The organism is Streptomyces sp. NPDC102451 (genome assembly GCF_044765485.1).
In the GTDB taxonomy this organism is placed as follows: Bacteria; Actinomycetota; Actinomycetes; order Streptomycetales; family Streptomycetaceae; genus Streptomyces.
Genome location: NZ_JBIWKD010000005.1, coordinates 1 through 57,671, shown reverse-complemented (window position 1 = coordinate 57,671; position 57,671 = coordinate 1). Strand labels below are relative to the sequence as shown.

Genomic DNA, 57,671 nt, shown 5'->3' with positions numbered 1-57,671 from the left:
TCGCGCGCGTCGTACTCGCCGGAGAGGAGCGTGCGGACCTCCATCTCGTCCAGCGCCTTGCGGACGGACTCCAGCTCGGTCTCCGCCTCCGCGCGTGCGTCGGCGTCGCCCTCGTCCTCGGCGAGCTCGAAGAGGACTTCGAGGTCGTCGATGCGGCCGCGCAGGGCCTCGGTCTTGCGGACCTCGGCCTGGAGGTGCGAAAGCTTGCTGGTGATCTTCTGCGCCGCCTCCGGGTCGTCCCAGAGGGACGGCGCCGCCGCCTGCTCCTCGAGCGCGGCGATGTCGGCCCTCAGCGCATCCAGGTCCAGGACGGCCTCGATCGACCCCATGGTCGAGGAGAGGGACTTCAGCTCTTCGGAAATATCGACGACTGCCACGGGTCCAGCGTAACGGCTGGACGGGTGGACATGTCCCTCCCCCGATTCCCGGGCCGCTCCCGGGCGGTCCTCAGGGGGCCGAAGGAGCCGAATTCCGCGTGTCATCAGGGGTGGTGCCCGGGTCGTCGCCGCTCGTGGCGAACCAGCCGCCCACCCCTATCGCCGCACACAGGGCGACCGCCGCGACACCCAGGGTGATCCGGCGCTTGCGGACGGCCGCGGACTTGTTGCGGGCGGAGCCGGGGCGCGGCCGGCCGGGGGCGCGCGGGGCGCGGGCCGTGCCGAGGGGGCCTCCGGAGAGTTCGTCGGGGGCCGGGACCCGCATGCTCGTATGGGTGTCCCGGTTGGAGTCCGGGGAGGAGCCGGGCACCAGCGGGACCGCGCCGCGGCGGCGGGGCTCCTCGGCGGCCGGGGTGTACTGCTGCTCGTCGTAGGTCTGCGGTTCGGCCTCGGTGTCCGGCTCGTCGACGTCGAGCGGGGGTATCCCGGCCAGCAGCGGGAGCAGCTCCCGCAGCCGGGTCGCCAGCTCCGAGGCGCGCAGCCGGGAGGCGGGGGCCTTGGCCAGGCACTGCACCAGGAGCTGCCAGAGCTCGTCGGGGATGCCCGGCAGCGGGACGACCGTCTCGGTGACATGGCGGCGCAGGACCGCCCCGGGGTGGCCGCCGCCGAAGGGCGTGAAGCCGGCGAGGAGCTCGTAGAGCACGGTCGCGAGGGCGTAGATGTCCACGGCGGCGCGCGGGGGCAGGCCCTCGACGATCTCGGGGGCCAGGTAGTCCGGCGTACCGATGATCTTCGTGGCCTTGGTGCGGCGCGGGGTGTCGATCAGCTTGGCGACGCCGAAGTCGGTGAGCAGGGCGGGGTGCGATCCGCCGGGGCCGAGCGGGCCCTCCATGTCGAGCAGGATGTTCTCCGGCTTGACGTCACGGTGGACCACTCCGGCGCGGTGCGCGGCGGCGAGGCCGTCGGCGACATCCGCGATGATCGCCGCGGCGGCCTCGGGCGCGAGGCGGCGCTCCCGGTCCAGGCGGGTGCGCAGATCGGTGCCCCGCACGAGGTCCATGACCAGGGCCAGGTCGGTGCCGTCCACCACGAGGTCGCGGACGGCGACGACGTGCGGATGCCCGAGCCCGAGCAGCGCGGTGCGCTCCTGGACGAAGCGGCCCACGAGTTCCTGGTCGGACGCGAGGTCCTCACGCAGCAGCTTGATGGCGACGGGACCTTCCGGCCCCTCGCCGAGCCACACCGTTCCGGCGCTGCCGCGCCCCAGGATCTGGTGGGCGGTGTACCGGCTGCCGATATTCCGTGCCAAGACTGCTCCCTCAGCGGCTGGCGTTGACCCCCGGTCGACAAAGTTACGCGGCGAACGGGGTGTTGCGTGCCCTGGATGGCGCCAACCTTCACTTCTGCGGGCGAATTGGGCCCACAGAAGTCGACAAAGACACAGAGTGCGGCGGTTACTGGCCGGTTGTGCCGCCGGAGCCGCTTCCGCCGAGGTCCTCGAACCAGTCGGTGACCTTGCCGATGCCGTCCCCTATGGCCTCCCAGAAGCTCTGCCCCTGGGCGACCCAGTCCTGAAGCGGTGTCAGCTCCCAGATGAGCCAGGCCGCGACGACCAGCAGCACCACCGAGAACAGGCACCCCTTGAGGCAGCCGAGGCCGGGGATGCGCATCGGGTTGGCGCTGCGCTGCCTCGGCTGGCGCGGGGCCGGCGGCTGGGGCGCGGGCTGCTGCGGGGGCGCGTACTGCTGCCGCTGCTGCTGGGGCCGCTGCTGCTGGGGCGGCGCCTGGTAGCGCTGGGACTGCTGCTGCGGCGGGTACTGCTGGGCGCGCTGCTGCTGCTGGCGCTGGGGCTGCCGGTCCTGGGGCGGCTGCTGGCGCTGGGGGCGGCGGCGCAGCGGGTCCTGGCTCGGGTCGAGGTACTGGACCTGCGTCTGCTCGTTACGGTCCCGGGCGGCCCGGAGCTGGGACTGCCACGGGTGCGGCTCGTCGGTCCCCGGAGGGCCGCCGGGGAGCGGCGGCACGGGCGGCATCATCGCGGTCGGGTCGGCCTGGCCGCCCCCGCCGGGGGTCTGCTGCATGACGCTGGTCGGGGCCGCCGGGTCGTACGAGCCCGCGTTGCTCGGCAGCACCTGGGTCGGGTCGGCCGCGCCCGGGGTCTCCGGGACGGCCGCGGGGGCCGGGTCGGGGGCGAGCAGGGCGCCCACGCCCTCGGCTGCGGCGATCTGCGCCGAGTTCGCGTGCACGCCGATGCCGGAGCCGACGGTGCGCAGCGCCCGGGCGAGGTTCACGGCGCTGGGCCGCTGGTCCGGGTCCTTGCGCAGGCAGCGCTCGATGACCGTCCACAGCGGCTCCGGGACGGTGCTGGGACGCCGGGGCTCCTCGCTGAGGTGCCGGTGCAGGACCTCAAGCGCGGTGCCGCCGGCGAACGGCGGACGGCCGGTGACCAGCTCGTACAGCAGGATGCCCGCGCCGTAGACGTCCACGGCGGAGGTCTGCGGGCGGCCCTCGGCGGACTCGGGTGCCACATAGGCGGGCGTGCCGACGAACTCGTGGGTCCGGGTGAGCCCCGGGGAGTCCGCAAGGCGCGCGATGCCGAAGTCGGTGAGCATCGGCGTCATGCCGCCGTCGCGCTCGTCGAGCAGCACGTTGGCGGGCTTCAGGTCGCGGTGCACGACGCCGTCCGCGTGGCTCGCGGCCAGCGCGTCCGCGATCTGCGCGGTGAGCAGGGCGGCGGCGACCGGGGTGAGCGGGCCGTTCTCGCGGAGGTAGCGGTGCAGGTCGGGCCCGTCGATCAGGTCCATCACCAGGGCGAGCAGATCGCCCTCGACGACGAGGTCACGGGTGCGCACGATGTTCGGGTGGGTGAGCCGCAGCAGCACGGAGCGCTCGCGCAGGAACCGCATCACGACGTCCGCGTCGTTGGCGAGCTCCTCCTTGAGCACCTTGATCGCAACGGTCTCACCGGGCTGCCCGGCGACGGCCGCCTCGGCGCCCGCGGTCTCCCGCTGGCGGGCTCGCCAGACGGTGCCCGTGGCGCCGCGTCCGAGCGGCTCCTCGAGCAGGTACTTGCTGCCGACTGGCCGCACGTCACGCGCTCCCTGCTGATCGTTGTGCTTGCGGTCCCCCGGGGCCCGCCCGGATGTTCGGCCCACTCTAGTGCCGCCGTACGGGGCACCGGTCGGTCGTCCTCCGGCCGTGTTGCCACTGTGTCAGCGGGAAGACGCCTTCACGGAAGAGTTGGTTGCCGAACGAGTGTGCAGCACGTCCCCGGCAGGACCAAGCAGGCACTTTTACACCCACACTCGGCCATTCAAGATCACTAAGCGGTCACCCCCGGGCGTGTTGTCAGTGGCAGGTGCGAGGATGCCTGCAGCACGGAACCGTCAGGTCGGGAGCCTCACGGTCCGTGACGACCTGTACCGGACGACGCGTCCGTGCCGGGTGGGGGGAATCACAGGGCATTTCCCCTGCCGGGCACCCCGCGCAGAAGGGACCGCTGACGGCGATGCAGATCCGGCTGACCGTCCTCGCGCCGCGCAGCGGCCAGACCCCGGCGCGCGCCTGCGACGTGCTCGTGACCGCCCCGGCCGGGACGGCCCTCGCGGCCGTCGCCTCCGGCCTGGCCGCCGCGGTCTCCGGCCCCGAGAGCTCCCTGGGCGGCGGCGCCACCGTGCTGTACGCCGGGCGCGAGCGGCTCGACCCCCAGCGCTGCGCCCTCGGCGAGCCGCCCCTGGTGGACGGCACGGTGCTCTCGCTCCAGGTGCCCGGCGAGGACGAGGCGGCCGACGACGCCGTTCCGGCGCGGCTGCACGTGATCGCGGGACCGGACGCCGGCGGGGTCCATCTGCTGCACGGCGGGCAGATCCGGATCGGCCGCTCCGCCGAGGCGGACGTCCCCCTCGACGACCCCGACGTGTCACGCCTGCACTGCGCGGTGACGGTCTCCGACGACGGCCGGGTGTCCGTCGCCGACCTGGGCTCCACCAACGGCACCTCGCTGGACGGCGCGGACGTCACCGACCGCCCGGTCCGGCTGGTCCCCGGCGCCCTGCTGCGGCTCGGCGAGTCCACGCTCCGGCTCGCGCCCGGCTCACGCACGCCCACGCTGACGACGACACCGGACGGCGAGGGCCATCTGCGGGTGGCCCGCGCGGAGGCGGCGGGCGGCGCCCCGGGGGCGGCCGGGGAACCCGGCGCCGGCCCGGCCGGCGCCGAGGGCCACGCCCACGGCTCCGCCGCGCACCTCACCCACGAGGCGTACGACGACCCGGCGGCCCCCGACGCGCACCAGGGCGAACCCTTCGCACAGGTCACCCACGGCCGCGGCTCCGAGCTGGCCCCCGGGGAGGCCGCCAGACGCGGTGGCATAGGCGCCTGGGCGCGGCGGCTCAAGGGCGGCAGAGGAGACCAGGCGCACGGGACGCCGCCCGGTGGCTCACCGGCGGCCCGGCCGGAGCCCGAGTCCGCCCCGCACGCTCCCTCCGTACCCCCGCACTCCCCCTCCGCCCCGGCCGGGACCTGGCCGGACCCCGCCACCGTGCTCCTCACGGCGCTCGGCCCCGGTCCCCGCCTCTGGGAGCGCGACACCGCACACCCCGAGGCCCTGGTCGTACGGCTCGGGACGACGGAGCGGGCCGACCTGCCGGCCGTGCCGGTCACCGTGGGGCTGCGGGAGGCCGGCTCGCTGGGCCTCGCGGGTCCGCGGGCCCGGCTGTCCGGGCTCGCCCGCTCGACGGTGGCGCAGCTCGCCGCGCTGCACTCCCCCTTCGACGTGGAGATCGTGCTCATCAGCACGGACCGGAGCCGGAGCCTGGAGGAGCGGCGGCGCGAGTGGTCCTGGCTCGGCTGGCTGCCCCATCTGCGCCCCATGCACGGCCAGGACTGCCGCCTGCTCCTCGCGTACGACCGTGAGCAGGCGGGCGCCCGCGCGGCGGAGCTGGTGCGGCGCATGGAGGAGGGGCCGCTGGGGCCCGGCTGGGCGAGCGCCGACCGTACCTCCGTGGCCGATGCGGCCCGGCAGCACACCGGGCCGTACACCGTGGTGATCGTGGACGGCGACCCCGGCTCGGCGGCCCTGCGCGAGACCACGGCCGGCCTGGCCGGTGCCGGGGCCGCCGCCGGGATCCATCTGATCTGCCTGGCCGAGACCCCGGCCGCCTCCCCGACGTCCCCGGTCGCCGCGACGTACGACACCGCGTGCCGGGCCTCCATCGCCTTCCGCGAGTGCGGTGCGGTCGCCATGCTCAGCGGTGACGTGGCGACCGCGCTGCGGCTGCTGCGCACGGCGGGCGGCCAGGCCGCCGGCCATGGCACCGTCGCCGCGGTGGACGCCGTGTCGGCGGCCTGGGCCGAGCGGTTCGGGCGCGCCCTGGCCCCGCTGCGGGACGAGGGCGCGGCCGCCCTGCCCGGCCGGCCCATAGCGGCGGCCCTGCCCCCGGCCGCCCGTCTGCTGGACGAGCTGGGACTCGCCAGGGCCACCCCGGCCTCCCTGATGGCGCGCTGGGCCTCCACGGCCGAGGACCAGCCGGGCGCGACGGTGCGCACGGCCGCCCACGGCTCCGCGGACCTGGACACGACAAGCTCCGGCCGCACCCTGAGCACCGGACCCCGGGTGGGCGCGCAGCGCGAGTCCCCCGACCCGGGGCACACCCCGTTCCGGAGCAGCGGGCCGACCAGCTCGGGCTCGGGCCGCTCCGCCTACCCCCCGGCTGCGGGGAGCGGCTCCCCCCGGATCGGCTCGCAGCGCCGCGACAGCGGCCACGCGGAGACCGGCCCCGCGGGAGCGTCCTCCGGTTACGCGGGACGGCCCGTGATCGTCCTCGGCGCCGGCCCCCGGGGCCCGCTCTCCGTCGACCTGGCCGACGAGGGCCCGCACCTGCTGATCGAGGGCCCCACCGGAAGCGGCCGTACGGAGCTGCTGCGCGCCGCAGCCGCCTCCCTGGCCTCCGCCGCCCGCCCGGACCGGCTCGGCATCCTCCTCATCGACGGGGCGGGCGGCGAGCAGGGCGAGCGGGGCGAGGGGCTCCGCCCCTGCACGGAGCTGCCGCACGTCTTCACGCACCTGGTGGCCTCCGACCCCGTACGGATGCGGGAGTTCGCCCAGGCGCTGGGCGGCGAGCTGAAGCGCCGGGCGGAGCTGCTGGGCACGCTGGACTTCGCCGAATGGCACGCGCGGTACGAGGAATCGCAGGGGCTCACCGGCCGTCGCGCCACCGCCGCCGAACAGCGCGGCGACCTCGAATCGCCCGCCAGCGGCACCCTGCGGCTGCGGCCCGCCGCGGCCCGCCCGGACCCCGGGCCCTCGCCCCTGCCCCGGCTGGTCGTCCTGGCCGACGACTTCGACGCCCTGGTGGCCCCGGCGCTCGGCAGCCCCGGCCGCCCGTCCGCCGGGTCCGTCGTCCGGGTGCTGGAGGCCGTGGCCAGGGACGGCGGGCGCCTCGGCGTCCACCTGGTCGCCACCTCCGCCCGCCCGGACCGCACCGAGGACACGGAGCTGGCCCGGGGCGCGCGGCTGCGCATCGTGCTCGACCCGCCCGTCGTCCCCCCGTCCCCGGACGAGGCCGCGCCCGGCCGTGGGCGGCTGGGGCATCCGGACGGCCGGGTGACGCCGTTCCAGGGCGGCCGGGTCACCGGACGCATCCCGCGCACGGCGACCCTGCGCCCCACCGTCGTACCGCTGGAGTGGGAGCGGATGGGCGATCCGCCGACCCGGCGGCCCGTCCGCGAGCTGGGCAACGGCCCCACGGACCTGGCCCTGCTGGCCAGCGCCCTGGAGCGGGCGGCCCGCTCGGTGAACGCGGAGCCGCTGCCCCCGCTGATCCCCTGGACCGCGGCGCCGGGTGCGACGTCACGAGCCCATCACGATCACCGAGTTGGCGCGGACGGCGGTATTGCGGCCCCGGAGCACCGGGCATAGGACTGTGCGCACGGACGATGTGAACCGCACGATGTGAGACGTGAACGGCACCGCAGAGCCGCACCGTTGGTGCCGGTCGGCGCTCATGCGCGCGCAGGAGAGACGGGGCAGGGATGCGCAGAACCCTTCGCATGCGTAGGGCCGCACTGGTGTTCACCGCGATCGGGGCGCTGGCCCTCACCGGCTGCAGCGGCGACGGCAAGGACAAGGCCGGCAAGGAATCCGGCAAGGAGTCCGGCAAGGGCGAGGACAGCTCGTCGAGCGTCAACCTGCCGAAGCTCGACGGCGAGAAGATATCGGTCGCCGCGGTCTGGACCGGACCCGAGCAGGCCAACTTCACCAAGGTCCTCGACGAGTTCGAGAAGCGGACGGGAGCCACCGTCACCTTCGTCCCGGCGCAGGACCCGATCGTCAACTTCCTCGGTACGAAGATCGCGGGCGGCCAGCCGCCGGACGTCGCGATGATCCCGCAGGTGGGCGCGATCCAGCAGGCCGTGGCCAAGAAGTGGGCCAAGCCGGTCGGCAACGAGGCGCGGGCCCAGCTGGGCCAGAACTACTCGAAGGTCTGGCAGGACCTCGGCGCGGTCGACGGCACCCAGTACGGCGTCTACTTCAAGGCCGCCAACAAGTCCCTGGTCTGGTACAACACCCAGGCGTTCGAGAACGCGGGCGCGAGCGAGCCGAAGACCTGGAAGGACTTCCTGGCCACGGCCGAGACGGTCTCCGCCTCCGGTGTCACCCCGGTCTCGGTCGGCGGCGCCGACGGCTGGACGCTCACCGACTGGTTCGAGAACGTCTACCTCTCCCAGGCCGGCCCCGAGAAGTACGACCAGCTGGCCAAGCACGAGATCAAGTGGACGGACCCGTCCGTCAAGGACGCCCTGACCACCCTCGCCGAGCTCTTCGGCAAGCCGAGCCTGATCTCCGGCGGCGCCGACGGTGCGCTGCAGACCGAGTTCCCCGTGTCGGTCACCCAGACGTTCACCGGCGGTGACCAGCCCAAGGGCGCGATGGTCTTCGAGGGCGACTTCGTCTCCATCAACATCGCGCAGACCGAGGCGAAGATCGGTACGGACGCCAAGGTGTTCCCGTTCCCGGCGGTCGGCGCGGAGTCCCCCGTGGTGACGGGCGGCGACGCGGCGGTGGCGCTCAAGGACACCAAGGGCGCCCAGGCGCTGCTGACCTGGCTCGCCTCCAAGGACTCGGCGAAGATCTGGGCCGAGGCGGGCGGCTTCATCTCGCCCAACAAGTCGCTGGACTCGGCCGCCTACCCGAACGACGTGCAGCGCACGATCGCCGAGGCGCTGATCGATGCCGGTGACGACGTCCGGTTCGACATGTCCGACCAGGCCCCGCAGTCGTTCGGCGGGACGCCCGGCAAGGGTGAGTGGAAGACGCTCCAGGACTTCCTGAAGAACCCGAAGGACATCGCGGGGACTCAAAGCAAGCTGGAGTCCGACGCGGCCAAGGCGTACACGAGCTGACGGGATGACCACAGCGACAGCGGGGGGCGCCGGCAGCGCGCCCCCCGCCGACAAGCGTCCTGACCGTCCTGACGCGGGCACGGGCAAGCGACCACGCGGAGGCGTGACCGGCACCCGCAGGGCCGTCGCGGCGGCGTTCCTGCTGCCGGCCCTGGTGCTGCTCGGCGCACTCGTCGTCTATCCGATCGTGTACTCCGTCTACCGCTCGTTCCTCGACCAGTCCGGCACGGGCTTCGCGGGCCTCGACAACTACAAGGCGCTGTTCACCGACGACACCATCCGGACCGCGGTCAAGAACAACGCGATCTGGGTCGTGTTCGCGCCGACGGTCGCCACCGCACTGGGGCTGATCTTCGCGGTGCTCACCGAGAGGATCCGGTGGGGTACGGCGTTCAAGCTGATCGTCTTCATGCCGATGGCGATCTCCATGCTCGCCGCCGGCATCATCTTCCGCCTGGTGTACGAGCAGGCGCCGGAGCGCGGTGTGGCCAACGCGGTGGCGGTGGGGGTGCACGACACGTTCGCGCAGTCCGCGGGCTTCCCGAAGGCGCATCCGCTGCCCGTGCACCCGCTGAAGGCCGGTGGCGGCGGTTCCTTCGTGACGAAGGAGCCCGTGCGCGCCGGTGAGCCGGTGAACCTGCCGCTGGTCGGTGTCGTCCCGGCGAAGATGCCGGGCGACGCGAAGCCGGCGAAGGTGCCCGCCGCGTCCGGCGACGGCATCACCGGGACTGCCTGGCTCGACTTCACCAGGGGCGGCGGCGGCAAACCCAACGTCGTCGACCCGAAGGAACTCGGGCTCAAGGGCATCACCGTCGAGGCGGTGAAGGACGGCAAGGTCGTCGCCTCGGCGACGGCCGGCGCGGACGGGGTGTTCACCCTGCCCGCCTCGGCCGACGGCTCCCTGCTCCGGCTTCCGGCGGACAACTTCCGGGAGCCGTACAACGGCGTCGACTGGCTCGGGCCGTCCCTCGTGACGCCGGGCATCATCGGCAGCTACGTCTGGATGTGGGCCGGATTCGCGATGGTCCTGATCGCCGCCGGCCTGGCCGGCCTGCCACGCGAACTCCTCGAAGCCGCCCGGGTGGACGGCGCGAACGAGTGGCAGGTCTTCCGGCGGATCACGGTGCCCCTGCTGGCCCCCGTGCTCGCGGTGGTCCTGGTCACCCTGATGATCAACGTTCTGAAGATCTTCGACCTGGTCTTCATCATCGCTCCGGGCTCCTCCCAGGACGACGCGAACGTCCTGGCGCTGCAGCTGTACCGCTCCTCGTTCGGCACGGACGCGGACCTCGGGGTCGGCAGCGCCATCGCCGTACTCCTCCTGCTGCTGGTGATCCCGGTGATGCTGTTCAACATCCGCCGCATGCGGAAGGAGGGGCGCCGATGACAACCGGGACCACGGAGGCCGAGCCGTCCCTCGGCGCGCGGATCGCCGCCAGGGCCGGTGGCGGCGCCATGCGGGTCTTCCTCGTCCTGGTGGGCCTGTTCTGGCTGATGCCGACCATCGGGCTGCTGCTCTCCTCGCTGCGCGGGCCCGAGGACATCGCGGCGAGCGGCTGGTGGAAGGTCTTCACCGCGCCCTCCGAGCTGACGTTCGACAACTACCAGCGCCTGCTGGACAACTCGACCATCACCGACTCGCTCCTCAGCACGGTCATGATCACCGTCCCGTCCACGCTCCTGGTGGTCGTCATCGGCTCGCTCGCCGGATACGCCTTCGCCTGGATGGAGTTCCCCGGCCGCGACTGGTGGTTCCTGGTGGTCGTGGGGCTGCTGGTGGTCCCCGTGCAGGTCGCCCTGATCCCGGTGTCGGAGCTCTTCGGCACCATCGGGATCTTCGAGACGACCTTCGGTGTGATCATGTTCCACACGGCGTTCGGCCTGCCGTTCGCCATCTTCCTGCTGCGGAACTTCTTCGCGGAGATCCCACGCGAACTGCTGGAGGCCGCGCGGCTGGACGGCGCGGGCGAGATCCGGCTGTTCACCCGGGTCGTGATGCCGCTCGGCGGCCCCGCGATCGCCTCGCTCGGGATCTTCCAGTTCCTCTGGGTGTGGAACGACATGCTGGTCGCGCTGATCTTCGCGGACTCGGAGTCCCCGCCGATCACCGTGGCCCTGCAGCAGCAGGTCCGTCAGTTCGGCAACAACATCGACGTGCTGGCGCCCGGCGCCTTCGTGTCCATGGTGATCCCGCTGGCGGTGTTCTTCGCCTTCCAGCGCCAGTTCGTCTCCGGCGTGATGGCGGGCGCCGTCAAGTAGCGCACGGCGCACAGCAGGACACGGAAGTACATACGTTCGTCAACGTCAGGGCGGCCCGTTCACTCGCGATCGGGCCGCCCTACCTCGTATTTCCCCCGAATGCCATGTCCGGCGTAACCAAGTCACTCCATCGGCCGTTTGCGGGCCACCTGCCCGCCCGCGAGCGACCCCTGGAAGTGTTGTGCCCCGGTTCAGTGTCATCGTGCCCGCGTACCGGGTCCAGGCGTATCTGCACGCGTGCCTCGACTCCGTGCTGAACCAGTCGTTCAAGGACTACGAGATCATCGTGGTCGACGACTGTTCACCGGACGCCTGCGGCCCGATCGCCGATGAGTACGCCGTGCGCGACCCCCGGGTCAGCGCCGTCCACCTGCCGCACAACTCCGGCCTGGGACCGGCCCGCAACGCCGGGGTCGCCAGGGCCACCGGCGACTACCTGCTCTTCCTCGACGGCGACGACACCTTCGCCCCCGAGGCGCTCCAGGCCATCGCCGACCGCCTGGAGGCCACCGGCGGCCCCGACGTCCTGGTCTACGACTACGCCCGTACGTACTGGTCGGGCGAGAGCGTGCGCAACACCTTCTCCCAGCACCTCGCCGAGACCGGTCCCGCCTCCTTCCGGCTCACGGAGCGGCCCGAGCTGCTCAAGGTCCTGATGGTCGTCTGGAACAAGGCGTACCGCCGCGAGTTCATCGAGGCCGAGGGCTTCACCTTCCCGCCCGGCTACTACGAGGACACCCCCTGGACCTACCCGGTGCTGATGGCCGCCGGGTCGATCGCCGTGCTGGACACCGTCTGCGTCGGATACCGCCAGCGGCGCCGGGGCAACATCCTGTCCACCACCACCCACCGGCACTTCGACGTCTTCGACCAGTACGACCGGGTCTTCGCCTTCATCGACGCCCGCCCCGAACTCGCCGTCTGGCGACCGGTGATGTTCCGCCGGATGCTCGACCACTTCTCGACCCTCTTCACCTCCCGGGGCAGGCTGCCACGCGGCAGCCGGGCCCAGTTCTTCCGCCGGGCCCGCGCCCACTGCCGCCGCTACCACGCCCCCGGTGCCCCCGCGCCCCGCCGCGCCCGGCTGCGGCACGCGCTCTTCCGGCTGGGGGCCCACCGCACGTACCGCGCCCTGTGGGCGGCGCAGCGGCTGCGCGGCCTGCTCGGGCGCGCGGCCTCGACGGCGCGCCGGGCGGTGCGCGGGGCGGTGCTCCAGCTGCACTACCGCGTCCAGCTGCGGCTGCCCGTCCGCGACGCGGACGCCGTGTTCGCCGCCTACTGGCACCGCGGCTACACCTGCAGTCCCGCGGCGCTGGAGGCCACCGCCAGAGCGCTCGTGCCCGGGCTGCGCACCTCCTGGATCTGCCGCCCGGAGGACGCGCACACCGTGCCGGACGCCACCCGCGTCCTGCACCCGGGTACGGCCGCGTACTGGACGGCCCTGGCACGCTCCAAGTACCTGGTGAACAACGTCAACTTCGACCGCAGGCTCGTGAAGAGACGCGGCCAGGTGCTGCTGCAGACCCATCACGGGACCCCCCTGAAGACCATGGGCACCGACCTCGTGCACCGTCCCGCGGCGGCCGGCTCCATGGACTTCGACCAGCTGCTGCGCAACGTCGACAAGTGGGACTTCTCGCTCTCGGCCAACCAGCACTCCACCCTCGTGTGGGAACGCACCTACCCCTCCGGCTACACCACGCTGGAGTACGGCAGCCCGCGCAACGACGTCTTCCACCGCACGGGCCCCGAGGAGACCGCCCGGCTGCGCGAGCGCCTGGGCGTCCCGGCCGGCAGCCGGGCCCTGCTGTACGCGCCGACCCACCGCGACTACCGGCGGGCCCAGCAGCACTCCCTGGACCTGGAGCAGCTGGTCCGCGTCCTGGGCCCGCGCTTCGTGATCCTCGCCCGCTCGCACTACCTGGACACGACGGCCCGGGCCACCGCCGGCCACACCCGGCACCCCGCGATCATCGACGTCAGCGGCCACCCGTCCATCGAGGAGCTCTGTCTCGCGTCCGACGCGCTGATCACGGACTACTCGTCGCTGATGTTCGACTACGTCAACCTGGACCGTCCGGTCGTCCTGCACCTGGAGGACGCACAGGCGTACGAGGCGGCCCGCGGCACCTACTTCGACCCGGCGGCCTTCCCTCCCGGGGCGGTGGCCCGCGACCAGGAGGAGCTGCACGAGATCTTCGCCACCGACCACTGGCGCGGGCCCCGTTCCACGCAGCGCCGGGCGGCGTTCCGGGCCCGGTTCTGTCCGTACGACGACGGGCACGCTGCGGAGCGGGTGGTGCGCCGGGTCTTCCTGGACGACACCTCGGGTCTGCCGCTGCCCGCCCCGCTGACGGGCCGCGGGCCCACCGGGGTGCCGCGACAGGTGCCGGTGCGGGAGTACACCAACGGGTGAGGCCCCGGGGCCCGGTGCCCCGGGGTGTTCAGCGCTCCAGGAACGCGAACAGCTCTTCCCAGCGGGCCATGATCTCCGCCTCGGAGAACCGCTGGACACCGGCCCGCGCCCGGTCCCCCATCGCGTCCCGCATCCGTGGGTTGCCGGTGAGCCGGAGCAGCCGGTCGGCAAGCGCGCCGATGTCGCCCGGTGGCGCCAGCAGCCCGTCCTCACCGTCGCGCACGATCTCCCGTACGCCCGGCGCGCAGTCGAACGCCGCGCACGGCACCCCGCTCGCCATCGCCTCCAGCAGCGCGAGCGGAAAGCCCTCGCCGCGTGAGGACTGGACGAAGACGGAGGAGCCGGCGAGCGCGCCGGGGACGTCGTCCGTGCGCCCCCGCCAGCCGACCGAGGAGTCCAGCCCCAGCTCGGTGCAGCGCGCCCTGAGCTCCTCCTCGTCCTCGCCCGTCCCGTACACGTCCAGCCGCCAGTCCGGGCGCTGCGGAGCCACCAGCGCCCAGGTGTCCAGGAGCATGTCGATGCCCTTCTGGTCGGTGAGCCGGCCGATGCTCGCGACCGACTTCTCGCTCCGCGGGGAGGGCAGTTCGGGCAGCGCGGCCAGGGCGTTGGGCATGAAGCCGACGTTGTTCATGCCGTCGCCCGCCCAGGTGTCGGCGTCCTCCTCCGTGAGGACGAGCCAGCGGTCGAGCGACGGGTAGTGGTTCTTGATCCAGCGGTAGCGGTGGCTCGCCCGGGAGTAGTCGTACGACTCGTGGCTCATCCCGATGACCCGCAGCCCGCCGGTGTCCGCCTCGCCGACCCACTCCATCGCCCAGACCTGGCTGACGATCACCACCCCGCCGGGGCGGGCCCCCCGGAAGATCTCCGAGAGCCGGCCGACGGCCCGCCGCTTCCGGGCGACGCGGTCGGCCTCGGCCCGCCGTGCGGCGATCCGGAAGCGGTCCCGCACGCCCTTGGGTGCCCACGGCGTCGGGGGGTGCGCCGGGTACAGGGCGGTCACCGGGTAGCCGGGCGGGTCGGGCAGGGCCATCTTCCGCTCGGCGGCGTGGATGCCGATGGTGTGCACCCGGTGGCCCGCCTCCTGGAACAGATGGGCGGTCCGGTGCATCCAGCCGGTGACACCGCCGAGTTCGTCGGTGCTGTTGGAGACGATGAAGACATCACGGCTGCGGTTCATCGGCGGGCCTCCCCGGTGCGGGCGGTACGGGACGGGACGACGTGCCGGGCGAACACGGTGTCGACGACCGCGCGGGCCGCGTCGCCCCGGTCGTACGCCCCGAACTCCTCGGCGAACGCCGCGCGGCGCTCCTGGAAACCGGTGTCCGCGGTCTTCAGCCGGGACAGCACGGCGAACAGCTCCTCCTCGGTCGCCGTCACCGGCCCCGGCGCCTTCTCCCGCAGGTCGAAGTAGCTGCCCCGCTCGGCGGCGTAGGCGTCGAGATCGGGGGCGAACAGGACGATCGGACGGTCCAGGAGCGCGTAGTCGAACATGATCGACGAGTAGTCGGTGACCAGGACGTCGGCGAGCGCGAGGAGTTCGCTGACGTCGTGGTGGCGCGACACGTCGACGACCGTCCCCGGCGGGCAGGCCGGCAGGCTCGCCGCCTCCAGGTAGTGCGCGCGCACCAGCAGCGTGTACCTGTCACCGAAGCGCTCCGCGAAGCGCGCGGCGTCCAGCAGGAGCCGCTGCCGCTTGCGCTTGCCCGGCCCGCCCCGGAAGGTCGGCGCGTACAGCACGACCTTGCGGTGGTCGGGCAGGCCCAGTTCCGCCGCGAGCGCCGGCCGGGGCAGCCGCCCCTCGGACTCGTCCCGGGCCCGCGCGGCGAGCAGGACGTCGTTGCGGGGGTACCCGGTGCGCAGCAGCGTCGCCTCGGGCAGCCGGTAGGCGCGGGCCAGCGTGCGCTCGTCGTGCCCGGACCGGACGAGGAAGTGGTCGAAGCGGTGCACGGCCCGCTGGAGCCGTTCACGCTGCGGGGCGTTCTGCATGCGGACCCGGGTCTCGTCGAAGCCCATGCGCTTGTACGCCGAACCGTGCCAGGTCTGCAGGTAGGACGTGCCGGAGGGCTTGTCGAGGTGGACCGGGAAACCCTGGTTGTCGACCCAGTACTCCGCCCGGGCCAGGGCCCACAGATAGCGCCAGGACCAGCGGCGCACCAGCCTGGCGTCCGCGGGGAAGCCGGCCGGGGAATCGGCGTACGACCAGACGCAGCGCAGCGGGAGCCCCCGGGCGCGCACCTCCTCGTGGACGGCCCGGGGGCTGTCGCCGTAGCAGGTGCCCATGTGGCTCTCGAAGACCACGGAGCCCTTGCGCACGGGCAGCCGGAGCAGCCAGGAGCGGTAGACGGAGGTCTTGAATCCCCTGGCGTGCAGCCCGTCCAGGCGTTTGCGCAGGCCCCGCAGCAGGAGCCTGGCACGGCGGGCGGGGCGGAAGTGCGTGGCGTAGTGGACCAGCCCGCGGGCCGTGCGGGCGGGCCGGCGGCGGGCTTCGAGCCGGAGCGCCAGATGGTCCCGGAGCGTGATGTAGGGCTGCCAGGTGTCCCCCGTCGCCCGGCCCAGCCGGGGCCGGGCGGGCGAACGGTCCGCCGGGCCGACCAGGTCGTGGGCGGCGAAGAGGTCGCTCACCGAGCGGGTCCGGCCGTCCTCGACCACCATCCGGACGTCCCACACCGTGTCGCGCGGCCCGAAGGGGCGCAGCAGCCGCGTGAGGTCGGCGCGGACGGACCAGCCGATGCCGGTGGCGTCGGGCCGCAGCGCGTCCACGGGGGCACGGAAGGTGCGGGAGCCGTCGCGTACGCGGAACTCCAGATGCGCGGTGAGGGGGCCCTCCGGGTCGGGCCCGGTGTGCGCGGGCAGGACGAGCCGGCCTTCGAGCAGGACCCGGCGGCCCTCGGCCTCGTAGCGGGTGAGCCTGTTCATCAGCTTCAGCTCGCCGAACGCGCGGTACCGGTGGCCCAGTTCGGTGACGTCCAGCACCGGGTCGGGGCCGCCCGCCCAGTACGTCCGCCCGTCGTCCCCCGTGACCAGGGGCGCGGCCACGGTCCCCCTCCGGCGCAGCGCGTACGCCGCGGTGAGCACCCCGTCCGCGTCGCCCCGCTCCAGCAGCCGGACGCCGACGCGCTCGACGGGCGGGAGGGTGAGCAGGACCGGCTCGGGAACACAGCCGGTCAGCACCCGGGCCGCGGTCGCCGCGATGCGGTCACGCTCCGCGGCGGGCCGTTCGGGGAAGCCGCGCACCAGCGGCACGAGGTGGTCCAGCAGGAAGGCCCGGTCCCGCTCCTCGCGCAGGTCCGCCAGCCCCTGGGCCACCAGCACATGGCACACCCGCCGGTGCGCCTCCACGAGCCCGGCGAGGTCCCGGCCGGCGTCGGGCACGGCCCGCCCGGTGACGATCCTGCGGCGTACGAGCGCGATCCGGCCGACCACGGACGCCGCCAGGGGGCCGAACGGGATCCCGCTGTGGGTGAGGTCCTCGTCGTAGCGCAGCGCGTGCCGCTCCAGGGCCTCGCGGCGCAGGCAGAACCCGGTCACCAGGGCGTCGTGCACGGCCAGTTCGGGGGCCTCGGCGAACCGGCCGACGGTGCGGGAGCCGGGGAACAGCGTGTGCTGCCAGGAGGGTTCCCGTTCCTTCGTCCCGTCCCCGGTGAGCCGGGTCCAGCGCCCGGCGACCAGGTCGGCGCGGGTCCGCTCCCCGGCCTCCCAGAGGTTGCGGCAGGCGTGCTGCTGGAGGCGTTCGCCTCTGTCGAGCACGAGGACGTACGTGCCCCGCGCCGCCTCCAGGCCGGTGTTGCGCAGCGCGGCGACGGAGTCCGCACCGGGGTCGAGCAGGCGGACCCGGTCCGGGGAGCGCCCGGCGAGCGATCCGGCCGCCGCCCGCAGCGCGGCGGGGGCCCCGGCGGGCAGGACGACGAGGGCCTCCACAGCGCGCAGGCTCTGGTCGAGCACGGACTCCACGGACGCCGCCAGTGCGTCTTCCCCGCCCTCCGCGGCGGTGATCACACAGCTGAAGTCGGGCGTGCTCATGCCTGTGCCCCCTTCAGCATCCGGTCCACGACCCGGGCGGACGCCGTGCCGTCGTCGAGGTCGCAGAACGACTCGCGGAAGCCGGCGTACGCCTCGCGGTGGCCCGCCGTCGCCGCCTCCGGGTCGCGCAGCGCCTCGACGACGGCGGCCGAGTCGGTGATCAGCGGGCCCGGCGCCCGGTTCTCGAAGTCGAAGCAGAAGCCGCGCAGGGTGTCGCGGTAGTGCTCCAGGTCGTAGGTGTGGAACAGCATCGGCCGGCCCGTCTGCGCGAAGTCGAACATCAGGGACGAGTAGTCCGTGACCAGCACATCGCTGATCAGCATCAGCTCGGCGACATCGGGGTGACGGGAGACGTCGCGGACGAAGTCGCTCGAGGGGATGCTCCCGCCGACGAGGTAGTGGCGGCGGACCAGCAGGACATGGTCGTCACCGAGGGCCTTCCGCGCCTGTTCCAGGTCGAGCTGGAGGTCGAGCCCGTACAGCCCGCTCTGCTTGGGCCGGTCCTCGCGCCAGGTCGGGGCGTACAGGACGACCCGCTTGCCCTCCGGGACGGCGAGCCGCTCCCGGACGGCGGCGGCGACCTTCGCCCGGTCGGGCGCGTACAGCAGGTCGTTGCGGGGGTAGCCGCACTCCAGCACCTCGCCCGTGTGCCCGAACGCGCGGCGCAGGACGGGCGTGGAGAACCGGTTCGGCGAGACGAGCACGCTCCACTGGGCGGCCCTGTGCGGCATGGACTCCATGTACGCGGTGTCGGCGTACGGGGTGTCCGCGAGGTCGCGGCCGATGCGCTTGAGCGGGGTGCCGTGCCAGGTCTGGACGACGAACTGCCCCTCCGCCCGCTCGAACCACTCCGGCAGCTGGGTGTTGGTGACGATCCACCGGCTGCGGGCCAGGGCCTCGTACCACTCGGCGCTGTGCAGGGTCACGGCGCGGACCCCAGGGGGCACGGCGGCCTGCTGGTCACGCACCACCCAGAGATGCTCGACGGCGGTGCCGCGCCGGGCCAGCTCCTCGTGGATCGCGCGGGGCGAGTCGGAGTACTGGCGGCCGTCGAAGCTGGAGTACAGCACGGTGTCGCGCAACTCCCGCCCCAGCAGGCCGACGTACCACTCGCGCAGCCGTCGCTGCCCGTACGCCCCCCGGTCCTCCGGTGGCAGGACGCTGCCCGACCGCAGGGAGAGCCGGTCGTGGAAGCGCCGCTCCAGGGTGACGTCGCGCCCTCCCGACTCGCGCGCCAGGGGCAGTTCCGCGTGCAGCTGGTGCACCACGCGCAGCGGCAGACAGCGCTCCGGGTCCGTCTCGCCCCGCGACCGGAGGAAGGGGTACCAGCGGCCCTCGGCGAGCGGCAGCGCGCCACCGGCCCCCTCGACCTCCCAGGGGGACAGCTCCGTACGGAAGCCGGCACCCGTGCGTTCCACGGCGAAGGCGTTCTCCTCCTGGTGCCCGCTGTGCCGCAGGACGAGCTCGACCGGGCGGTACCGCACCGCCGGGAAGGTCCCCTCCAGGACGAGACCCCCGTCGTCCGTCCAGGACACGCCCGTGACGACGGGCCGCACGTCCCGGTCGGTGAGCACCAGGTCCCCGGAGGGGTTGGCGGCGGCGTAGACCTCGCGGCCGCCGGACAGCGGGTACCGGGCGGCGTCGGTCTCCGGACGGGCCGCGACCGTCAGCCGGCGCCCGCCGCCGGACAGCTGGACGCCCCAGTCGCCGTCGGAGCCCCGGAACGCCACCAGCGGCACCTCGGCGAAGACCGTACGGCCGTCCGTGCCCTCCCCCTCCACCAGGGGGAACTCGCGGGTCTCCTTCGTACGCCACTCCTGGATCCGCAGAGCCGTCGGCGCCTCGCCGTCCAGCACGCGCACCGCGATCCGGATGCCGTCCCCGGCCTCCGTCGACCGGTGCCCTGCGAGCACGGCGTCGACCCGCTCGGCGCGCAGCTCCAGCTTGTTGCCGGAGAGCAGCGGCACGACCCGGGTGCGCTCGTCGACGTACCGCACGGCGGGCGCGGCCGGGTTGCCGAGGAGCCGCATCGGTCCCCGGCGGGGCCGTCCCGCGCCGACGACCAGGGACTCCAGCTTCCAGAGGGTCCTGGCGCCCCGTGCCGTGGCCCGGGTGACGAGCCGGCGCGGGTCGACCACGGTCTCGAAGCCGGAGCGCTCGTAGCGGTGCGCCGAGCGGCCCGATCCGGCCGTCGCCTCGTCCGTGACCGTCCGGTGCAGCCGGAGGGGGATCAGCCGGCGGCCCGACCTCAGCCAGCCGGCGCCGGCCGACCGCCCCGGGGCGTTGCGGACGTACGCGTACCCCTTGAGGTGCAGCAGCCCGTCCCGCCACACGGCCTCGGTGAGATGGGCGTGCACGGGGAGGTCCTCGGCGGACAGGGCGGTGACCTTGCGCGGCAGGGGGCCTTCGACGCCGGGGTACTCGGCACGGGGCCGCAGCCGCCCCCGGACGTGGAAGGTGTCGCGGTCGGTGGACTCGTGGGCCAGGAGCGCGAGCAGCTCCGCCGTCCTGCGCTCCCGGATGAGCTGCCACTTGACCCGCAGATGCAGGGGCAGCGCGTCGAGGACGGCGGGTTCGACCGTCGCCGCGAACGCGTTGGCGTGGGTGAGGAAGGCCTCGTGGAAGCTCTCGTCGCCGTCCGGGAGCGCCTCGATGAACAGCCACAGGTCGCCGGAGAGCGCGTGCTCGTCGTAGCGCCGCTTCGCCTCCGTCATGTCCCGGTCGGCGAGGAACCGGCTGACCGTGGAGACCGCCGTGACCCGGTCGCGGATGCCCCGGGGCACCGCGCGCCGGGTGGTGATCGAGCCGTCGCGGTCCCGCCAGTGGTAGACCGGATCCGCCACGACGTCGACACTGCGGGCCAGGAAGTGGGCCGGCAGGACCACGGCGATGTCCTCGTACAGCACACCGGTCGGGAAGGCGAAGACGTGCTGGTCCCAGAAGGACCTGCGGAACACCTTGTTGCACGCGATGCGGTCGCCGAGCAGGATCCAGTCCCGGGTGACGTGGGTGGCCCGGCGGGACTTCTCCATCGGCCTGCGGAACATCGGGGACTGTTCGAGCGCGCCGTTCGCCCGGAGCCTGAGGACGTTGCCGGTCGCGAAGTCCGAGCCTGAGGCGTCCAGTTCACCGAGCATCCTGGCGAAGGCACCCGGCGGTACGACGTCGTCGCTGTCGACGAACGTCAGGAAGTCCGCGTCCGGGTGGGCCTGCGCGGCACCCGCGTTGCGCGCGGCCCCGAGCCCGGCGTTCTTCTGCCTGATCAGCCGGAAGCGGGTGTCCTTACGGGAGAACTCCATCGCCACGTCCGGACTGCCGTCCGTCGAACCGTCGTCGACCATGACGACTTCCAGATCCCCCATGGTCTGCCCGGCGAGCGAGTCCAGGCAGGCTCCGAGGTACTCCTCGACGTTGTAGAGCGGGACGACGACGGTGAGACGGGGTGCCATGGCGCTGCGCACGATCCTTCCGGACGGACGAACGGACTTACTGCATAGGGAACGAGCCCCGTGCCGGGGAGGCACGGGGCTCACGACGGGACGCTGCCCCCACGGGCCGTGTCGGGCTCAGGGTTTGACGGCGATACGGCCCTCGTCCATGCGCAGCAGCAGGAGCTGCTCGCCGGTCTCCTCCAAGAACTCGTCCACGGCCTGGCGCGATCCCTGCCAGTAGCCGTAGTCGTCGATCAGCAGCACCCCGCCGCTCACCAGGCGACCGTACAGATGCGCGAGCTCATGCTTCGTCGAGGCGTACCAGTCGGTGTCCAGCCGGAGGATGGAGATCTGCTCCGGGGCCTGCCCCGGGACGGTGTCCTCGACCTTGCCCCGCACGTAGTGGACGCGGTCCTTCGGGTACGGGACCTGCTCGAACCCGGCCTGTACGTCCTCCAGGGAGGCCACGGCCCAGATGGGCCGGTCCTTGCCCTGCGCGTCCAGCAGCTCACGGGCCGCCCTGCCGTCCCGCCGCAGGTCCTCCGCGGTGGGCGGTGTCATGCCCTCGTACGTGTCGAAGAGGTAGAGGTCGCGGTCCGTCTCACCGAGCGACAGCAGGGTCTTGGCGCAGGCCTGCATGGAACCGCCGCGCCAGACACCGCACTCGACGATGTCGCCCGGGATGTTGTGCCTGAAGATGTGCCGGGTCGCGAGGACGAAGGCGTTGAGCCGCTCCGGGGAGGTCATCGTGTACGGCTTGACCGCACGGATGATGTCCTTCGCCTCGTCGTCGTAGTCCGCGGGGAGCTGCGGCGGCTTCTTGGCCGCGGCCTTGGGGGCGGGCTGCTCCGCCTGCTTCCGGGCGGCCACCGGCGGCTGCTCGGGTGCCCGGCGGGGAGCGGGCAGGGTCGCGCGCCTGAGCTCGTATCCGGTGAGTTGCTGAAGGACGCCGTTGACGGCGTTGCGCCAAGCCATGGGGCCGGACAGTACGCGCGCTTTGCGGCTCATGTCACCTTTCGTCAACCTGTAGTTGATGCGGCCGTACGGCTGTCCGGACGCCCGCACCGCTCCCTGCCGTCCAGCGGTCGGGGCAGCGGCACCCGGTCCACTCCGCCGGCCCGGTTGGCCCACCACACCGCCGTCTCCCGGACGGCGAGGTCGGCCAGCGTGTTCTTCAGCCGGGTCACCGGCCGGCGGTCGGGCCGTGGCCTGCGGAAGACACCCACCGAGTCGCCCCAGTAGGCGGCCTCGGCGTCGATGGCGGCGTAGTCGTGCCGGATGCCCGTGACCGGCGGGAAGTCCGTGTACGCCTCGCAGAGTTCGAGGCGGGAGTGGGCGGCCATCGCCCGGAAGCCGTCCGGGTAGTAGCGCCAGCAGTCCTGCGCGTCGTGGGCATGTCCGCGCGAGGGCGCGGTGATGAAGGCGTAGCCGCCGGGCCTGAGCACCCGGGCGATCTCCATCATCGACACCCAGAAGAAGGGGATGTGCTCGAACGCCTGCCCGGAGAGCACCACATCGGCGCTGCGTGACTTCGCGGGGATCCGGTACGGCCGCGCCATGACCGCGTCGACGTTGGGGCCGTCGAGGACGTCCACCCCGAAGTAGTCGATGTCGTGGGCCGTCAGCAGTCCGCGGTGGGTGCGGGTCTGCTTGCCGGAGATCCGTGAGCCCAGGTCCACGACACGGTGTCTGCGGGACTTGGGCAGATACTCCTCGATGCAGAGCTGCATCTGCTCGTAGGCGGACCGGTGCATGAGATTCTCCCGACGTTGCGGTGTGCGCGCGCTGTTGAGCACAACGAGGGCGGGGCACGGAGGGGTCGCCCCGTACGGGTGACCCCCGCTGTTCAGTTCGAGGGACCGTGCAGTTGGAAGGACCGTTCAGCTCGATGGCACCGGGAAGACCCGCCGCACCACGCGCTCCGCCGCGCGTCCGTCGTCGTACGGGCAGAAACGGCTGCGGAACGCGGCGCGCAGCGCGTCGGCGTCCGGGGACCTCCAGGCGCCGCTCCGCAGCACCTCGCGCAGCTCGTCCTCCGTGGTGGCGACCGCCCCCGGGGTGTCGCCCGGCCGGCCGGACAGCAGGTCGACATAGGTGCCGCGCGCGGCGCGATAGGCCTCCCAGTCCGGCACATAGGTGATGATCGGGCGGTCGAGGCAGGCGTAGTCGAACATCAGCGACGAGTAGTCCGTGATCAACGCGTCGGAGGCCAGGAAGAGTTCTTCGACGCGGGGGTGACCGGTGACGTCGAGGACCCTGTGCCCCGTCGCCGGCCCGGCCGACCGCCCGTAGAAGTAGTGGGCACGCACCAGCAGCACACACCCGGGACCCAGCTCGCGGGCGAGTCGCTCCGGGTCGAGCCGGGGGAGGAAGCCCTCGCGGTAGTCGCGATGGGTCGGCGCGTACAGCAGCACGGTCGCTCCGGGCGCGATGCCGAGCTCCGCACGGATCTTCCCGGTCTGCCCGGCGGTGGCGTTGCAGAGGATGTCGTTGCGCGGGTAGCCGTACGGCAGTTGTTCGTACGAGGAGGGATAGACCCGGTCCCAGACCTCGGTGCTGTGCGGGTTGGCGGAGAGGCTGAAGTCCCACTGGTCGGTGTGGGCGACGACCCGTGCGAAGCTGACGCCCTTGGTGAGGGCGGGGTACGGGAGCTGGTCCAGGCCCATGGTCTTCAGCGGGGTCCCGTGGTGGGTCTGGAGGTAGACCTGGCCGGGCCGTTTGGTGAAGCCGCCGGGGAAGCTGGAGTTGTTGACGAGGTACGTCGCGGTGGCCATCGTCCGCCAGTAGGCGCGGGACCCCTCGATGACGTACGGCACCCCGGGCGGCATCCGGTCGCGGTGGCGGGAGGAGACGACCCAGACGCCGCGGATGTGCGGGACGAGCTCGCGGGCCTTGGCGTAGACGGCGGCCGGATTGCAGGCGACACCCCTGTTCCAGTAGGCGCCGTAGACGGCGAGGCAGGGGTCGAGCGGCCGGCGCAGATCGGCGCGGTAGACGGCCCTCATCGCGCGGGCGCGCAGCGCCTTCCTGCCCGCGCGCGCGATGCCTCGCGCCCGGGTGCGCCCGGCGCGCACCGCCTCCCCGCCCCGGTGGGCGGCGTACCGGCCGGGGAGCCCCGCCGCCCGGAAGAACGCGGCGCGGTCGGCCGGGGCGATCCTGCCCGGGTCGTCGAGCACGGCCGTCAGGTGCGCGGTGCGCACGGCCGGGATCCGGTGGTCGCCGCCGGTCCCGGCGGCCAGCCGGTCGTAGGCGTCGATGACCGCGAAGTGCGCGCGGCCCGGTGTCGTGGCGAACGTGCCGGTACGGCGCACCCGGTGGCGCACGCAGACCCGGTCGAGCGAGGCGAGGGTGCCCGCGTCGGAGGCGAGGAAGGCCGCACGGTGGACGGGCACGACGTCGTCGTACGGGCCCTGGGTGAAGCGGAGCCGGTGGGCGTCCAGGAAAGCGCGGCGGAAGAGCTGGTTCCGGGCGGCCGGGAGGTCCTCGCCCGGCTGTGCCGTACCCCACCAGTCGACCCGGTCGTGGCCCAGGCGCAGCACATCGGGCCGGCCCTCCGCCAGCCGTGCGGACATCTCCGCCACCGCTCCGGGGAGGAGCAGGTCGTCCCCGCCGAGGAAGAGCAAATAGCTCCCGCGCGCCGCCTCCGCACCGGCGTTACGGGCGGCGCCCGTGTCCCAGGGGCCCTCGGGGACCAGCACGCGCACCCGGGGGTCACGCTCGGCGAACTCCCGTGCGATGGCGCGTTCCAGCTCACCGTCGGGCGCACAGACGACGACCAGCTCCAGGTCCGCCGGCCCGCTCTCCGCGGACAGCTGCTCGGTCACGGATTCCAGGGCCGCCCTCAGATACCCCTGGACACGGTGGGCGGACACGACGACGGTGAGGAGCATGGCAGCCGAGCGTAATGGGCACCGCCCGGCCCTCCCTAGGGATCTTCACCCGTTCGGGTCAGCGGCGTGACCAGGGGCGCTCCCCCGGGTTGAGCCGTACATGAAGCCACTCCTCAGCGTCGTCGTCCCGGTGCACAACGTCGAGGACTATCTGGAGGAGTGCCTCGCCTCGCTGGCCGGACAGTCCCTGAGGGACATCGAGGTGGTGCTCGTCGACGACGGCTCGACGGACGGGAGCCGCCGGATCGCCGAGGACTTCGCCGCCCGGGACGACCGCTTCCGCTGCGTCCACCAGCCCAACGCGGGCCTGAGCGCCGCCCGCAACACGGGGATCGCCCGCACCACCGCCGGAGTTCCGTACCTGGCCTTCGCCGACAGCGACGACATCGTCGTCCCCGACGCGTACGAACGGATGCTGGCGTCCCTGGAGTCGACCGGCTCCGACCTGGTGACGGGCAATGTGTGGCGGCTCAACGAGCAGGGGAGGCAGCAGGCCTGGCAGTACCGCTGGCTGACCGCCGACCGCCCGCGCACCCACATCACCCGCGACCCACGGCTGCTGGCCGACCGGGTGGCGTGGAACAAGGTGTTCCGGCGCTCCTTCTGGGACCGGCACGCCTTCTCCTTCCCGGTGGGCAAGCTCTACGAGGACACCCCGGTGATGATCCCGGCGCACTACCTCGCAGGGTCGGTGGACGTGCTGCACGAGCACGTCTACCTCTGGCGGGTGCGGGAGGGTTCGATCACCCGGCAGCGTACGGACGTACGGGGTGTACGCGACCGGATCGCGGCCTGCGAGCAGGTCAGCGCGTTCCTCGCGGACCGGGGCGCCGGGCAGCGGCTGCGCTACGACATCTCCTGCCTGCGCGACGACTTCGTGTACTTCCTGGAGGGGCTGCCGATGGGCGGCCCCGCCTACCGCTCCGCGTTCATGACGGGCGCGGGCGCCTTCCTCGACCGGACGGGCGACGCGGCCCTGGCCGGGCTGCCGGCCGAGGCGCGCATCCGCTGGCAGCTGGTGCGGGAGCGCCGCGTCGACGCGCTGCTGGCGGTCCTGGAGTTCGAACGGGCCAACGGGACGGGCACGTTCGCCGTCGCGGGCCCGCCGGGAAGGCGACGCGCCGTGCACCCCGGGATCGGCGGCGGCGTCTCGGCGCGCCTCGGCCGGGGTGATCTGCCCGCCGTGGCACGGCTGGTGGAGGCCGCGTGGGGCGAGGACGGCAGGCTGCGGCTGCGCGGTTACGCGTACATCCGCAACCTCCCTGCCCGGGCGGCCCGGCACTCGCTGAAGGCAGGCCTGGTGCGGGAGGCGTCGGGCGGCCGGCCCAGGCCCGTGCCGGTGCGCACGGTCCGCACGGAACGGGCCACCGCGGACTCCGGTCAGGAGCTGCACTCCTACGGCCACGCGGGCTTCGAGATGGTCCTCGACCCGGGTCGGCTGGGTCCAGGCGACTGGCTGGTGGGCGTGGTGGTGGCCGGGCACGGCGTCGTACGGCGGGCGGCGCTGCGCGCCGTGGAGGCGGCCGCCGCGCAGCCGCTGGTCCACGATCTGGGCGACGGGCAGCGCGCGGTGCTCGGCTACCGGGACGGCCGGCTGGAACTGGCCGTGTCCCGGCTCCCCGCCCTGGCCACCGGCCACGACCGCGGGCCGGACACCCTGGAGCTGACCGGCCGGCTGTACGGCGATGCCCGGCCGACGGCCCTCGTCCTGACGCGCAAGGGGGACGCGGAGCATGTCTGCCCGGTGCGGTGCGACGTGAACGGCTTCAGCGCCCGGGTCCCCCTGGCGGCGCTCGCCGCCGGGCCCATGGGCCCATGGCGTGCGGCGCTCCTGACCGACGGCGTCCGCGTGCCGCTCGCCGCGGCCCCGGACCTGCCGCCGCCCGCCTTCGCCGACGCGGCGGGCCACCTGGTGGTGGACGTGTCCGGGGAGCCCCGCGCGGACCGCGCGGAGACCGCTCCGGACGGGACGCTGCGCATCGGCGGGACCGGGACCGGCTCACTGCTCGAACTGCGGCACAGCGCCCTCGGGGAGACGGTCGCCGCCCCCCTGGAGGTCCCCGCCGGAGGGGACGAGGGCCGCTTCGCCGCCGTGCTCCCGCAGCCGTCCCGCGAAGGCGACTGGGAGGTGCACCTGGACGGCCGGCCCGTGCGGGTGGGAGGGACGCTCGCCACGCTCCTCCCGGTGAGCGCTCCGGGCGCCCGCGTCCGCCTCGACCGCCGTCACGGCGACCGGCTGACCGTGCACCGCGCGCCGGCGCTCGACGACGCGGAGCGGAGCGCGTACCGGCAGGGCCTGCTGCGGACGGCGCACTACCCGGCGCAGCGGCGGCTGCCGCTGCGGGACGCCGTGCTCTACGCCGGAGACGCCGTGGAGGGCTCCCCGCGCGCCGTGCACGCCGAGCTGGTGCGCCGGAGCACCGATGCCGAGCACCTCTGGGTCACCGACGGGTCCCCGGGTGCCGTGACCCGCGTACCGCCCACCGCCGTCCCCGTCGTGGCGTACAGCGCCGCCTGGTACGAGGCGCTGGCGCGGGCCCGCCGGATCGTCGTGGCCGGACAGCTGCCCGTCTGGTTCGAGCGCCGCCCGGACCAGACGGTCGTCCAGACCTGGCCCGGCCCCCCGCTCGGCCGGTTCGGCCTGGACCTCACCGGCACGCTCTACGCCGACCACCAATACCTCGCCACGCTGGAGCACCGCTCCGCCCAGTGGTCGGTCCTGGTCTCCCCCAGCGCCTTCGCCACCCCGCACCTCCGCCGCGCCCTGGCCTACCGCGGCGAGGTCCTGGAGGCGGGCTGCCCGGCCGATGACCTGCTGTCGTCCCCCGGCCGGGACAAGGCGGCCGAGCGGGTACGCGGGCGGCTGGGCATCCCGGACGGCCACCGCGTGGTGCTGTACGCGCCGACGTACCGCGACCATCTCGCGCACCCGCCCGCCGGCGCTCCGGCCGGATCCTCCCCGCTGTACCGCTGGGATCCCGCGCTCGACCTGCCCGCGCTGGCACGGTCGCTGGACGGCCGCACCACCGTGCTGGTCCGCAGGCACCCCCGGGTGACGGGCGGCGTGCCGGCGCACCCCGCCCTGCGTGACGTGTCCGCGCACCCGGACGCCACCGAGCTGCTGCTGATCGCCGATGTGCTGGTCACCGACTACTCGGGGCTCGCGTTCGGCTTCGCGCACACCGGCCGTCCGATGCTCTTCCACACCTACGACCTGGAGCACTACCGGGACACCGTGCGCGGCTTCTGCCTGGACTTCGAGACCCGGGCCCCCGGGCCGCTGCTCATCACCACCCAGGAGGTGGCGCAGGCCCTGCGGGCCGCACCGGCTCCGGAGGGCCTCCACTCGGAGGCGTACGAGAGCTTCCGGCGGGACCACTGCGGCCGCGCCGACGGCGCCGCGGCCCGCCGGGTCGTGGACCGGCTGCTGGACCAGGGAGGCTCCCCGGGGCCCGTCAGGCCTTGAGCGCCCGGACCGCCGAGGCCGCGAGGTCGTCCAGATACCCCTTGGGGAGATCGCCCCGGACCACGACGAGCCGCCAGTAGAGCGGCCCGACGATGAGGTCGAGCGCCCGGTCGGGATCGCTGCCCTCGGGCAGCTCGCCGCGCGCCACCGCCGCCCGTACGACGACGGCGGCCACCCCCTGCTGCTGGTCCAGCAGGGCCGCCTTGATGGCGTCGGAGATCTCCGGGTTGCGGGCCGCCTCGACCAGCAGGTCGGGGATCACCTGCGAGGCCACGGGGTGGCGCAGGGCGTACGCCGCCAGTTCCAGCACGGCGCGCACATCCCCGTACAGCGAACCCGTCGCGGGCGCCGGCATGCCCTGCGCGGCGACGGCCGCGACGAGGTCCAGGACGAGATGGAGCTTGGACTTCCAGCGGCGGTAGACGGCGGTCTTGCCCACGCCCGCGCGCCGCGCGATGCCCTCGATCGACATCCGTGCGAATCCGACGGCGGCCAGCTCCTCGAAGACGGCGCCGCGGATCGCGTCGGTCACGTCCTCCCGCAGCACCGCGGCACCTGCCGGGGTGCGGCGCCCGGTTCGCCGTTCGGTGGTCATGGCCCGAATGATAGACCGTAACGACGAAACGGTTGCGTTGCGACGTACAAACGTCCTACTGTCAGCGTTGCGACGATACGGTGCCGTCCCATCGAGCCGGATCCGTGCGCACTGATCCCCCCGCCCCCTGTCGAAAGCGACCGTGGTGAGCCAGACAGCAGCCCCGCCGGCCCCGGTGGACACCGCCGACCCCGCCCTCCTGCCCGTGTACGAACCCGGCGAGCTGGCCGCGCTCGCGGCCCGGCACGGGCTGACCGTCAGCGGGGCCCGGCCGACGCTCGGCGCGTACATCAGGCAGCTCTGGGGGCGCAGGCACTTCATCACCGCCTTCGCCACGGCCAAGCTGACCGCGCAGTACAGCCAGGCGAAGCTCGGCCAGATCTGGCAGATCATGACCCCGCTGCTCAACGCGACGGTCTACTACTTCATCTTCGGCGTCCTGATGAACACCAAGCACGGAGTCCCCGACTACGTGCCCTTCCTCGTCACCGGCGTCTTCATCTGGACCTTCACCGCCAGCTCGATCACGGCCGGCACCCGGGCCATCAGCGGCAACACCGGGCTCGTCCGGGCCCTGCACTTCCCCCGGGCGTCCCTGCCGATCGCCCTGGCCATCCAGCAGCTCCAGCAACTGCTGTTCTCCCTGTGCGCGCTGGTCCTGATCCTGCTGGCGTTCGGCCAGTACCCGCAGCCGTCCTGGCTGCTGGCGATCCCCGCGCTCACGCTCCAGGCCCTGTTCAACACCGGCCTGTCGATGGTCATGGCCCGGCTGGCGGCAAAGACCCCCGACATCGCCCAGCTGACCCCCTTCATCCTGCGCACCTGGATGTACGCCTCCGGAGTCATGTGGAGCCTGGACACCCTGCTCTCCGCCGACCGGGTCCCGCGGCTCGTCCTGCTGGCCCTGGAGTGCAACCCGGCGGCCGTCTACATCGACCTGATGCGCTACGCCCTGATCGACAGCTTCTCCGGCACGCAGCTGCCCCCGCACGTGTGGGCCGTCGCGACGGCCTGGGCTCTCGTCTGCGGCATCGGCGGTTTCGTCTACTTCTGGAAGGCCGAGGAGAGGTACGGACGTGGCTGACACCCCCGACACCCGTGTCCCCACCGTCGTCGTCGACGACGTCCACATCACCTACACGGTGAACGGCGCCCGCACCGGACGGGGCAGCGCCACCTCCGCCCTGAACCGGATCGTGTCGCGCGGGCAGCCCCGGGGCGCGCGCCAGGTGCACGCCGTGAAGGGCGTCAGCTTCGCCGCGTACAAGGGCGAGGCCATCGGTCTGATCGGCTCCAACGGATCCGGGAAGTCGACGCTCCTCAAGGCCATCGCGGGACTGCTGCCCCCGTCGAAGGGCCGGGTCCACACCCAGGGCCAGCCCTCGCTGCTCGGCGTGAACGCCGCCCTGATGAGCGACCTGACCGGGGAACGCAACGTCGTGCTCGGCGGCCTGGCCATGGGCATGACGCGGGAACAGATCCGCGAGCGCTACCAGGACATCGTCGACTTCTCCGGCATCAACGAGAAGGGCGACTTCATCACCCTGCCCATGCGGACCTACTCCTCCGGCATGGGCGCCAGGCTGCGCTTCTCCATCGCGGCCGCCAAGAGCCATGACGTGCTGCTGATCGACGAGGCGCTCTCCACCGGCGACGCCAAGTTCCAGCGGCGCAGCAAGGACCGGATCATGGAACTCCGTGAGGAGGCCGGCACGGTGTTCCTGGTCAGCCACAGCAACAGGTCGATCACCGACACCTGCGACCGGGCGATCTGGCTGGAGGCGGGCACCCTGCGCATGGACGGCCCGGCCAAGGAGGTCGTCGCCGCGTACGAGGAGTTCACCGGGCCCGCGAAGCCGAAGAAGGCCAAGAAGTAACGCGAAGCCCCCCGAAAACCCCGAAGCCGTCCGCCGGACGGGCCGATGCGGCCCGTCCGGCGGACGGCTGTGCGACGGCCGTGCGGCCGCCCCGGGTCAGGCGTGCGTACGCAGCAGGGTCCGCATCGTCCGCATGGCCACCGACAGGTTCGCCAGGTCGAAGGACTCCGAACCGCGGATCTCCTCCAGGGTGGCGCGCGAACGCGCCAGGATCGCCGCGTTCTTCTCCTCCCAGGCCTTGAACCGCTGCTCGGGCGACGACGTGCCGTTGCCGACGGACAACACGTCCGACGTGAGCGCGGCGTGCGCGGCGTACAGGTCCTCGCGGATGGAGGCGCGGGCCATGGACTGCCAGCGGTCGCCCCGCGGCAGCTCGATGATCCGGTCCATCAGCTGGGTGATCCCCAGCCGGTCGGCGAGGTCGTAGTACACCTCGGCGACGGCCAGCGGGTCCTTGCCCGTACGGTCCGCGATCGCCACGATGTCCAGCACCGGGAAGGCCGACGAGAAGCCCGCGACCCGTCCCGCCAGGTCCTCGGGGACGCCCACGGCGGTGAGCTCGTCGAGGATCGACTGGTACCACTCGATGTCGGCGCCCCTGAGCAGCTTGGGCAGCTCGCCCCAGACGCGCTCGACCCCGTCCCGGAAGAAATCGATGGTCTCCGCGATCGCGACCGGCTGCGGCCGGTTGCCGAGCAGCCAGCGGGAGCCGCGCTCGACGAGCCGGCGCGAGTGCAGCCGGATCCGGGTCTGCACATCGGCGGCGACCGTGTTGTCGAGCGCCTCCACGGCGTCCCACACCGCGGAGAGGCCGAAGATCTCACGGGCGGCGAACTGGGCCCGCACGATCTCCTCAAGCGAGGCCCCGGTCTCCTCACGCAGCCGGTGCAGGAACGTCGAACCACCGGTGTTCACCGTGTCGTTGACCAGCACCGTCGTGATGATCTCGCGGCGCAGCGCATGCCCGTCGACCGCCTCGGGGAACCGCTCGCTCAGCTGCTTCGGGAAGTAGGCGTGCACCAGCTTCTGCAGGTGCGCGTCGTCCGGCAGGCTGGTGGAGATCAGCTCCTCGGCCGCCGTGATCTTCGTGTAGGCGATCAGCACGGCGAGTTCCGGCTGGCTGAGGCCCTTGCCGTGGTTCAGCAGTTCACGGATCTGGCGGTCGTTCGGCAGGAACTCCAGCGCCCGGTCCAGGTGCCCGTCACGGCCGAGCCTGCGCATGAACCGCTGGTGGGCGTGGAGGAGCGACGGCGCCTGGGCGCAGGCGTTGGCGAGCGCGACGTTCTGCGCGTAGTTGTTGCGCAACACGAGCTGTCCGACCTCGTCGGTCATCCCCGCGAGCACCTTGTTGCGCTGCTTCACGGTCATGTCGCCGTCCCGGACGAGACCGTTGAGCAAGATCTTGATGTTCACCTCGTGGTCGGAGGTGTCCACACCGGCGCTGTTGTCGATCGCGTCGGTGTTGATCCGGCCGCCGGCCCGGGCGAACTCGATCCGGCCGAGCTGGGTCGCCCCGAGGTTGCCGCCCTCACCGACGACACGGGCCCGCAGGTCCGCGCCGTTGACGCGGATCGCGTCGTTGGCCTTGTCGCCGACGTCGGCGTTCGACTCGGCCGTCGACTTGATGTACGTACCGATGCCGCCGTTCCACACGAGGTCGACCGACGCCTTGAGGATGTTCTGCATCAGCTCGGCGGGCGTCATCTTCGTGACCTTGGAGTCGATGCCCAGCGCCGCGCGGATGTGCGCGTTGACCGGGATCGACTTGGCGGAACGCGGGTGGACGCCGCCGCCCGCGGACAGCAGGTCCTTGTCGTAGTCCGCCCAGGAGCTGCGCGGCAGGTCGAACAGCCTGCGCCGCTCGGCGTACGAGGTCGCGGCGTCCGGATCCGGGTCGATGAAGATGTGCCGGTGGTCGAAGGCCGCGACCAGCCGGATGTGCTCGGAGAGCAGCATCCCGTTGCCGAAGACGTCACCGGACATGTCGCCGACGCCGACGACGGTGAAGTCCTCGGTCTGGGTGTCGTGGCCCAGCTCGCGGAAGTGCCGCTTCACGGACTCCCAGGCACCCCGGGCGGTGATGCCCATGCCCTTGTGGTCGTAACCGGCCGAGCCTCCGGACGCGAAGGCGTCACCCAGCCAGAAGCCGTACGAGACGGCGACGTCGTTGGCGATGTCGGAGAAGCTCGCGGTGCCCTTGTCGGCGGCGACGACGAGGTAGGTGTCGTCCTCGTCGTGACGGACGACCTCCGAGGGGTGCACGACCTCGCCCGTCACCATGTTGTCGGTGATGTCGAGCAGCGCCGAGATGAAGATCTTGTAGCAGGCGATGCCCTCGGCGAGCCAGGCGTCACGGTCGACGGCCGGGTCCGGGAGCTGCTTGGCGACGAACCCGCCCTTGGCGCCCACCGGCACGATCACGGTGTTCTTGACCATCTGCGCCTTGACCAGGCCGAGGATCTCCGTACGGAAGTCCTCCCGCCGGTCCGACCAGCGCAGCCCGCCGCGGGCGACCTTGCCGAAGCGCAGGTGGACGCCCTCGACGCGCGGCGAGTAGACCCAGATCTCGTACGCCGGGCGCGGTGCCGGGAGGTCCGGGATGGCCTGCGGGTCGAACTTCATCGAGACGTAGCCGTGCGGCTCGTGGTCGTCGGCCAGCTGGAAGTAGTTGGTCCGCAGCGTGGCCTTGATGACGGTGAGGAAGGACCGCAGGATGCGGTCCTCGTCCAGCGAGGCGACCTGGTCGAGGGCCCCGTCCAGCTCCTCCAGCAGCCCGTCCGTCAGCTCCGTGCCGGCCTTCTGGCGGACCGGCGACATCCGGGCCTCGAAGAGGGAGACCAGGAGGCGGGTGGTGTGGACGTTGTTGCGGAGGGTGTCCTCCATGTAGTCCTGGCTGAACGTCGAACCCGCCTGGCGCAGGTACTTCGCGTAGGCGCGCAGCACCATGGCCTGACGCCAGTCGAGACCGGCGCCCAGGACCAGGGAATTGAAGCCGTCGTTCTCCGCCTCGCCGGTCCAGATGGCGGCGAACGCCTCCTGGAAGCGGTCCCGGGCGTCGTCGGCGAGGTAGTCGCCATTGCCCGTGGCCTTCTTCGGCAGGCGCAGCCCGAAGTCGTAGATCCAGGCGTGCGTGCCGTCGGAGCAGCGCAGCTCGTACGGACGCTCGTCGACGACCTCCACGCCCAGCTTCTGCAGCGCGGGGAGGACGGCGGAGAGCGAGACCTGCTCACCGGTCCGGTAGATCTTGAACCGGCGCTCGGCGGGGCCGGCGCCGACCGGCTCGTACAGGCTGAGCGCGAAGTCCTCGCGTTCGCTCTTGAGCTCTTCGAGGTGGACCAGGTCGGCCACGGCGGCGCGCGGCGAGTGGTCGGCCTTGTAGCCCTCGGGGAAGGAGTGCCCGTAACGGCGCAGCAGCTCGGCGGCGCGCTCCTCGCCGCACTCGGCGCTCAGCGCCTCCTGGAAGCCGTCGGCCCAGGAGCGGGCGGCCTCGACGAGGCGCGCCTCGATGCGGTCCGCGTCCGCGTCGGTGAGGTGCGGGAGCTCGGTGCCCGGCGGGACCCGGACGACGAAGTGCAGCCGGGAGAGGATCGACTCCGTGTTCCAGGCCGTGAAGTCGACGCTGGTGCCGCCCAGTTCCTCCTTGAGGATGTCGATCAGCCGGAGCCGCACCCCGGTGGTGTAGCGGTCGCGCGGCAGGTAGACGAGGGCGGAGTAGTAGCGCCCGTACTCGTCCTGGCGCAGGTAGAGCCGCAGCCGGCGGCGCTCCTGGAGGTACAGCACGGAGGTGACGATGGACCGCAGCTGGTCGACGGGCGTCTGGAAGAGCTCGTCGCGCGGGTAGGTCTCCAGGATCTGGAGCAGGTCGCGGCCGTCGTGGCTGTTGGGCGTGAAGCCCGCGCCCTCCAGCACCTCGGCGACCTTGCGGCGCACCACGGGCACCCGGCGCACCGACTCGGTGTACGCGGCGGAGGAGAACAGGCCGAGGAACCGCCGCTCACCGACGACATTGCCCTCGGCGTCGAACTTCTTCACCCCGACGTAGTCCAGGTAGCTGGGGCGGTGCACGGTCGCCCTGCTGTTCGCCTTCGTCAGGACGAGGAGCTTGTGCTCCCTGGCCTTGGCGCGGGCATCCGCGGGCAGCCGGTCGAAGGACGGGCTCACCGGGTGCGCCTCGTCCTCGGTGTGCTGCGGGTCGGAGCGCAGGATTCCCAGACCGGTGCCGGGGACGGCCGTCAGCGCGTCGGAGTCGCGGAGCTCGTACTCCCGGTACCCGAGGAAGGTGAAGTGGTCGGCGGCGAGCCAGCGCAGCAGCTCGCGGGCCTCCTCGACCTCCTCGTCGCCCAGCTCGTCGAGCGGCTCGGCCGGGAGGTCGTCGGCGATCCGCAGGGCGGCGTCGCGCATCTTCTCCCAGTCCTCGACGGTCTCCCGTACGTCGGACAGGACACGGCGCAGATCGGCGGTGATCTGCTTCAGGTCCGCGCGGTCCGTCTCACGGTCGATCTCGACGTGGATCCAGGACTCGACGACGGCGTCGTGCGGCAGCTCCGCCCCGGCCTCCTTGCGGCCGCCGGACCGCTTCGAGCCGTTGCTCCTGGCCGGGTCGGCGAACACCTCGATCAGCTTGCCGGTGACATCGCGGCGGACGATGACCTGCGGGTGGATCACGAGGTGGATGCCGCGGCCGTGCCGGGACAGCTCGTTGGTGACCGAATCGACCAGGAAGGGCATGTCGTCGGTGACGACCTCGACGACGGAGTGGCTGTTCGTCCAGCCGTTCTCCTCGACGGTCGGGGTGTGCACCCGGACGTTCGCGGTGCCCTGGGGGCGGTTCTCGGCGAGACGGTAGTGGGAGGAAGCAGCCCCGAAGATGTCGACCGGGTCGCGGTCGCTGACGTCCTCCGGAGCGGTGTGCAGGTAGTAGCGCTGGAGATAGGCGAGCAGCGTGTCCCGGCCCGGGACCTCGTCCCGGCCGGACTCGGCGCCTTCCTCGGCTCCGCTGCCGGTCCCTCCGGCGAGGTGCACCCGGAGGCCACCTCCCGGGCCACCGACACCACCGCCCGGACTCTTGTCAGCTACCCGGGCCGCCCGTGCGAGCAGCTCGGCCTTGGCTTCGTCCAGCTTGGTCTGCATGTCCTCTGGCTCCTGTCGCGCGCCGTTGCGTGACGTAGGTGAAGAAGGCGACGTACCGCCACGACGCGGGGTATCCGGTCTGGTCCGACGCTATGCCGCCCGGGGAGATTCCCGGGACCATATCGGCCATTTTCGGCAGACGGCCCGGGACGTGGAGATCGCGCATCGCCCGGGTGCTGTGGCACTCCGGGCGCAGGCCGGGGGCTTCGCTGCCCCCGAGGCGTATCGCGCTGATCACCGCACCAGGCTATCCCTCCTGCACCCACAACCGTCATGAGCCGCATATGTACAAAAGAAGACCCCGAACTTTGACACTCTGGACATCGCACGGGGCTGTTCCTGCACGTAAGGACACACAAGGAGCGCACAGGCGGGCAGAAGCGCTCAGCCCGCCATCAGCTCGGCCAGCTCGACGGCCTCCGCCAGCGTGTCCACCACGGGCACACCCGCCGCCTCCAGGCTGCTGCGGCTGTGCGAACCCCCGGTGTAGAGCACGGCACGCGCGCCGACGTGCGCGGCGGCCACGGCGTCGTCCACCGCGTCACCGATGACCACCGCGGACTCGGGAGCGATGTTCCCGAGCACCTCGAAGTGGCGCTCCATGTGCTGGGCCTTGCTGCCGCCGGAGGGGCCCGTACGTCCGTCGACCCGTACGAAGTGGCGCTCGATGCCGTACCCCCGCACCACCGGGACCAGGTGTTCATGGCCGTACATGCTGAGCAGCGACTGGCTGCGGCCGCCGAGCTGCCAGCGGGCCAACAGCTCCTCGACGCCCTCGGTCAGTCCGCAGGCCGTCCGCTGCTCGGTGTAGTGGCGGTGGAAGAGGCCGTCCATCCGCTCCCACTCGGCCGGGGTGGGGAGCCTGCCCATGAGGCGCTCGTAGAACTTGGGTATCGGCACGCAGTACGTCTCGCGGTACTGGTCCAGCGTGAGCGGCTCCAGGTCGACCTCCGCGAAGGCGGCGTTCGTCGCCCCGAGAACCGCGTGGATGTCGTCGAGCAGTGTGCCGTTCCAGTCCCAGACCAGATGTGTGCGGTGCTTCCCCGTTGTCGCCATGAGTAAAAAATACTCGCCGGGTACGACAGTCACCCGGGCGGTCAGTCCGGCGAGCAGGCGGTCAGTCCGGCGAGCAGGCGGTCGTCCGGCGAGCAGGCGGTCACGCGATCAGGCCGGGGATCTCCTGGATACCGAACCACAGCAGCTCGTGGTCCTCCGCGCCGTCCACAGTGAACTGGGCGTCGTCGTCGCCGAGGTCCGCCGCTCCCAGCGCCGCGGCCGCCGCGGCGACGTCCTTCTCGGCGTCGTCGGCGTCCACGTGCACCGCGGCGGCCTTCGACAGCGCCACCACGTCCGCGATCCGCACCTCGCCGAGCGACGACGCGTCCAGGACGTGGTCCGGATCGGCGACCGCCGCCCCGTCCGGGACGTCGAGGGCGACGACGACCCGGCGCCTGATCTCCTCCGGCCGGCCCGCGATCAGCCGCAGCGAGGCGGAGGCGGCACGGTTGAGCGCCGCGTACTCCAGTTCCTCGATGTCGTCGGAGACGTACCACTCGCGCAGACCGGGCGTCACGGCGTAAGCGGTCAGCGGCCCCGGACCGACCTCGCCCGCCTTCTGCGCCGCGGCGAGACCGGAGAGGGTCAGGGGGACGTACACACGCATGGCTGACCGCTTTCGTAGTCGATGACGCCCTCAGGATACGTGCGACGTCCCCCTTCGGGGTTGCCGATCCGCCCGCCGCCGTCCACCGTGCGACGGCCGTCACCCCCGTCGTTCCCTTGCGGCGCGGGGCCCGTCACCCGGATAGGTGATCTCCCCGGCTGCACGATCGGCCCCCACGGCCGGTTGCGGGGCCGTCGGCCCGACCCGTAGAAGATCCCCAGCAAAGTTACTGCCCGGTACTCACCGGGCTCCGGACAGCAGCCACGGGGGCTATGAGCATGAGCACGGACAGGACGAGGCCGGCCGGACGACGCGACCGCAGCAGGCCGGGCACCGTACCGGCACAACGGCCCCGGCGGCCCTTGCGCCCGCACCAGTGGTTCGCCGAACGCCTGCTCGCCGTACTCAGCGGCCAGCGGCCGGTGCACTGGATGCTCGGCCACACGATCGGCGAGGCCTACGACCAGCTCGCCGAACTCGCCCCCGGCGCCCCGCTCGGCGCGGGCCGCGGGCGCCCGGTCGTCCGCGCCTGCCACGGCACCCAGCCGGCCAACGGCGTGGTCGAGGCCTTCGCCAGCATCGCCACGGGCGAGCAGGTCCGCGCCATGGCCTTCCGCCTGGAACAGGGCCCCGACCTCCGCTGGCGCTGTGCCGCGATCGACCTGGGCGGCGAACGCCTCCCGGCGGTCAGATGACCCGGGGCACCACCCGCACCCAACCACCGGGCGCAACCAAACCAAGCCCGTTGGGGCTACCCCCGGACGGAGCCCGGGGGAGATCGAGGACACACCCCACGAAAGCCGCAGAACCGCCCCAGCGCCCCCCGCGGCACCGTCTACGCCCCGTAAGGGGCCACCTCCCCTCCCAGGCCCGGAGAAGCCAAGCAAATGGCCCGGCCCGGACACCACTCGGTGTCCGGGCCGGGCCATTTCCCAGGCGCGCCGCGCGCTACTTCTTACGGCGCCGCCCACTCGCACTCTTCTGCGCCTTACGGCGCTCCGCACGCGTCATCCCGTCGCCCTCGGACCGCGCACCGTCGCCGTTGGAGAAGTCACCCTCGACGACACCGCCCTCCCCGTCCACCGTGGGAGCGGAGAAGTGCAGCCGGTCCGGACGCTGCGGAGCGTCCAGGCCCTTCGCCCGGATCTCCGGGCGGCCGGCCGCGGCCGCCACCGGCGCGTCCTGCTTCTCGAGCGAGGTCCGGTCCGCGTCCGCCTGCACCGGGACCTCCTCGACCTGCTGCTCGACCTGGACCTCCAGGTTGAACAGGTAGCCGACGGACTCCTCCTTGATGCCTTCCATCATGGCGTTGAACATGTCGAAGCCCTCGCGCTGGTACTCGACCAGCGGGTCCTTCTGCGCCATGGCCCGCAGGCCGATGCCCTCCTGGAGATAGTCCATCTCGTAGAGGTGCTCACGCCACTTGCGGTCCAGGACGGACAGGACCACGCGCCGCTCCAGCTCACGCATGATGTCCGAGCCGAGCGTCTTCTCGCGCTCCGCGTACTGCTCGTGGATGTCGTCCTTGACCGACTCGGCGATGAAGTCGGCGGTCACGCCGGCCAGGTCACCCGCGGCCTCCTCGAGCTCCTCGACCGTGACCTTCACCGGGTAGAGCTGCTTGAAGGCGCCCCACAGCCGGTCGAGGTCCCACTCCTCGGCGAAGCCCTCGGCGGTCTCCTGCCGGATGTAGTCGTCGATCGTGTCGTCCATGAAGTGGCGGATCTGGTCCTGCAGGTCCTCGCCCTCCAGGACGCGGCGGCGCTCGCCGTAGATGACCTCACGCTGCCGGTTGAGCACCTCGTCGTACTTCAGGACGTTCTTACGCGTCTCGAAGTTCTGCTGCTCGACCTGCGACTGCGCGGAGGCAATCGCCCGGGTCACCATCTTGTTCTCGATGGGGACGTCGTCGGGAACGTTCGCCATCGACATGACGCGCTCGACCATCTGCGCCTTGAACAGCCGCATCAGGTCGTCGCCCAGCGACAGGTAGAACCGGGACTCACCCGGGTCGCCCTGACGGCCGGAACGGCCGCGCAGCTGGTTGTCGATGCGCCGCGACTCGTGCCGCTCGGTGCCCAGGACGTAGAGCCCGCCGAGATCCTTGACCTCTTCGAACTCCGCCTTCACGGCCTGCTCGGCCTTCTCCAGCGCGGCGGGCAGCGCGGCCGCCCACTGCTCGACGTGCTCCACCGGGTCGAGACCGCGCTGGCGTAGCTCCGCCTCGGCGAGGTCGTCCGGGTTGCCGCCGAGCTTGATGTCGGTGCCTCGGCCGGCCATGTTCGTGGCGACCGTGACGGCGCCCTTGCGGCCGGCCTGGGCGACGATCGTCGCCTCACGGTCGTGCTGCTTGGCGTTGAGGACCTCGTGCTGGACACCGCGCTTGGAGAGCTGCTGCGAGAGGTACTCGGACTTCTCGACGGAGGTCGTGCCGACCAGGATCGGCTGCCCCTTCTCGTGCTTCTCGGCGATGTCGTCGACGACCGCGGCGAACTTGGCGACCTCGGTGCGGTAGATCAGGTCCGACTGGTCGGCACGGACCATGGGCCGGTTCGTCGGGATCGGCACGACGCCGAGCTTGTAGATCTGGTGGAACTCGGCGGCCTCGGTCATCGCCGTACCGGTCATGCCGGAGAGCTTGCCGTAGAGGCGGAAGAAGTTCTGCAGGGTGATCGTGGCGAGCGTCTGGTTCTCGTCCTTGATGTCCACCCCTTCCTTCGCCTCGATGGCCTGGTGCATGCCCTCGTTGTAGCGGCGGCCGGCGAGGATACGGCCGGTGTGCTCGTCGACGATCATGACTTCGCCGTCGATGACGACGTAGTCCTTGTCGTTCTTGAAGAGTTCCTTGGCCTTGATCGCGTTGTTGAGGTAACCGACGAGCGGGGTGTTCACCGACTCGTAGAGGTTGTCGATCCCGAGCCAGTCCTCGACCTTGGAGACACCGGGCTCGTGGATGGCCACGGTCCGCTTCTTCTCGTCGACCTCGTAGTCGCCGGTCTCCTCGATGCCCTTCAGCGGGTTGCCCGCCTCACCCCTGGTGAGACGCGTGACCAGCTTGGCGAAGTCGCCGTACCACTTGGTGGCCTGGTCGGCCGGGCCGGAGATGATCAGCGGCGTACGGGCCTCGTCGACGAGGATCGAGTCGACCTCGTCGACGATGGCGAAGTTGTGGCCGCGCTGGACGAGCTCGTCCTGGGACCACGCCATGTTGTCGCGGAGGTAGTCGAAACCGAACTCGTTGTTCGTGCCGTACGTGATGTCGCAGGCGTACTGCTCACGGCGCTGGGCCGGAGTCATGTTGGCGATGATGCAGCCGACCTCGAGACCGAGGAACTTGTGCACCCGGCCCATCATCTCGGAGTCGCGCTCGGCCAGGTAGTCGTTGACCGTGATCAGGTGCACGCCCTTGCCGGAGAGCGCGTTGAGATACGCGGGCAGGGTGCCGACGAGGGTCTTGCCCTCCCCGGTCTTCATCTCGGCCACATAGCCGAGGTGCAGGGCGGCACCGCCCATCATCTGGACGTCGTAATGGCGCTGTCCGAGGACACGCTTCGCGGCCTCACGGACGGTCGCGAATGCTTCGGGAAGCAGGTCGTCCAGGCTCTCGCCGTCCGCGTACCGTTCCTTGTACTCGTCGGTGAGCGCCCGCAGCTCGGCGTCGGAGAGGTTGACGAAGTCCTCTTCGATGGAGCTGACCTGGTCCGCGATGCGGTGCAGTTTGCGCAGGATCTTGCCTTCGCCTGCACGCATGAGCTTGTTGAAGACGGACACTGAGGCTGGTCTCCTTGCCGGTCGGGCCTGGCACTGGGTCGTGTGATGGACACTGGCGCGGGCACGGCAGGTGGACCCCACCGCAACGGCCATCGTAAGCGAGGACCCCGCCACGCCGGGAGGGCTGCCACGGCGTTCTCGCTGCCGCGCCCTTCAAGGACAACGGCCGGAGTGGACGGAAGGTGCCGGGAAGCACCGAAAACTGCTCGCTTCCCGCGCTCCCCTTCACCAGAATCCAGAGATGGAACCCACCACGCTCACCACGGAACGCCTGTTCATGCGGCCCTTCGAGCCCGCGGACGCGGAGGCGGTGTACACCGCGTGCCAGGATCCGGCGATCCAGCGCTGGACAGTCGTCCCCTCGCCGTACACCCGTGCGGACGCGGAGCTCTTCACGCAGAAACTCTCCCCGGCGGGCTGGCAGGACGACACGATGTACAACTTCGCGGTCCTGCTGCGGGACGGTGGTCCGCTCGTCGGCGCCCTCGGCGTCAACCGCCACAACCTGCCGGGCACGTACGAGGTGGGCTTCTGGACGGCGAAGGAGCACCGCGGCACCGGCTACATGACCGAAGCGGTGCTCGCCGCTGCCCGCTGGGCCTTCACCGCCCTCGCCGCGGACCGCCTCGAATGGAGGGCCGAGATCGGCAACGCCCCGTCCCGGGCGGTCGCCCTGCGTGCGGGGTTCCGCATGGAGGGGGAGCAGCGGTCTGCCCTGTTCAACAAGGGCATACGGCGGGACACCTGGAACGGCGCCCTGCTCCCGGCCGATCTGGGGCTGCCCGGCACCCATCCCCACCGGCCGGCCCAGGATGTCAGTGGCGCGCTCTAGGGTTCGACGCATGACGTCTGTGCCGCCGCCCGTCCTGGAACTCTCCGCCGACCAGGCGCGCCGTATCGCGCTACGCACCCAGGGCCTCCTGGGTGCCCCGGACCGCCGGGGCGGGGTCCCCGGGGTGCTGCGCCGTCTCGGAGCCGTCCAGCTCGACACCATCTCGGTCCTGGCCAGGTCCCACGAGCTCGTGCCGTACGCACGTCTCGGCGCGCTCGGCCGCCGCGCGGTCGACGAGGCCTATTGGTCGGGCGGCCGGTCCTTCGAGTACTGGTCGCACGCCGCCTGCGTCCTGCCGGTCGAGGAGTGGCCGCACTTCGCGTTCCGCCGCCGCGCCTACCGGGGCCGGCCGCACTGGAGCCACGACCTGCCCGACGGGTCGTACGAGAAGGTGATCGACCAGCTGCGCTCCGAGGGCCCGCTCACGGCGACGGAGCTCGGCGGCGCGAAGAACGGTGGCGAGTGGTGGGACTGGTCGGCGTCCAAGGTCGCCGTCGAGCGGGCCCTGATGTACGGCGAGGTGGTGTGCACCGAGCGCCGCGGCTGGAAGCGGGTCTACGACCTGGCGGAGCGCGCGATCCCGGACGCCCTGCTCCACGACGACCTGGACGACAGGGAGTGCCTGCGCCGGCTGGTGGCCCTGGCGGGTCAGTCGCTGGGCGTGGGCACCCGGGCGGACATCGCCGACTACCACCGGATCAAGGCCGAGCAGTTCGACGCCGTCGTGGCGGACTCCGGACTGGTACCGGTGTCGGTGCGGGGCTGGGCGAAGCCCGCCTGGGCCCACCCCGACGCCCTCGCCTCGGAGCCGCGCGGACGCCACCGTACGACGCTGCTGTCGCCCTTCGACTCACTGATCTGGGAGCGGGCGCGTACGGAGCGGATCTTCGCCTTCACGCACCGCCTGGAGGCGTACGTCCCCCGGGCCAAGCGGATCCACGGCTACTTCGCGATGCCGCTGCTCGCGGGCGGCAGGCTGCGGGGCCGGGTCGATCCGGCCAGGGAGGGGACCACGCTGGTCGCCCGCCAGGTGTCCCTGGACAACGGGAAGTCCGTGACGCCCATGGCCGAGGCTCTCGTGGAGGCGGCGTCCTGGGTCGGCTGCACGGACGTACGGCTGGAGCGTGTCGACGCACCCGAGCTGCGCGAGCCGCTCATGGCGGAAATCGCCCGCGCCCTCCCGTAGGCGCCGGACGCGGTGCGCCCCTCCGCTACCTGATCTCGAGGATCTTCTCCCGCATGGCATAGACCACCGCTTCCATCCGGGAGTGCAGCTGAAGCTTCTCCAGGATATTGCGGACGTGGTTCTTCACCGTGTTCTCGGAAATGAACAATTCCTTGGCGATATCGCGGTTGTTCATGCCCGTGGCCACGAGTTTGAGCACTTCCAGCTCACGCTCGGTGAGCCGCGGCGCGGGAACGAGTCTGCGCTCGTCGGTGCGCTGAATCATCGACTTGAACTCGGTGAGCAGTTTGGAGGCCATCGACGGGCTGATCTGGGACTGGCCGTCCGCCACCGCGCGAATGGCCGTGGCCACCTCGTCGGTCGAGATCTCCTTGAGCAGATAGCCGGTGGCGCCCGCCTTGATCGCCTCGTAGAGGTCGGCCTCCTCGTCGCTGATCGTCAGCATGATGATCTTCGCGCTGGGGGCCACCTCCTTGATGGAGGTGCAGGCTTCGATGCCGCCGCGCTTGGGCATCCTCACGTCCATCAGCACGATGTCGGGCAGCAGGTCCGCCGCCTTGTCGACCGCCTCCGCCCCGTCCCCCGCCTCTCCGACGACCTGGATGTCCTCCTCCTGCGCGAGGACGATCTCCAGGCCTCGGCGGAAGAGCGCGTGGTCGTCCACCACGAGAACCCTGATGGGTTCCTTGCGGGAACTTCCGTCGTCCGCAACGGAATCCGCACCGGCAGCGCTGTCGGCATCGTTCGTCCCGCGCACGGGCCCGAAGGTGTCCGCCATCGTTCCTCCCCCTGAAGGCCACTGCCTGAGGTCACAGGCTGTCCGCCAACGGCAGTGCACAGAGCACTGATTGGCCTGGGTCGCCATGATTTCATGCCTGGCCGCCGAAGCGGTGCCCCCGGGAGCGCGCTGACGCTTCCGGGGGCACCGCGTATCGGCTGTGAGCGATGGGTGTCAGCCGCCGAGCGCACCGCCCGCGCCGCCCGCCTCGTCGGAGGCCAGCGGGTCGGTCCTCAGGTGGATGACACCGTAGTCATAGGCGTGCCGCCGGTAGACGACACTGGGCTCCTTGGTCTCGGAGTCGACGAACAGATAGAAGTCGTGCCCGACCAGCTCCATCTCGTAGAGCGCCTGGTCGAGTGTCATCGGCGCAGCGACGTGCGTCTTCTCGCGCACCACGAGCGGTCCCTCGCCCTGCACCTCGAGCGAACCGATCCTGGTGGTGGGCACGGACGGCTCCGGCTCCGTCGGGATCAGTTCACCGTCCCCGTTGAACGAGGCGGCGTCCGGCACGACCTCTCCGACCGTGGCTGCGGACAGCCGGCCGTTGCCGCGCCTGCTGTAGCGCTTGTCGTGCTCCTTGCGCAGCTGTGTGTCCAGCTTGTCGGTTGCCAGGTCAAGCGCTGCGTACGGGTCGCCTGCCGCTGCTTCCGCCCGGATGACCGGCCCACGCGAGCGGAGCGTGATCTCCACCCTTGCCGCACGGTCGGCCTGACGGGGATTGGGCTCCTTGGACACCTCGACGTCGAGGCTGATCACCTTGCCGTCGAACTTCTGGATCTTGTCCAGCTTCAGCTTCTCGGCCACGTGCTTGCGGAACCGCTCGGGTACCTCGGTCTTGCGGCCCTTGACGACGATGTCCACGCAGAACTCCGTTCCCGGATCGCTCCGCTTCGGCGGCGGAGCATCTCCCTTTTGCACCAGGCTCCGGTGATCGCCGGAGCCGCGGACTCGGTGGCTGTCACCTCCTCCTCCCCCATCGGCAGGGACTCCACCCCACCGATTTCCATGCTTCTGGCGTACCGGTGAGTTACCTGCCCGAAACCTGGTGGCGCATTCACAGAGGTACGGAATTCACCGTCCCTCACAACCGAACATAGCCTGCCCACCACTGTGTCGGCACCCGCTACTCACGCGTACCTCCGATCGGGGCCCTTTACCCACTCACTACCTGCAACGATGCAAGTTATCTGTCAGTTCCGGTTTATTTCGAAGGCAGAAGGAGAAGCTGCGACAACCGCGGCGCGCAGCCCTTCCACCGTGCCGTCGCCCGCACGGCTCGCGGCACGGTCCGTACGCACCGCACGGACCGCACGAGCTGCCTCGGCCAGCGACGACCCCGTCGTCAGCAGGTCGTCCACCAGCACCACCCGGCCCCCGTCGAGCAGCCTCCGGCCGCCCTCCGCGACGACGAGGGCACCCGCCAGGTTCACCTGCCGCTCCCGGGCCCCGAGCCCCGCCTGGTCAGCCACCGCACGCCGCTGCCGCAGCACGGCGAACACCCGGGCCCGCGTGCCTCCGCGCCGAAGCTCGGCCGCCGCGGCGGCCGCGATCCTGCGCACCGGATCGTGCCCTCGTCCGGCCGTGGCCCGCCGCGCGGACGGCACGGGAACCAGCAGCAGCGGGCCGGCGTCACCCGCATGCCCCGCTCCGGCCCGTACAGCGGCCGCCAGCGCCCCGCCGAGCACTCCGGCAAGGCCGAGTGCCCCACGCTCCTTGTGGGCCAGCAGCATCGCCCGTACGGCGTTCTCGTACGGCGCCACCGCATGGACCGCCGGGAGCCCCGCCGGCTCGGGCGTGGGCCTCACCCGGCGCGGCCCGGCAGCCAGAACGGCGGCACACTCCTCGCACAGCCCGGTCCGTGGCCTGCCGCAGCCACCGCAGGCCACGGGCAGCACCAGCCCTGCGATCTCCTGCCACCAGCCGCGCACGGTCCCACTGTGACCGGCCCGGCGGCCACACGGCCACCCCTGTGGAAAACCCCTGTGGAAAACCGGCGCCACTCCGCCGCCCGCACGGGACGACGGGGCAGCCCTCGCGAACCGCCCCGCTCAGCCCGGGTAGACCAGCGAGGAGCCGTCCTTGAGAACGGTCTGCCAGTTGTCCCCCGGCGAGAGCTTCACGATCCCGTCGCTCTCGGTGTCCGCCATCAGCGGCAGCTGCTCGTCGTCGGCAGCGGCCACGGCCGTCACCTGGTTCACGCCCGGCAGGACCCCCGAGGACGAGGTGGACCCGTCGGCCTGGACGTAACGCACCTGCTGCACGCCGCCCTCCTCCTTGCCGACCACCACGAGACGGCTGCGGCCGGACCAGGAAACCGCCGTCACCTCGGCCAGCTGGGGCGCCGCCTGACGCAGGTCCTCCACCGAGACCTGCTCGGTGTCTCCCGAACCGTGACGCTCGACCCGGCCGATGTGCAGCGTCGTGTGCCCGTCCCTCGACACCCGCAGAGCGATCCGTACGCCGTCCGAGGACATCCGCAGCGCCTCGATCCGGCCGCCGTTCAGCCCCGGAACCAAGACCTCCTGCGGCTCTCCGGCACCGCCGGCCAGACGCAGCAGCCGGGGATCCGACGGATCACGGTCGGCGACCCACAGATCACCCCTGCCGTCCCAGCTCGGTGCCGACAACCGGTCCGCGGCCTTCTTCGCGCCACTGGTCACCACAGGGGCCGCCGGCTCGCTCTCCTCGGTGAGGGAGGACACGTAGAGGTGCTGCTGGTTCTCCGAGACGGCGGCGGCCTGCTGCTCGTCCCTGGCCACGCCGACGGCGCTCATGGGCACCGTCCCGCTGCCCAGCGGCCCGATGACCGGCTCCGGGTCACCGCTGCCCTTGCTGCTGCCGGGGATGCGCTGCACATGCCCCTTGTCGTCCACGAAGTACTGGCTGTCGGGATCGTCGGAACCGTTGCCCGCGGCGAAGTCCTCGGCCTCATCGGCTCCGAGTGAGCACAGCGGCCCCCGCTCACCCTGCAGCTCCACCTGCCCCACCCGGGCGGACGTCAGGTCCCGCAGGGTGAAGAGCACCTGGGCCGCCATCATCCTGCAGGCGTCCTGACCGGCCCCGTCGGCCTTCTTGTTGAGCGGCACCTTCAGGACGTTCTGGTCGTCCGTCGTCAGCGAGGTGACCCCGCTCTTCAGCGCCGTACCCACGGGGAAGCGCGAATCGACCACAGGCCTCAGCCAGTTCGACGGGCCCTCCAGCAGCGTCCGCACCGTCTGGGTGGCGGTGTCCATCCGCGTGACGGGATCCGTGCGGTTCCGTACGTAGACGGGATCGGCGACCAGCGCGGCCGCCTCGTCCGTCCGCCCGGCGGCGAAGTAGTACTTGTTCACCGACCGGTAGAGGCGCTTGAAGTCCGACTGCCCGAGCACCAGACCGTCCGGGACGACGTCGATGCGCCATTCCTGCTTGCCGTCCGCGCCCTTCTCCCGGACCAGATGGAGCATCTGGTCGTACTCCGACGGGGCCAGCGGCCGGTACGAACTCTGCGCGTCGACCGCCGCCACCTGTTCGCCGGTCAGCGTGTACGTGGTCTCGGCGGCCCCGCGTTCCTTGTCGTGGATCGTGGGCCCGTTACGGCTGGGTGCTTTCGCGAGCACCGTGGTGCCCTCGCCCGGCTGCCAGGTGCGGCCGGCTTCCTCGGTCAGATACTGGCGGGTCGTCCGGAAATCGGGGTCGTCACTGGTCATCGACTCCAGGAAACCGTCGACGACTTCGATGGGCGTGGCGCCCTCCCGCGGAGGCACGGCGTACACCTGGACCTGGGAGTCGCCCGGCTGCGAGGCGTCGACCGCCTTCACGTCCCCGGTGACCGGCATCGCTCCGCACCCGGCGAGCACCAGGACGCCACAGCCGAGCAGCACGGACAACCGCACCGCCCGGCCGCCCCGACGACGGTCAGTGTCCACGAGTCGTGTCCTCCTGCTCCGGAACCTGCGTCTCTGGGTCGGCGTCCCCGCCCGGCCGCTCCCCGGCCGGCCGTGACACCACACGTGCTCCGCTGCCCGGCAGGGCCGCCGGATCGACCATCGCCGTCGCACGCGGTGCCACAGACCCGTGCGCCCGCACGCCCAGGTGCGAACGCGCCGTGGAACCCGTCTGGCTCGGTACGGACATCAGCCGGTGATCGCTCACCGGCGCCGCCGCCTCCGCACGTTCACGGTCCTCCCGGTTGCGCCGGGAGTCCTCCGGCTCCAGGGGTATCGGCGAACCGCGCAGCGGCTCGTCCGCCGTACGCGGCAGGGTCAGCCGGAACTGCGAGCCGCCACCGGGCTCGCCCCAGGCCTGCAGCCAGCCCCCGTGCAGCCGGGCGTCCTCGACGGCGATCGACAGTCCGAGCCCCGTGCCGCCGGTGGTGCGGGCACGTGCCGGATCCGCCCGCCAGAAGCGGTTGAAGACCCGGGTCGCCTCGCCCGGCTTGAGGCCCACGCCGTAGTCCCTGACCGCCACGGCCACGGCACCCTGCGCGACACCCATCCGCACGATCACGTCCCGGCCCTCGCCGTGCTCGACGGCGTTGACGACGAGATTGCGCAGGACCCGCTCGACACGGCGCGCGTCGGCCTCCGCGACCACGGGCTGTTCGTCACCCACCACCCGGATCCGCGTGCCCTTGCGCTCCGCCAGCGGCTCGGCCCCGCCGATCACCCGCCGCACGACGGTGCGCAGGTCTATCGGCTCGGCTTCCAGCGCCGCGGCCCCCGCGTCGAACCTGCTGATCTCCAGCAGGTCGGACAGGAGCGACTCGAAGCGGTCGAGCTGGTCCCCCAGCAGCTCGGCGGACCGGGCCGTGACCGGGTCGAAGTCGACGCGCGCCTCATGGATGACATCGGCGGCCATCCGCACGGTCGTCAGCGGCGTACGCAGCTCATGACTGACGTCCGAGACGAAACGCCGCTGCATACGGGAGAGCTCCTCCAGCTGCTGGATCTTCAGCTGCAGATTCTGCGCCATCTTGTTGAAGGCCTCACCGAGGCGTGCGATGTCGTCCTCACCGGTGACCTTCATCCGTTCCTGGAGCCGGCCGGCCGAGAGCCTCTCGGCGATCCCCGCCGCCATCCGTACGGGCGTGACGACCTGGCGCACCACGAACCAGGCGATGGCACCGAGCAGCACGACCACGAACAGCCCGGCCGTGGCCAGGGTCGTCGTGACCAGGGTCAGCGACTTCTCCTCCTGCGTGAGCGGGAAGAGGTAGTACAGCTCGTACGGGTTGTGGTCGACGTCGTAGAGCCGCTTGCCCACCACGAGACCGGGCTCCGGATCCTTCCCGTAGGAGTACCGGATCAGCGAGTACGTCTGGAAGGCGCCCGCGCCCTTGCCCACGTCGTCCCGCAGCTTCTGCGGGATGGAGGACGCCTCCACACTGCCCGAGCCCCGCGGGGCTCGGCTGGTGGTGCCGTGGCCGCCGGTGTCGGGGCTGAGCGCCACCACGTTGAAGGCGTTCGTGCCACCGCTGGCGAGCTGGTCGACGAGCTCGGTCCGCCAGGAGGTGTTGGCGGTCATCCCGTCGGCACCCTCCTCGCTCTGGTCCCCGGGGACCAGCGGCGCGTTCGCGTTCGTCTGCGCCGCCGCGAAACCGCCGGCCGCCTGGGTCTGCGCGGCATTCCCCTTCGCCTCGAGCAGTCCGTTGCGGACCTGCCCGATCACGACGAAGCCGAGGAGGAGCACCACGGCGATCGACATCAGCAGCGTCCCCGCCACGACACGGAGCTGCAGATTGCGCCGCCACAGGCGGACAGCCGGCAGCAGCGGACCGCGGATCCACCGCATCAGCAGCCGCGGCACGGGGCCGCCGGGCGTCCGGTCGCGGAACAACCGGCCGCCCAGCGGGGCCCGGCCGAAACGAGAAGCACCCCGTGCCTGACCGGCAGCCCGCTCCGTACGGGCCCCGGGCACCCCGGGTGGCGGAGCAGCGCTGCCCAGGGTCATGTCAGCTCGGTCCGGCCTTGTAACCGACACCACGGACGGTCACGACGATCTCCGGCCGCTCCGGGTCCTTCTCCACCTTCGAGCGGAGCCGCTGGACGTGCACGTTCACCAGACGGGTGTCGGCGGCGTGGCGATAACCCCACACCTGCTCGAGCAGTACCTCACGCGTGAAGACCTGCCACGGCTTACGGGCGAGAGCGACCAGCAGGTCGAACTCCAGCGGGGTCAGGGCGATGGACTGCCCCTCCCGCTTCACCGAGTGGCCGGCCACGTCGATGACCAGGTCACCGATCGTCAGCTGTTCCGGCGCGGGCTCTTCGGACCTCCGCAAACGCGCCCTGATCCGGGCGACCAACTCCTTCGGCTTGAACGGCTTGACGATGTAGTCGTCGGCCCCGGATTCCAGGCCCACCACCACATCCACCGTGTCGCTCTTGGCAGTGAGCATGACGATCGGCACACCTGACTCGGCCCTGATCAGCCTGCAGACCTCGATGCCGTCCCGTCCGGGCAGCATGAGGTCCAGCAGCACCAGGTCCGGCTTGGCCTCACGAAATGCGGCCAGTGCCTTGTCGCCGTCCGCTACGAACGACGGTTCGAAACCTTCTCCCCGCAGCACAATGCCGAGCATCTCGGCCAGTGCGGTGTCGTCGTCGACGACAAGGACGCGTCCCTTCATAAACGACATCATCCCATTAGCTAATCGTTACCTGCGATGACCTGGCACACAGCTCTGCCAGTCCGACCCCCGTGACCGGGGAAATAACGCCCTCCTCCGTGACGATCGCCGTGACCAGTTCGGGCGGCGTGATGTCGAATGCGGGGTTGTACGCCTTGGTTCCCGGGGGCGCGACCACCGTCCCGCCCCCTTCGCCTCCGGCCGGAACGCCCGGCCTCGATGTGAACTCTGTCACTTCCGCCGCGGAACGCTGCTCCACGACGATCGATGTGCCGTCCACGGTCTCCAGATCGACCGTGGTCGTCGGCGCAACGACGATGAACGGCACATGGTGGTACTTCGCGAGCACCGCCAACGGATAGCTCCCCACCTTGTTGGCCACCGAGCCGTCCGCGGCGATGCGGTCCGCCCCGATGATTACGGCATCCACCTCCCCCGCCGCAAACAGCGAACCCGCCGCGCTGTCCGTGAGCAAGCTGTACGGCATCCCGTTCCGCCCCGCCTCGTACGCCGTCAGCCGGGCCCCCTGGAGCAGCGGCCTGGTCTCGTCCACCCACAGCTGCCGCAGGCTGCCCTTCCGGTGCGCCCTCAGAGCCACCGCGAAGGCCGTCCCCGCGCCGCCGGACACGAGCGCCCCGGTGTTGCAATGGGTCAGCAGCCGGTGCCCCCGCTCCCCCGGCAGGAGCTCCGCGAGCAGTTCCAGACCGTACTGCGCCATGCGCCCACTGGCCGCCGCGTCCTCCTGATGCAGAGCCCGCGCCTCGGCCAGCGCCGCCAGGGCGGCCCCCTCCGGGCCGGACCCGCTCCCGGCGGCGTCCTGGTACACCCGCGCCACCCGCCGCGCCCCGTACCCGAGGTTCACCGCGGTGGGCCGCGCCTGTTCCAGCAGCTCCGAGGCCCGCACCACGTCCTCACCCCGGGCCGCTGCCAGCGCCACCCCGTAGCCCCCGGCGATACCCAGCAGCGGCGCACCCCGCACCGCCAGCGTCCGGATCGCCCGCACCAGCGCGGGCACGTCGGCGCACACCAGCTCGGCCTCCTCGGCGGGCAGCCGCGTCTGGTCGAGGAGCACCACCGCAGGCCCTTCCGGAGGCTCGGTCCAGCGGAGTGCGGAGAGGGCCGGAGGCTCGGTGCCCACCGGCGTTTGCGCGTCCTGATCAGCCATCTGCCCAGTCTGCCCGCTGAACCGCCCGCGCACGAAGGCAAGAAGGAGATACGGCGCCAGGCCCGCACCGCACCGACGCGTGGCACGATGGCTGGCAACCTGCCGCCCCGATGAGCGGGCAGGACTGTGAAGGAGCGACGATGAACGACTCTCCGGGCTGGGCCTCGCCCGGATCCGCCCCCTCCGACGGTCAGGAGAAGGGCATTCCCAAACCCTCCGCTCCCGTCGACGGAAGCGGGCCGGCCGGACAGTGGTCTCCCGCACAGCCGCCCCCGGGACAGTGGTCCCCGCCGAGCGCCCCTGGCACCGGGCCGGGCGCGCCTCCGCCCGCACCGGGCTGGGGCGGCATGCCGCAGGGAGGACCCGGATGGGGCCACCGGCCCCCGGCGGCGAAGCCCGGCGTCATCCCGCTCCGCCCCCTCGGGGTCGGCGAGATCCTCGACGGTGCGGTGTCCACCATGCGCACCCACTGGCGCACGGTGCTGGGCATCAGCCTCACCGTCTCCGTGATCGCCGAGATCGTGGTCATCCTCGTGCAGCGCTACCTCCTGCCCGAGCAGGAGTCGGTCGACCCGAACGCGACCGGGGCCGAGGCCCTCCGCCAGGCGACCGACTCGGCACAGTCCCAGCTGATCAACAGCGCCCCCAGCACGCTCATCGCGATGATCGCCACTCTCATCACCACCTCGGTCCTCACCGTGGTGATCAGCCGCTCCGTGCTGGGCCGGGGTGTGACCCTCTCCGAAGCGTGGTCCGAGGCCCGCCCCCGGCTTCTGCCGCTCCTCGGGCTGACACTTCTGCTGAGCCTGATGAGCGCCGCGATCATGGCGGTGGGTCTGCTTCCCGGCCTGGCCCTCGGCGACGGTGCGGGCGGGCTCGCCCTGACCTTCCTCGGCTTCCTCGGCGCCTGTGCCGTCGTTCTCTGGCTGATGATCCGCTTCACGCTCGCAGCGCCGGCGCTGATGCTGGAACGGCAGCCCGTACTCACCTCGCTGCGCCGGTCCGCCAAACTGGTCAGGGGCAACTGGTGGCGGACGTTCGGCATCCTGGCGCTCACCTACCTGCTGGTCATCATCCTGACCTTGATCATCGCGATCCCGTTCGGCATCATCGCCGTGACCGTGGACAGTGACGGCCTGAGCGAGTTCCTCAACAGCAGCTCCACGGACTTCGGCTGGCCCTTCCTCATCATCTCGGGCATCGGCGAAGTGATCATCTCGACGCTCGCCTACCCCTTCACCGCCGGAGTGATGGCCCTGCTCTACGTCGACCAGCGCATCCGCCGCGAGGCGCTCGACCTGGAACTCGCCCGGGCCGCGGGCCTGCCCGGCTACGACGACCCCAGGAGCTGATGCGGTGACGGGGGCGGGGGGCACCACAGCGGTACGGCTCATCAGGGCGGGCGAGGACATACCCGTGGACACACCACGCGTCCCCGCCCGCGAAGCGGCGCAGGACGAACTGTCCGACCCGATGTACCACGAACACGATCCGAACCTCCTCGAACGTGGCCTCGACCGCTTCTGGGACTGGATCGGAGATCTCCTCTCCGGTGCCGCCGGGGCCGCCCCCGGCGGCCCGCTCGGGCTCGTCGTACTCGTGCTGGCCCTCGCCGGTCTGGGGGCCGCCCTGTGGTGGAGGCTCGGCACACCGCGGCGCACCGCCCGTTCCCCGGAGACACTCTTCGGCAGCACCATCCGCAGCACGGCCGACCACCGCGCCACGGCTGCCGCACACGCCGAAGCCCGGCGCTGGACCGAAGCCGTCCAGGAACGCATGCGCGCCCTCGTACGCTCCCTCGAGGACCGGGCCGTGCTCGGCCCACGCCCCGGCCGCACCGCGGACGAGGCGGCGACCGAGGCAGGCCGGCTGATGCCCGCGCACGCCGACCGACTCCGCGCCGCCGCCCTGGTCTTCGACGACGTCACATACGGCGGCCGCACCGCCGACGAGGCCGCGTACCTGGACCTGTGCACCCTCGACCTGGACCTCGAGGCGGCCAAGCCCCTGCCGGCAACCGGAGCCGCCCGAGGAGCCGCCCGATGACCACCACCGCGGCCGTCCCCGCCACATCGCAATCCCGCAGCCCCCAACAGATCTGGCGACGTGCCCGGGGGCTGCTGTTCGCCGTCCTCATCCTCGTCGTCGCCGGGGTCACCCTCGCCGCCGTTCGCTCCGGCGGCCAGCACGGGCGGCTCGATCCCCGATCCGCGGACCCCTACGGCAGCCGGGCCGTCGCCGAACTCCTCAAGGACCGCGGCGTCTCCGTCGACACGGCCACCACCCTCGACGAGGCCATCGGGGCCACAGGCCCCGACACCACCCTGCTCGTCGCCGGGCCCAACATGCTCACCGCCCACCAGCAGCACCGCCTTCACACGGCGACCGCCGGCTCCGCAGGCCGTACCGTCCTCATCGCCCCCGCCGGCCCCTCCGTCACCCGGCTCGCCCCCGGCGTACGCCAGGAAGCGCACGGCCCGCTGACCACCCGCCCGCCACGCTGCGAACTCCCCGCGGCCCGCGCCGCGGGAGCCACCGACATGGGTGGCGTCCACTACGCGACGGACGCCCCTGGGGCCACCGCCTGCTACCCGGACAACGGACTGGCCCCCCTGCTCGTCCTGCCGGGGCAGGAAACCGGCGACACCGTGCTGCTCGGCTCCCCCGACATCCTCTACAACGACCGTCTCGACCAGCAGGGCAACGCCTCGCTGGGCCTGCAACTCCTCGGCTCCCGCCCACATCTCGTCTGGTACCTCCCCTCGCTCGACGATCCCTCAGCAGCCGGAGGCAGCTCCGGCGGCAACGACAACACCGACGGCGGATCCGGAGGGGAGAGCGGCTTCATCGGCCTCATCCCCTCGGGCTGGCTCTGGGGCACCCTCCAACTGGCCCTCGCCGCCGTCCTCGCCGCCATCTGGCGCGGCCGCCGCTTCGGCCCGCTGGTCACCGAGCGACTGCCGGTGGCGATCCGCGCCTCCGAAACCACCGAGGGACGGGCCCGCCTCTACCGCAGGGCCGACGCCCGTGACCGCGCCGCGGCCTCCCTGCGCTCCGCCACACGCAGCCGCATCTCCCCCCTCCTCGGTGTGTCACCCCGTGACACAGATTCCCCCGCTGTGCTCCTCCCTGCCGTCGCCGCACGCCTCAGCAACCCGAGCCACGCCCCCGGGGCCCTCCTCTTCGGCCCGGCGCCGGCCGATGACGCCGCGCTTGTCCTTCTGACCGATCAACTCGACGCCCTCGAAAGAGAGGTACGCACTTCATGAGCGCCCCGACCCCGGAGACCGCCGAGCTTGCGGCGGCCACAGGGGCCCCTGCGGCCCCCGTGAACTCCGACAGCGCCCGCGCATCCTTGGAAGCCCTGCGTTCCGAGATCGCCAAGGCCGTCGTCGGCCAGGACCCGGCCGTGACCGGACTCGTCGTCGCTCTCCTCTGTCGAGGTCATGTCCTGCTGGAAGGCGTACCCGGAGTGGCAAAGACCCTCCTGGTCCGCGCACTTGCCGCCTCTCTCGAACTGGACACCAAACGCGTCCAGTTCACCCCCGACCTGATGCCGAGCGACGTCACGGGCTCCCTCGTCTACGACGCTCGCACCGCCGAGTTCTCCTTCCAGCCCGGACCGGTGTTCACCAACCTCCTGCTCGCCGACGAGATCAACCGGACCCCTCCCAAGACGCAGTCCTCCCTGTTGGAGGCCATGGAGGAACGCCAGGTCACCATCGACGGGTCTCCCCGGCCACTGCCCGACCCGTTCCTGGTGGCAGCCACTCAGAACCCTGTGGAATACGAGGGCACGTACCCGCTGCCGGAGGCCCAGCTGGACCGCTTCCTCCTCAAACTGACGGTCCCCCTTCCCTCACGCGAGGACGAGATCAACGTGCTCACCCGCCATGCGGACGGGTTCAACCCTCGCGACCTCAAGGCAGCGGGCATACAGCCCGTGGCCGGCCCCGCCGACCTCGAAGCGGCACGCGCCGCCGTCGCCAAGACCTCGGTCTCCCCCGAGATCGCCGCCTATGTCGTGGATATCTGTCGTGCCACGCGTGAATCCCCCTCGCTGAACCTCGGCGCCTCCCCCCGAGGAGCCACCGCGCTGCTCTCCACCGCACGGGCATGGGCCTGGCTCACAGGCCGGGACTACGTCACCCCGGACGATGTGAAAGCCCTCGCTCTGCCCACACTCCGTCATCGCATCCAGCTGCGGCCGGAAGCAGAGATGGAGGGAGTCACCGCGGACTCCGTCATCACCTCTGTCCTCGCCCACGTCCCCGTCCCCCGGTGAGGCGGTGACCATGGCCCTCACCGGACGGGCCGCCCTGGTGGCGGCTCTGGGGTCACTCCCTGTAGGCGTCTTGGCCCCGAGCTGGACGGGCATGCTCGCGGTCAATGTCCCGCTCTCACTGGCAATTCTGTGCGACTACGCCCTGGCAGCGCCAGTGCGAACGATGCAGTTCACCCGATCCGGTGATACATCCGTTCGACTCGGCGAAACCGCGGCAGTGCAACTCACCGTGACCAACCCGTCCCGGCGCAAGTTCCGGGCCCACCTCCGCGATGGCTGGCCCCCCAGCAGCTGGACCTCGGAGAACGAACAGGCATCGTCCCGGCACCAGTTCGCCATACCTGCCGGCGAACGACGCCGCCTCACCACGCTCCTGCGTCCGTCGCGGCGCGGAGACCGCCAGGCCGACCGCGTCACCATCAGGTCGTTCGGCCCCCTCGGTCTCGCCTCCCGCCAGGGATACCACCGCGTGCCGTGGACGGTCCGGGTACTGCCGCCCTTCACCAGCCGCAAGCATCTTCCCTCGCGCCTCGCACGACTGCGGGAACTCGACGGCCGGACCAGTGTGCTGACGCGTGGAGAAGGAACCGAGTTCGACAGCCTGCGCGCCTACGTCCCGGGAGACGACACCCGTTCCATCGACTGGCGGGCAACCGCACGTCAGTCTGCGGTCGCTGTCCGCACCTGGCGCCCGGAGCGCGACCGCCACATCCTCGTCGTCCTCGATACCGGCCGCACATCAGCGGGCCGGGTGGGCGATGTACCGCGGCTCGACGCCGCCATGGACGCGACCCTCCTCCTCACCGCCCTTGCCACCCGCGCGGGCGACCGCGTGAACCTGATCGCTTACGACAGGCGTGTCCGGGCCCGGGTGCAGGGAAGGACAGCGGGAGGAGACGTCCTGTCGACGCTGGTCAGCGCCCTGGCCACGCTGGAGCCGGAGCTCGTGGAGACCGACGCTCACGGCCTGAGCACGGCCGCACTCGCCAACGCCCCCCGCCGCTCCCTGATCGTCCTGCTCACGAGCCTGGACGCCGCGCCGATCGAGGAGGGCCTCCTGCCGGTCCTCCCACAGCTCACCCAGCGCCACACGGTTCTGGTGGCGGCGGTCGCGGATCCCCATGTCGAGGTGATGGCCCAAGCACGGGGCACAGTGGACGCGATCTACGAGGCCGCCGCGGGCACGCAGGCCCAGGCCCAGCGCCGTCGAACCGCGGACCAGCTCCGGCGACATGGCGTCACGGTCGTCGATGCCGCACCCGACGACCTGGCCCCCGCGCTGGCTGACGCCTACCTCGCGCTGAAGGCAGCCGGCCGGCTGTAGGGGATGCGCAACTACGGCTCTCCCGCCGCTTCGGCCTCCGTGCCCCCGAGCTCCCATGCTTGGGGCACGGAGATCCCGGCAGTCCGAGAATGGTTCTGAACGCAGAAAAGCCCCGTGCCACAAGGGCACGGGGCTTTCCCGGAATAATTGTTCGGCGGCGTCCTACTCTCCCACAGGGTCCCCCCTGCAGTAC

At 71.9% G+C, this 57,671-nt stretch carries 37 protein-coding genes (1 of these 37 running past the window's edge); 16 read left to right on the top strand and 21 right to left on the bottom strand.

The window, feature by feature from the left end; translation table 11 throughout:
- The 3 genes from prfB to ACIRD8_RS13120 form a co-directional block, all read right to left on the bottom strand.
- Positions 1–377: the 5' end (the start) of a peptide chain release factor 2 gene (gene prfB / locus ACIRD8_RS13130; protein ID WP_359471426.1), read on the bottom strand. Its footprint begins 730 nt before the window's first position; the window shows 377 of its 1,107 coding nt (coding positions 1–377); the start codon lies at positions 375–377; its stop codon lies beyond the left edge, outside the window.
- Positions 378–447: 70 nt separating this feature from the next.
- The gene (locus tag ACIRD8_RS13125; protein WP_403989745.1) at positions 448–1,686 is read right to left on the bottom strand and encodes a serine/threonine-protein kinase; all 1,239 of its coding nucleotides are present in this window, start codon (positions 1,684–1,686) and stop codon (positions 448–450) included.
- Positions 1,687–1,831: 145 nt separating this feature from the next.
- The gene (locus ACIRD8_RS13120; protein WP_403989743.1) at positions 1,832–3,463 is read right to left on the bottom strand and encodes a serine/threonine-protein kinase; all 1,632 of its coding nucleotides are present in this window, start codon (positions 3,461–3,463) and stop codon (positions 1,832–1,834) included.
- Positions 3,464–3,882: 419 nt separating this feature from the next.
- On the opposite strand from ACIRD8_RS13120, the gene ACIRD8_RS13115 reads away from it, so the two are divergent.
- The 5 genes from ACIRD8_RS13115 (at position 3,883) to ACIRD8_RS13095 (ending at position 13,452) form a co-directional block, all read left to right on the top strand.
- Positions 3,883–7,293 carry an FHA domain-containing protein gene (locus ACIRD8_RS13115; protein ID WP_403989741.1) on the top strand — a complete coding sequence of 1,137 codons (3,411 nt, stop codon included), beginning with the start codon at positions 3,883–3,885 and terminating at the stop codon, positions 7,291–7,293.
- A 113-nt stretch (positions 7,294–7,406) separates the two neighbouring features.
- Positions 7,407–8,777 (top strand): ABC transporter substrate-binding protein, encoded by a 1,371-nt coding sequence (locus ACIRD8_RS13110; protein ID WP_403989739.1) that lies wholly within the window; start codon positions 7,407–7,409, stop codon positions 8,775–8,777.
- Positions 8,778–8,781: 4 nt separating this feature from the next.
- Entirely contained in the window at positions 8,782–10,164 is a 1,383-nt protein-coding gene (locus ACIRD8_RS13105; protein WP_403989737.1) for a carbohydrate ABC transporter permease, read from the top strand.
- Entirely contained in the window at positions 10,161–11,036 is an 876-nt protein-coding gene (locus ACIRD8_RS13100) for a carbohydrate ABC transporter permease (protein WP_403989735.1), read from the top strand. Before ACIRD8_RS13105 ends, ACIRD8_RS13100 begins: the two co-directional genes overlap by 4 nt.
- Before the next feature lie 181 nt (positions 11,037–11,217).
- On the top strand, positions 11,218–13,452 hold the full coding sequence (locus tag ACIRD8_RS13095) for a CDP-glycerol glycerophosphotransferase family protein (protein WP_403989733.1): 2,235 nt from the start codon (positions 11,218–11,220) through the stop codon (positions 13,450–13,452).
- A gap of 28 nt (positions 13,453–13,480) precedes the next feature.
- On the opposite strand, the gene ACIRD8_RS13090 is transcribed toward ACIRD8_RS13095, so the two are convergent.
- The 6 genes from ACIRD8_RS13090 to ACIRD8_RS13065 all read right to left on the bottom strand — a co-directional run bounded on the left by ACIRD8_RS13090 (position 13,481) and on the right by ACIRD8_RS13065 (position 24,793).
- The gene (locus ACIRD8_RS13090; protein WP_403989731.1) at positions 13,481–14,629 is read right to left on the bottom strand and encodes a glycosyltransferase; all 1,149 of its coding nucleotides are present in this window, start codon (positions 14,627–14,629) and stop codon (positions 13,481–13,483) included.
- A complete protein-coding gene (locus ACIRD8_RS13085; protein WP_403989729.1) occupies positions 14,626–17,472 on the bottom strand; it encodes a CDP-glycerol glycerophosphotransferase family protein in 2,847 nt (948 codons plus the stop codon). Before ACIRD8_RS13085 ends, ACIRD8_RS13090 begins: the two co-directional genes overlap by 4 nt.
- Positions 17,469–20,921, bottom strand: a complete 3,453-nt coding sequence (locus ACIRD8_RS13080) for a CDP-glycerol glycerophosphotransferase family protein (RefSeq protein ID WP_403989727.1) — start codon at positions 20,919–20,921, stop codon at positions 17,469–17,471. The genes ACIRD8_RS13085 and ACIRD8_RS13080 overlap by 4 nt, the downstream gene beginning before the upstream one ends.
- A gap of 117 nt (positions 20,922–21,038) precedes the next feature.
- Complete coding sequence (locus ACIRD8_RS13075) at positions 21,039–21,911, bottom strand: TylF/MycF/NovP-related O-methyltransferase (protein WP_403989725.1); 873 nt, start codon at positions 21,909–21,911, stop codon at positions 21,039–21,041.
- 11 nt (positions 21,912–21,922) lie between these two features.
- Positions 21,923–22,657 (bottom strand): methyltransferase domain-containing protein, encoded by a 735-nt coding sequence (locus ACIRD8_RS13070; RefSeq protein WP_403989723.1) that lies wholly within the window; start codon positions 22,655–22,657, stop codon positions 21,923–21,925.
- Between the two features lie 126 nt (positions 22,658–22,783).
- Positions 22,784–24,793, bottom strand: coding sequence for a CDP-glycerol glycerophosphotransferase family protein (locus ACIRD8_RS13065; RefSeq protein ID WP_403989721.1), 2,010 nt, complete (start codon positions 24,791–24,793; stop codon positions 22,784–22,786).
- Between the two features lie 100 nt (positions 24,794–24,893).
- Here ACIRD8_RS13065 and ACIRD8_RS13060 point away from each other — a divergent pair, with 100 nt between their 5' ends.
- Entirely contained in the window at positions 24,894–28,259 is a 3,366-nt protein-coding gene (locus ACIRD8_RS13060) for a CDP-glycerol glycerophosphotransferase family protein (protein ID WP_403989719.1), read from the top strand.
- On the opposite strand, the gene ACIRD8_RS13055 is transcribed toward ACIRD8_RS13060, so the two are convergent.
- Positions 28,249–28,854: a TetR/AcrR family transcriptional regulator gene (locus ACIRD8_RS13055; RefSeq protein ID WP_205023743.1), complete on the bottom strand. Its 606-nt coding sequence runs from the start codon at positions 28,852–28,854 to the stop codon at positions 28,249–28,251. The two genes, ACIRD8_RS13060 and ACIRD8_RS13055, sit on opposite strands and share 11 nt — an antisense overlap.
- 142 nt (positions 28,855–28,996) lie before the next feature.
- Between ACIRD8_RS13055 and ACIRD8_RS13050 the strand changes: the two genes are divergently transcribed.
- Positions 28,997–29,938 carry an ABC transporter permease gene (locus ACIRD8_RS13050; RefSeq protein ID WP_403989717.1) on the top strand — a complete coding sequence of 314 codons (942 nt, stop codon included), beginning with the start codon at positions 28,997–28,999 and terminating at the stop codon, positions 29,936–29,938.
- A complete protein-coding gene (locus ACIRD8_RS13045; protein WP_403989715.1) occupies positions 29,931–30,731 on the top strand; it encodes an ABC transporter ATP-binding protein in 801 nt (266 codons plus the stop codon). Before ACIRD8_RS13050 ends, ACIRD8_RS13045 begins: the two co-directional genes overlap by 8 nt.
- A 96-nt stretch (positions 30,732–30,827) precedes the next feature.
- Here ACIRD8_RS13045 and ACIRD8_RS13040 read toward each other — a convergent pair whose 3' ends face one another.
- The 3 genes from ACIRD8_RS13040 to ACIRD8_RS13030 form a co-directional block, all read right to left on the bottom strand.
- Entirely contained in the window at positions 30,828–35,861 is a 5,034-nt protein-coding gene (locus ACIRD8_RS13040; protein WP_403989713.1) for an NAD-glutamate dehydrogenase, read from the bottom strand.
- Positions 35,862–36,245: 384 nt separating this feature from the next.
- Positions 36,246–36,917 (bottom strand): HAD family hydrolase, encoded by a 672-nt coding sequence (locus ACIRD8_RS13035; RefSeq protein ID WP_403989711.1) that lies wholly within the window; start codon positions 36,915–36,917, stop codon positions 36,246–36,248.
- Positions 36,918–37,017: 100 nt separating this feature from the next.
- A complete protein-coding gene (locus ACIRD8_RS13030) occupies positions 37,018–37,524 on the bottom strand; it encodes a DUF6912 family protein (RefSeq protein WP_403989709.1) in 507 nt (168 codons plus the stop codon).
- Between the two features lie 278 nt (positions 37,525–37,802).
- Between ACIRD8_RS13030 and ACIRD8_RS13025 the strand changes: the two genes are divergently transcribed.
- Positions 37,803–38,219: an Rv3235 family protein gene (locus ACIRD8_RS13025; RefSeq protein ID WP_403989707.1), complete on the top strand. Its 417-nt coding sequence runs from the start codon at positions 37,803–37,805 to the stop codon at positions 38,217–38,219.
- A gap of 253 nt (positions 38,220–38,472) precedes the next feature.
- Here the strand turns inward: ACIRD8_RS13025 and secA are convergent, their stop codons facing one another.
- Positions 38,473–41,295: a preprotein translocase subunit SecA gene (secA, locus tag ACIRD8_RS13020; RefSeq protein ID WP_403989705.1), complete on the bottom strand. Its 2,823-nt coding sequence runs from the start codon at positions 41,293–41,295 to the stop codon at positions 38,473–38,475.
- Positions 41,296–41,536: 241 nt separating this feature from the next.
- Between secA and ACIRD8_RS13015 the strand changes: the two genes are divergently transcribed.
- Positions 41,537–42,127, top strand: a complete 591-nt coding sequence (locus ACIRD8_RS13015) for a GNAT family N-acetyltransferase (protein WP_403989703.1) — start codon at positions 41,537–41,539, stop codon at positions 42,125–42,127.
- Between the two features lie 10 nt (positions 42,128–42,137).
- The gene (locus ACIRD8_RS13010; RefSeq protein ID WP_403989701.1) at positions 42,138–43,313 is read left to right on the top strand and encodes a winged helix-turn-helix domain-containing protein; all 1,176 of its coding nucleotides are present in this window, start codon (positions 42,138–42,140) and stop codon (positions 43,311–43,313) included.
- Positions 43,314–43,338: 25 nt separating this feature from the next.
- On the opposite strand, the gene ACIRD8_RS13005 is transcribed toward ACIRD8_RS13010, so the two are convergent.
- The 7 genes from ACIRD8_RS13005 to mtnA all read right to left on the bottom strand — a co-directional run bounded on the left by ACIRD8_RS13005 (position 43,339) and on the right by mtnA (position 51,869).
- Positions 43,339–44,091 carry a response regulator transcription factor gene (locus ACIRD8_RS13005; protein WP_099172962.1) on the bottom strand — a complete coding sequence of 251 codons (753 nt, stop codon included), beginning with the start codon at positions 44,089–44,091 and terminating at the stop codon, positions 43,339–43,341.
- 174 nt (positions 44,092–44,265) lie between these two features.
- Positions 44,266–44,955 (bottom strand): ribosome hibernation-promoting factor, HPF/YfiA family, encoded by a 690-nt coding sequence (hpf, locus tag ACIRD8_RS13000; protein ID WP_099172963.1) that lies wholly within the window; start codon positions 44,953–44,955, stop codon positions 44,266–44,268.
- 329 nt (positions 44,956–45,284) lie between these two features.
- Entirely contained in the window at positions 45,285–46,022 is a 738-nt protein-coding gene (locus ACIRD8_RS12995; protein WP_403989699.1) for a ComF family protein, read from the bottom strand.
- 120 nt (positions 46,023–46,142) lie between these two features.
- Positions 46,143–47,969, bottom strand: a complete 1,827-nt coding sequence (locus ACIRD8_RS12990) for an LpqB family beta-propeller domain-containing protein (RefSeq protein WP_403990703.1) — start codon at positions 47,967–47,969, stop codon at positions 46,143–46,145.
- A 22-nt stretch (positions 47,970–47,991) separates the two neighbouring features.
- Entirely contained in the window at positions 47,992–50,025 is a 2,034-nt protein-coding gene (mtrB, locus tag ACIRD8_RS12985) for an MtrAB system histidine kinase MtrB (RefSeq protein WP_403989697.1), read from the bottom strand.
- Between the two features lies 1 nt (position 50,026).
- Positions 50,027–50,716: a two-component system response regulator MtrA gene (gene mtrA / locus ACIRD8_RS12980; protein ID WP_187282414.1), complete on the bottom strand. Its 690-nt coding sequence runs from the start codon at positions 50,714–50,716 to the stop codon at positions 50,027–50,029.
- 4 nt (positions 50,717–50,720) lie between these two features.
- A complete protein-coding gene (gene mtnA, locus ACIRD8_RS12975) occupies positions 50,721–51,869 on the bottom strand; it encodes an S-methyl-5-thioribose-1-phosphate isomerase (protein WP_403989695.1) in 1,149 nt (382 codons plus the stop codon).
- 140 nt (positions 51,870–52,009) lie between these two features.
- Here mtnA and ACIRD8_RS12970 point away from each other — a divergent pair, with 140 nt between their 5' ends.
- Genes ACIRD8_RS12970 through ACIRD8_RS12950 form a run of 5 tightly spaced genes read left to right on the top strand, consistent with a single transcriptional unit; the run spans position 52,010 to position 57,478 of the window.
- Positions 52,010–53,221, top strand: a complete 1,212-nt coding sequence (locus ACIRD8_RS12970) for a glycerophosphoryl diester phosphodiesterase membrane domain-containing protein (RefSeq protein ID WP_403989693.1) — start codon at positions 52,010–52,012, stop codon at positions 53,219–53,221.
- A 4-nt stretch (positions 53,222–53,225) separates the two neighbouring features.
- On the top strand, positions 53,226–53,915 hold the full coding sequence (locus tag ACIRD8_RS12965; RefSeq protein ID WP_403989691.1) for a DUF4129 domain-containing protein: 690 nt from the start codon (positions 53,226–53,228) through the stop codon (positions 53,913–53,915).
- Positions 53,912–55,138 carry a DUF4350 domain-containing protein gene (locus ACIRD8_RS12960; protein ID WP_403989689.1) on the top strand — a complete coding sequence of 409 codons (1,227 nt, stop codon included), beginning with the start codon at positions 53,912–53,914 and terminating at the stop codon, positions 55,136–55,138. The genes ACIRD8_RS12965 and ACIRD8_RS12960 overlap by 4 nt, the downstream gene beginning before the upstream one ends.
- On the top strand, positions 55,135–56,154 hold the full coding sequence (locus tag ACIRD8_RS12955) for an AAA family ATPase (RefSeq protein WP_403989687.1): 1,020 nt from the start codon (positions 55,135–55,137) through the stop codon (positions 56,152–56,154). The genes ACIRD8_RS12960 and ACIRD8_RS12955 overlap by 4 nt, the downstream gene beginning before the upstream one ends.
- Positions 56,155–56,164: 10 nt before the next feature.
- The gene (locus tag ACIRD8_RS12950; RefSeq protein WP_403989685.1) at positions 56,165–57,478 is read left to right on the top strand and encodes a DUF58 domain-containing protein; all 1,314 of its coding nucleotides are present in this window, start codon (positions 56,165–56,167) and stop codon (positions 57,476–57,478) included.
- Positions 57,479–57,671: the final 193 nt, after the last annotated feature.

Coding starts and splice junctions, on each gene's coding strand:
- ACIRD8_RS13115 (WP_403989741.1), top strand. CDS start 3,883: ATGCAGATCCGGCTGACCGTCCTCGCGCCGCGCAGCGGCCAGACCCCG.
- ACIRD8_RS13110 (WP_403989739.1), top strand. CDS start 7,407: ATGCGCAGAACCCTTCGCATGCGTAGGGCCGCACTGGTGTTCACCGCG.
- ACIRD8_RS13105 (WP_403989737.1), top strand. CDS start 8,782: ATGACCACAGCGACAGCGGGGGGCGCCGGCAGCGCGCCCCCCGCCGAC.
- ACIRD8_RS13100 (WP_403989735.1), top strand. CDS start 10,161: ATGACAACCGGGACCACGGAGGCCGAGCCGTCCCTCGGCGCGCGGATC.
- ACIRD8_RS13090 (WP_403989731.1), bottom strand. CDS start 14,629: ATGAACCGCAGCCGTGATGTCTTCATCGTCTCCAACAGCACCGACGAA.
- ACIRD8_RS13085 (WP_403989729.1), bottom strand. CDS start 17,472: ATGAGCACGCCCGACTTCAGCTGTGTGATCACCGCCGCGGAGGGCGGG.
- ACIRD8_RS13080 (WP_403989727.1), bottom strand. CDS start 20,921: ATGGCACCCCGTCTCACCGTCGTCGTCCCGCTCTACAACGTCGAGGAG.
- ACIRD8_RS13075 (WP_403989725.1), bottom strand. CDS start 21,911: ATGAGCCGCAAAGCGCGCGTACTGTCCGGCCCCATGGCTTGGCGCAAC.
- ACIRD8_RS13070 (WP_403989723.1), bottom strand. CDS start 22,657: ATGCACCGGTCCGCCTACGAGCAGATGCAGCTCTGCATCGAGGAGTAT.
- ACIRD8_RS13065 (WP_403989721.1), bottom strand. CDS start 24,793: ATGCTCCTCACCGTCGTCGTGTCCGCCCACCGTGTCCAGGGGTATCTG.
- ACIRD8_RS13060 (WP_403989719.1), top strand. CDS start 24,894: ATGAAGCCACTCCTCAGCGTCGTCGTCCCGGTGCACAACGTCGAGGAC.
- ACIRD8_RS13055 (WP_205023743.1), bottom strand. CDS start 28,854: ATGACCACCGAACGGCGAACCGGGCGCCGCACCCCGGCAGGTGCCGCG.
- ACIRD8_RS13040 (WP_403989713.1), bottom strand. CDS start 35,861: ATGCAGACCAAGCTGGACGAAGCCAAGGCCGAGCTGCTCGCACGGGCG.
- ACIRD8_RS13035 (WP_403989711.1), bottom strand. CDS start 36,917: ATGGCGACAACGGGGAAGCACCGCACACATCTGGTCTGGGACTGGAAC.
- ACIRD8_RS13030 (WP_403989709.1), bottom strand. CDS start 37,524: ATGCGTGTGTACGTCCCCCTGACCCTCTCCGGTCTCGCCGCGGCGCAG.
- ACIRD8_RS13025 (WP_403989707.1), top strand. CDS start 37,803: ATGAGCACGGACAGGACGAGGCCGGCCGGACGACGCGACCGCAGCAGG.
- ACIRD8_RS13015 (WP_403989703.1), top strand. CDS start 41,537: ATGGAACCCACCACGCTCACCACGGAACGCCTGTTCATGCGGCCCTTC.
- ACIRD8_RS13010 (WP_403989701.1), top strand. CDS start 42,138: ATGACGTCTGTGCCGCCGCCCGTCCTGGAACTCTCCGCCGACCAGGCG.
- ACIRD8_RS13005 (WP_099172962.1), bottom strand. CDS start 44,091: ATGGCGGACACCTTCGGGCCCGTGCGCGGGACGAACGATGCCGACAGC.
- mtrB (WP_403989697.1), bottom strand. CDS start 50,025: ATGACCCTGGGCAGCGCTGCTCCGCCACCCGGGGTGCCCGGGGCCCGT.
- mtrA (WP_187282414.1), bottom strand. CDS start 50,716: ATGATGTCGTTTATGAAGGGACGCGTCCTTGTCGTCGACGACGACACC.
- mtnA (WP_403989695.1), bottom strand. CDS start 51,869: ATGGCTGATCAGGACGCGCAAACGCCGGTGGGCACCGAGCCTCCGGCC.
- ACIRD8_RS12970 (WP_403989693.1), top strand. CDS start 52,010: ATGAACGACTCTCCGGGCTGGGCCTCGCCCGGATCCGCCCCCTCCGAC.
- ACIRD8_RS12960 (WP_403989689.1), top strand. CDS start 53,912: ATGACCACCACCGCGGCCGTCCCCGCCACATCGCAATCCCGCAGCCCC.
- ACIRD8_RS12955 (WP_403989687.1), top strand. CDS start 55,135: ATGAGCGCCCCGACCCCGGAGACCGCCGAGCTTGCGGCGGCCACAGGG.
- ACIRD8_RS12950 (WP_403989685.1), top strand. CDS start 56,165: ATGGCCCTCACCGGACGGGCCGCCCTGGTGGCGGCTCTGGGGTCACTC.